This is a genomic window from Arthrobacter sp. MP_M4, from assembly GCF_035984855.1.
Lineage (GTDB): Bacteria > Actinomycetota > Actinomycetes > Actinomycetales > Micrococcaceae > Arthrobacter.
Window position 1 is genome coordinate 1 of the sequence record NZ_JAXCHX010000017.1, and the last position, 57,215, is coordinate 57,215.

A 57,215-nucleotide genomic window follows, 5' to 3' on the forward strand; every position below is an offset into this window, starting at 1 on the left:
ACGTCGCAGCTTCGGTGCCGGCGGTGCCGGCGGGGACCGGAAGCCGCCTTACAGCGGCGGTGGCGACCGTGACCGGAAGCCTTATGGTGACCGTGACAATCGCAGGCCGTTTGGCAGCCGTGAGGACCGTCCCGCACGCGGCTTTGACCGTGGCGAGTCCGGCCCGCGGCAGTTCGGTCGCGACAGCCCTGAGGACCGGCCAGTACGAGTGCCTAACGCCAGGGATCTGCGCAGTGCCAACCGTCCCGATCGCGAGCGGTCCCCGCAGATCGATGACGACGTCACGGGCAAGGAACTGGATCGCGCCACCCAGCACCAGATCAGGACCCTTGAGGACAACAGTGCCGAGTGGGTGGCCCGCCACCTGGTGATGGCCGGCCGTCTGATTGATGACGAGCCTGAGCTGGCGTTCCAGCACGCCCTCGCGGCCAGCCGCCGCGGCGGCCGCCTCGCCGCCGTCCGCGAAGCCGTGGGCCTCACCGCTTACGCCGCCGGGCACTACGGCGAAGCCCTGCGCGAGTTCCGCACGTACCGGCGCATCAGCGGGTCCAACATGCACCTGCCGGTCATGGCTGACTGCGAACGTGGACTCGGCCGGGCGGACCGCGCCCTGGAGATGGCGCGCTCTGAAGAAGCCAAGGACCTCGACGCCCCCGGCAAGGCGGAGCTTGCCATCGTAGCCGCCGGCGCCCGGACAGATCTCGGCCAGCTCGACGCTGCCGTGTCGGAACTGGAAATCGTCCAGCTCGACATCAACCGCGCTTTCTCCTACAGCCCGCGCCTCTTCCGGGCCTACGCTGAGGCTCTGGCCGCCGTGGGCCGCACGGCCGAATCGGAGAAGTGGCAACGCCAGGCTGCCGTCGCCGAGAACGCCCTCGGCCTCGATGTGGCCGAGGACCCGGACATCATCGACCTCGGCTGGGATGAGGAAGAGGAAGCCCGTGAGGAAGCGCAGGAGCGCCGGCAACTCGCCGACCAGGCAGCGCAGCGTTCTGCCACATCCGCCCAGGTCCCTGAGCAAGGGGAAGCGCCCCGAGCTGCCAGCGCCGAAGCGGTTGCCGGACTGCCGGAAACAGCTGCAGCAGCCAGCGCCGTGGACGACGAATCAGACGACGGCGAATCAGATTTTTGGGAGTCCGACGACACGGAATCCGATGAGGACTCCGTCGAAAGGGACACCCTGGACCGCTCCGAGGTGCTCAGCGACCCTGATTCCGGCGATGACTCCGGCGCGACTGACTCCGGCGCGACTGACTCCGGCGACGCTGACAGCAGCGATTCGCACGAAGACCGTTCGCACGAAGATATCGACGGCGACGGCGACTCCCGCGTGCCGGACCGCTCCGAAGGCTGAGCGGGAATGGCAGACGCGGAGCTGATCGCGGCCTTCGATGCAGTCCTCTCCGACCTTGACGGCGTCGTGTACGCGGGCCCGCACGCCATCCCGGGCGCCGTGGAATCGCTGCGCCGGCTCGCCGGGATCGGCGTCGGCCTGGGCTACGTTACGAACAATGCCTCCCGCACGCCCGCCCAGGTCGCGCAGCACCTGCGTGACCTCGGCGCGCCGGCGGAGGACCACCAGGTGGTCAGCTCCTCGCAGGCCGCCGCCGAATTGCTGGCGTCCCGGCTGCCGGCGGGTTCCCGCGTCCTGATCACCGGCGGTGACTCCCTCGCGCAGGAGATTGAAACGGCGGGGATGGTGCCGGTCCGCAATGAGTCGGAGCGGCCCGTCGCCGTCGTCCAGGGCTTTCACCCGGACCTCGGGTGGAAGGACCTCGCGGAAGCCGCCTACGTCGTCGCCGGCGGAGCGCTGTGGGTGGCCACGAACACGGACATGTCCATTCCCCAGACCCGGGGCATGGCCCCGGGCAACGGCACCCTGGTCGCGGCGGTATCCGCAGCCACCGGGAAACGTCCCCTGGTCGCTGGCAAACCGGAAGCGCCGCTGTTCCATGCTGCCGCCAAACGCCTGGCAGCGGACCGGCCGCTGGTGGTCGGCGACCGGCTGGACACGGACATCCTTGGCGGCAACAACGCCGGCTTCGCCACGGCGGCAGTTCTAACCGGCGTCGACACACGGGAGACGATCCTGGCCGCCCGCACCCTGGAACGGCCCACCTACCTCATCAACGACCTCACGGACCTCTACCGTCCCTACCCTGCCATTGAGCACGACGGCGACCGGCACCGCTGCGGCGCGGCCTCCGCAGTCGTTCACGGGCGAAGCGTCCGCGTCAGCGGCGATCCCGGGGACCTCAACGCGTGGCGGGCGGCGTGCTCGGCCTGGTGGACGGCCAACCCGGAAACCTCCGCCGCCCTGGCCCCCGTCCTCGAATGGCCGGATGCCTAGACTGGAGACCATGACGGAGCCGAACCACATCCCCGAGACCGGCGCCAACGGGGACGAGCCCCGGGTCACGTGGCCCGCAACGCCGGGGGAGCAGGCCGATGCCTCCGGGCAGGCCACCTCCACGGACGCCGGCGTGGCCGCCGTGCTGGAGCGCCTCGGTACCCTGCCGGACCTGCCCGTGGCCCGGCACGGCGAAATCTACGCCGGCCTGCACGACGACCTGCTGGCTGCCCTCAACGAGCCCATCACCACCACTGCCCGACGGGAATCCACGCATGAGCAGGCTTGACCAGGCCCTCGTTGGCCGTGGGCTGGCGCGGTCCCGCACCCATGCCGCCCGCCTGATCGCCGAAGGCAAGGTCAGCTCAGCCGGTGAGGTGCTGGCCAAAGCCTCCCTGCAGGTCCACGACCATACGGTCCTCGACGTAGCCGCCGCGGATGAGGACAACTACGTCAGCCGCGCCGGGCACAAGCTGGCTGGCGCGCTGGACGCGTTTCCCGCCGTTTCGGCGGCAGGCAAGCGGTGCCTGGACGCCGGCGCCTCCACCGGAGGGTTCACTGAAGTTCTGTTGCGCCGCGGTGCGGCCCACGTTGTGGCCGTCGACGTCGGCCATGACCAGCTGGTCCCCGTGATCCGCAATGACTCCCGCGTCTCCGTCCACGAAGGACTCAACGTCCGCTACATGACGTCCGCGGAGATCGGGGGACCGGCGGCCCTGACGGTGGCAGATCTTTCCTTCATCTCACTCACCCTCGTGCTGGCACCTCTCGCGGCATGCACCCTGCCCGGCGGGGATCTGGTGCTCATGGTCAAACCACAGTTCGAGATCGGCAAGGACCGGCTGGGCCGCACCGGCGTCGTGACCTCGGAGCGGGAGCGCCGCCTCGCGGTCGGCAAAGTCGCCGCCGAAGCGATGGACACGGGCCTGGAACTGAAGGGCCTCGCCAGCAGCCCGCTGCCGGGCCAGGATGGAAACGTCGAGTACTTCCTGTGGATAAAGCGCGGTATTCGAACAGACCTGCCTAAGATCGAAGAGCGGGACGCAGCCGTTGCTGGGTTACTGCGAACGATCTGGCCCACCACACTCTGGCCCAACGACTAGAAGCACTAGAAGGCGGAACCCGATGAGCAGGCGTGTCCTCATCCTTGCCCACACAGGCCGTGAGGAGTCCCTCAAGGCTGCCTGGGAAGCGTGCGCCCGGCTCCACGGCTCCGGCATCGTTCCGGTGATGCTGAAGTCCGAACTCGGCGACATGGTCCGCTTCTTCGGACGCCTCGACCAGCCGGTCGAGGTCCTCCACGACCACGTGATGCTGCCCGACGTCGAACTTGTGATGGTCCTTGGCGGTGACGGCACGATCCTCCGCGCCGCAGAACTGGTGCGGGAGGTCGATGTGCCGCTGCTGGGCGTCAACCTCGGACACGTGGGATTCCTCGCCGAAAGCGAAAGGGCGGACCTCGCCCAGACCGTCGAGTGGATCGCGAGCCGCGACTACACGGTGGAAGAGCGGATGACCATTGATGTCCAGGTCTGGGTCCGCGGCCAGAAAATCTGGCACACCTGGGCGCTGAACGAGGCAGCGATCGAGAAGGGCAACCGGGAGCGAATGCTCGAAGTGGTCACCGAGGTCGACGAGCGGCCGCTGACGTCCTTTGGCTGCGACGGCGTCGTCCTGGCCACTCCCACCGGCTCCACAGCGTATGCTTTCTCCGCCGGCGGCCCCGTGGTCTGGCCCGAAGTTGAGGCGCTCCTGATCGTGCCGATCAGCGCCCACGCGCTCTTCGCCAAGCCGCTGGTGGTTTCGCCCAGATCCCGGCTCGCTGTGGAAATCCTCAACCGCACTGACGCGCAGGGCGTGCTGTGGTGCGACGGCCGGCGGTCTGTGGACCTGCCGCCGGGAGCGCGGGTGGAAGTCACCCGTTCGGCGACGCCGGTCCGGCTGGCGCGCACGCACCAGACGCCGTTCTCCGGACGCCTCGTCAGCAAATTTGAACTGCCCATCCAGGGCTGGCGCGGCCCCATGCCGCAGGCCGCAGCGATCCACACCGGGCCGGTACCCGTGATCCGCACGCCCCGGCCGATGCCGCCGCTTTCGACGCCGCCGCCTGCCGGTCCGGGCGAGGCTTCCGATCCATCAACTGCGAAGTGAACCATGCTTGAAGAACTGAGAATCCGCGACCTCGGCGTCATCACCGACGCCACGCTGCCCCTCGGCCCCGGCCTGAGCGTTGTGACAGGTGAAACCGGCGCCGGCAAGACCATGGTGGTGACCGCCGTCGGGCTCCTGCTCGGCGCCCGATCCGACGCCGGCGCCGTGCGCAGCGGCGCGAAGAGCGCCTCGGCCGAGGCAACGGTGAAGCTCGATGCGGGGCACCCGGCTGTGGCCCGCGCCCGAGAGGCCGGCGCTGACGTCGAGGAGTTCGACGGCGGAGCGGAGCTGCTGCTCGCCCGCAGCGTGGGCGCGGACGGCCGCAGCCGCGCGTACCTGGGCGGACGCGCCGCGCCCGTGGGTGTCCTCGGCGAGATCGGCGAAACCCTCGTGGTGGTCCATGGCCAGTCCGGGCAGATCCGGCTCAAAAGCCCGGTGGCCCAGCGCGAGGCACTGGACAAGTTTGCGGGGCAGAACCTCGCGGTGGAGCTCGGCTCCTACCAGGAACTCCATGCCCGGTGGAAGTCCAGCCAGGCCGAGCTCGACGAGCTGCGCAGCGCTGCCAGGGAACGCCTCCGCGAGGCCGAGTCCCTCGAGGCTGCCCTGGCCGAGATCGACGGCGTGGATCCGCAGCCAGGGGAGGATGAATCCCTCAAAGCGGAGGCCGTCAAACTCGCCAATGTCGAGGAACTTCGGATCGCTGCTACGACCGCGCACCAGGCACTCATCGCCGAGGACTTCGGTGACGGCAATGACGCCACGGCGCTGGTCGATGCCGCCAAGCGCACCCTCGAACACGTCGCGGAACACGACGAGGAACTCGGGTCCGCGGCCGGACGGCTGGCAGAGGTGGGGTTCCTGCTCAACGATATCGCCACCGAACTCGCAAGCTACCAGACGTCCCTTGATACCGAGGGCCCGGAACGGCTCGCGGAGATAGAAGACCGCCGGGCGGCCCTCGCGAAGCTGGTGCGGAAATACGCCCCCAGCATCGACGAAGTGCTGGTGTGGGCCGAACAGTCCCGGGAGCGGTTCCTGGAACTCCAGGACGACTCCAGCCGGATCGAGGCGCTGGACGCCGCCGTGGCGAGTGCCGGGACGGAGCTGGTCAAGCGGGCCGCGGGAATCAGCAAGCTGCGGAAAAAGGCCGCCAAGGACCTCTCCGCCCGCGTCAGCGCCGAACTCAAGGCCCTGGCGATGGCTGACGCCACGCTCGTGATCACCATCGAATCCGGCGGGCAGCCGGGGCCGTATGGTGCGGACGAGATTTCGTTCCTGCTGCAGCCGCATTCAGGCGCTCCCGCCCGTCCGCTCGGCAAGGGTGCCTCCGGCGGTGAACTGTCGCGCGTCATGCTCGCCATCGAGGTGGTGCTGGCCGCCGTCGATCCTGTTCCCACGTTCGTCTTCGACGAGGTGGACGCCGGCGTGGGCGGGCGTGCCGCCGTCGAGATCGGCCGACGCCTGGCGATGCTGGCCCGGCATGTCCAGGTTCTCGTGGTCACCCACCTGCCGCAGGTGGCGGCCTTCGCCGACCATCACATCCGGGTCACCAAAACCTCGGTGCGGGGAGCTGACGGAGCGACGGCGACCGGCTTCACCTCCAGTGACGTCAAACTCCTCGACGCCGGGGAGCGTGTCCGGGAGCTGGCCCGGATGCTCGCCGGCCAGGAGGATTCCGAATCCGCGCAGGCCCACGCCCGGGAGCTGCTGGACGACGCCAGGCTCCTGCCGCAGCAGGCCTGAATACCGGAAACGGCGGACCCACAGGGCAACCACAATTCCAGCGGGATGCCGCCAACCGACTCTTGAAAGGCCGAATCGATGATAGGCTCGAACTCCGTGGTGCAGCGATCAAATTCCCGTGTAAATTCCCGGTTTCCGGGCTCGTCCAAGACGACCAAACACATCTTCGTAACCGGTGGTGTGGCGTCCTCGCTCGGTAAGGGACTGACGGCTTCGAGCCTCGGTCACCTCCTGCGGGCACGCGGCTTGTCTGTAACTATGCAAAAGCTCGATCCCTACCTGAACGTGGATCCGGGCACGATGAACCCTTTCCAGCATGGCGAAGTTTTCGTCACCGACGACGGCGCCGAGACGGACCTCGACATCGGCCACTACGAACGCTTCCTGGACGAGAACCTCGAGGGTTCGGCCAACGTCACGACCGGCCAGGTCTACTCAACCGTCATCGCCAAGGAACGCCGCGGCGAGTACCTTGGCGACACCGTCCAGGTCATCCCGCACATCACCGATGAAATCAAGCGCCGTATGCGGCTTCCCGCCGAGGGCAAGCACGCCCCCGACGTCATCATCACCGAAATCGGCGGCACCGTGGGCGACATCGAGTCGCAGCCGTTCCTCGAATCCGCCCGCCAGGTCCGCCAGGACATCGGCCGCGGAAATGTCTTCTTCCTGCATGTCTCCCTCGTGCCCTACATTGGCCCGTCCCAGGAACTGAAGACCAAGCCAACCCAGCACTCCGTTGCCGCGCTTCGCTCCATCGGCATCCAGCCCGAGGCGATCGTGATCCGGTCGGACCGCGACGTCCCGCAGCCGATGCGCGACAAGATCGGCCGCATGTGCGACGTCGACATCGACGCCGTCATCGGCTGCCCCGACGCCCCCAGCATCTACGACATCCCCAAGACGCTGCACTCCCAGGGCCTGGACTCCTACATCGTCCGCGCCCTGGACCTGCCGTTCAAGGACGTCGACTGGACCAGCTGGGACAAGCTCCTCGACGCGGTCCACAACCCCAAGCACGAGGTGGAGATTGCCCTGGTGGGCAAGTACATCGACCTGCCGGATGCCTACCTCTCCGTGACCGAGGCGTTGCGGGCCGGCGGCTTCGCCAACGACACCAAGGTCAAGATCCGCTGGGTGCCCTCGGACGAATGCGACACCCACGACGGTGCGCTTAAGACCCTGGCGGGAGTGGACGCCATCTGTGTCCCCGGCGGCTTCGGCATCCGCGGACTGGAAGGCAAACTCGGTGCGCTCAAGTACGCCCGGGAATCCAAGCTCCCGGTCCTGGGTCTCTGCCTGGGCCTGCAGTGCATGGTGATCGAATACGCCCGCAACGTCGTCGGCCTGGAGGGTGCTTCCTCCTCCGAGTTCGAGCCGGCTTCTAAATACCCCGTGATCGCCACGATGGAAGAGCAGCTGGACATCGTCGACGGCAAGGGTGACCTCGGCGGCACCATGCGTCTGGGCCTGTACGAAGCCAAGCTGGACGAAGGGTCTGTCGTTGCCGAGACCTACGGCACCACCAAGGTCAGCGAACGTCACCGCCACCGCTATGAGGTCAACAACAAGTACCGCGAGCAGATCGCAGCCAAGGGCCTGGTGTTCTCCGGAACCTCGCCCGATGGCAAACTGGTGGAGTATGTGGAACTTCCCCGCGAAGTCCACCCGTACTACGTAGCCACCCAGGCGCACCCGGAACTCAGCTCACGCCCCACCCGGCCGCACGCGCTGTTCTCCGGGCTGGTCAAGGCAGCACTGCAGCACCAGAAGGGCGGCGGCCAGCCGTCTTCTACCGCCAAGGCTGCTGCCAAGGCGACTCCGGCAGAGTTAAAGTAACCTCCCCAGAATCGAAGGACGGCGCGATGCCCGGTATGTCTGAGACCCCCAATGCTGCACGGCTGGTTTCGGATGAACCGAGCCCGCGCCGTCTTTTGTCGTCCGAAACGGTCTATAAGGGCCGGATCTGGGACGTCGTCAGCGACACGTTCCAGCTCAACGACGACGGCGGTCCGCTCGTCCGCGACTACATCGAACACCCCGGTGCCGTCGCCATACTGCCGATGAATGAGGACGGGCACGTGTTGCTGATCAAGCAGTACCGGCACCCCGTCGGCATGGACCTCTGGGAGATCCCGGCCGGGCTCCTCGACGTCGAAGGCGAGGACTTCGTGGCCGGTGCGGCGAGGGAACTCGCCGAGGAAGCGGACCTTGTTGCCGGCCGGTGGAACGTGCTGGCCGACTTTTTCAATTCCCCCGGTTCCTCCAGTGAGGCCATCCGCATCTACCTCGCCCGGGACCTCAGCGGTGTGCCCGGCCACGAACTCCATGTCCGCACCGACGAGGAAGCCGAAATCGAGCTCCACTGGATCCCCCTCGACGCAGCTGTTTTGGCGGTGCTGGAGGGTCGCCTCCACAACCCGTCCGCCGTCGTCGGGGTCCTGGCCGCCGCAGCCGCCCGTGCCGGGGACTTCAAGAGCCTCCGCCCCGGCGACGCGCCGTGGACTGCTCATCCCAGCCAGCGCTGATGACAGAACCGCTGATCACCGCACCGGAAGCCCCGGTCAGGACCCCCACGGCGATCGACCGCGCCATGACGGACTACCTCCAGCACATGGGGGTGGAGCGAGGATTGGCGGCGAACACACTTTCCGCATACCGGCGGGACCTGGCACGCTACGCCCGGCATCTCGCCCACACCGGCCGGCAGCGCCCTGGTGAGATCACCCGGCACGATGTCACCGGTTTCGTCCGCGCCCTTTCCGACGGGTCCGACGGCGGCTCTGCCCTGGGTATCCGCTCGGCGGCCCGGACAGTGGTGGCCGTGCGCGGACTCCACAAATTCTGGGCACTCGAAGGTGTCACGCCTACCGACCCGGCGAGTGACGTCCACCCGCCCATGCCCGGAAAGCGACTGCCCAAAGCCATCAGCGTCGACGAGGTCACCAGAATCCTGGAGGCGGTGGGCACCGATACGGCCACCGGCCTCCGGGACCGGGCCCTGCTGGAGTTCCTCTATTCCACCGGCGCCCGTATCAGCGAAGCCGTCGGGCTCGACGTCGACGACATCTCCCTCGACGCCGCCGGGGACGAAGGGCCCCCGATCGTCAGGCTGTTCGGCAAAGGTTCCAAGGAGCGGCTGGTCCCGCTGGGCTCCTTCGGTGCCCGCGCGCTTGACGCCTACCTCGTCCGCGGCCGCCCCCTGCTGTCCGCCAAGGGAAAGGGGACCCCGGCGCTGTTCCTGAACGCCCGCGGCGGACGGATCAGCCGGCAAAGCGCCTGGACCATTCTCAAGACAGCTGCAGAGAAGGCAAACATCACCAAGGACGTCTCGCCGCACACCCTGCGGCACTCCTTCGCCACGCATTTGCTTGAGGGCGGAGCCGACGTCCGGGTGGTCCAGGAACTGCTCGGCCATGCCTCGGTCACCACCACGCAGGTCTACACCCTGGTCACAGCCGACACACTGCGGGAAATCTACGCTGCCGCCCATCCGAGGGCGCTGGGGTAGGGCCTCGGCACTCCTGCTTCGCCGGGCCCGCTATAGGCTGGATTCATGGCGTCCACTCCGGTCACACTCTGTTTCCTCCTCCGCGACGCCGGCTCCGGCACCGAGGTCCTCTTGGGCCTGAAACGGACCGGGTTCGGCACCGGCAAGATTGTGGGGGTCGGCGGCCACGTCGAAGCAGGCGAGACTGATGCCGAAGCCGTGGTCCGGGAAGTCCGGGAGGAAGCAGGCGTCGTCGTCCGGCAGGAAGATCTGGCGCACGCGGGACTGGTGGAGTTCATCTTCCCGGCACGGTCGGAGTGGAACATGTCGTGCCGGCTGTTCACCACCCGGCGCTGGGAGGGCGAGCCCGCAGAAAGTCCGGAAATCACACCCGAGTGGTTCGATGTCGCAGCCCTTCCGCTGCATCTGATGTGGCAGGATGCAGAGCACTGGTTGCCGCCGGCGCTGGCCGGCGGCAGGATCGACGTCGTGGTGGTCCTCAACGAGGACAACGAGAGCGTTGCGTCGGTCCGGAATTCTTCGACCCCGGGCTGAGCCCGGTATCCACTCAGACGCTTTCGGCGAGCCGTGAACCTCAGCGCTTCGCAGTGCCGATAGCCTGCAATCCGGACAATCAAGGCTACCGGGGGACTGACATGGACTCGACCAACACCCAGACCAGCAAAAGCAGCACAGGAACAGCCGCTTTCAGCGAGGACACACTGCCGCCTGGTTCCGCCGCCCCCGCAGCCGCCCGACGCCGGCGGCCCTGGATTGCGGCGTTCGTGGGCGGCGCTGTCGCAACGGTTGCGGCCGGTGCCCTGGTGGCCTGCGGCCCGGGCCCGGGCCCGGGCCAGGGCCCGGCGCCGGCCGTGACCGCCGGGAGTGAGGCGGTTCCTTCCGCCTCGGCGCCGCGCGCGGCGGCAGCGAGCAGTGCTGCCCCGGTGAGCCCCAGCGTCCGGCCAACGGCCAGCCTGAGTGTTCCGACTGTCCAGCCCAGTGCCAGCCCGGGCGTCCAGCCTCCGGCGGGTGCAGTTTCCGGAACCACCAACGGGCGCTACGTCAGTGCCTCAGCCGGGGCCTCCTTCGCTCTGCCCGACGGCTGGACGGTGGAAGAGTCCGCAGCCCGGACCGCCGGTTCTCCGGGAACCTCCATTGTTGTGTTCAACGAAGCCAGGATGCAGGTTGCCGAGCTCAACCACGGCCGAGCCGGCGGGGCCGGCGGCGCCTGCGGCCCGGGCCCGTACCCGATGACCGAGTTGGACACCGCCCCTGTCCTGGACAACCCGTGGGCAACCGCGGCCGGTGTGCGGTTTTCCTACCGGGTGCTCGATATGCAGGCCGACGGCGGCGCTTTCGACTACCAGATTGGGCTGGTCGACAACGTCAGCGGCCAGCTGCAGGACAGCTGCCTGATGTCCTCCTTCGTCGCCGGCGCACCCCGGGGCCCACTATCCTTCGCGGACAGGGCATCCCAGAGCCCCCGGCACGATGATCCCATCTTCAACTCGATGGCCGAGGCAAAGGCCTACCTGCTGACACCCGAGTATCGGAAGCTCAAGGCCATGATCCTCAGCCTGGAGATGCAGAACTAGGAGCCAACGATGAACGGCCGGTCACCCGAAGGTGACCGGCCGTTCATCGTTGGCGCGCCGCTGTATGGCTGGCCGGCGCTCACCAGATGTTCGCGCCCTAGTGCAGGTGCCGTTCCTCGACGCCGTTGTACTCGCTCAAGGGGCGGATGAGTGAGTTCGAGTCCAGCTGCTCCATGATGTGCGCGGTCCAGCCGGTGATGCGGCTGGCGACGAACAGGGGAGTGAAGGTGGGGGTATCGAAGCCCATGAGGTGGTACGTGGGACCGGCGGGGTAATCCAGGTTCGGCTTGATCGACTTGGCCTCGTCCATCGCCGACTCCAGACCGTTGTACAGCCCCAGCAGTTCCGGACGGCCGTAGTGCGCAATCATCTTGTCCAGGGCGGCCTTCATGGTGGGTACCCGGGAGTCGCCGTGCTTGTAGACCCGGTGGCCGAAGCCCATGACCTTTTTCTTCTTGGCCAGGGCGTCTTCCATCCAGGCTTTCGCGCGGGTGGCGGCCTCGTCCAGGGACTCCTCAGGGCGGATGCCGATCTCGTCGAACGTGTGCATGACTGCCTCATTCGCGCCGCCGTGCAGTGGGCCCTTCAGCGCGCCGATCGCCCCGGTCACGGCCGAATGCAGGTCCGACAGCGTCGAGGTGATCACCCGGGCCGTGAACGTCGAGGCGTTGAAGGAGTGCTCGGCGTAAAGGATCATCGAGACGTTGAAAGCCTCCACGACCTCCTGTACAGGCTCTTCACCGAAAGCCATCCATAGGAAGTTCGCGGAGTAATCCAGGTCCTCCCGGGGAGCCACGACCTCCTCACCGTGACGGCGCCGCTGGTCATAGGAGACCACCGCCGGCATCGCGGCAAACAGATCCACGGCCTTTGCCATGTTGGCCTCACGCGAGGAGTCCTCGGCCAGCGGGTGCCGGGCGCCCATCACGGAGGCCGCAGTCCGGCAGACGTCCATCGGGTGCGCGGTGGTGGGCAGCGCATCGATGACCTGCTTGATGACAGGGTCCAAAGCCCGCCCGGCGCGTTCCCGGGCCGTAAACTCCGCCAGCTGCTCGGGAGTCGGCAGCTCACCGTTCCAGAGCAGATAGGCGACTTCCTCGAAACTGCACTTGGCGGCCAGCTCCTGCACAGGGTAGCCGCGGTAGAGCAGTGAGTTGGTGTCGGGGTTCACCTTGGAGACCGCGGTGTAGTCCACCACGACGCCGGCGAGGCCCTTTTTGATGTCTTGTTCAGCCATTGCTGAAACTCCTTTGTTCCTGTCGCCTGTCGAACCGGCCGGAGCCGGAAGTCCGATGCGGGGCTTATTGGCCGGGGATCTGGAAATTGAAGACCCCGGTGTCGAAGCTGTTGTAAGACTCATAGTCGACGAGGTCATACAAACGCGCCCGGGTCAGCATGTTCCCGACCTGGGCTTCCTGGGTACCGTCAGCCTTAATCGTCTCCAGCGTACGCTCCGCAGCGCCCATGGCACTACGGAGCAGGGTCACCGGATAGATGACCATGTTGACGCCGACGCCGGCGAGTTGCTCCACCGTGAACAAGGCACTCTGGCCAAACTCGGTCATATTGGCCAGGATCGGCACGTCGACGGCGTCCCGGATGGCCTGGAACTCGTTAAGATCCTTCATGGCTTCAGGGAAGATGGCGTCAGCCCCCGCCTCAACGAGAGCCACTGCGCGGTCCTGCGCGGCTTTGAGCCCGTCGGTGGCACGGATATCGGTCCGGGCCATGATCAGGAAGTTCGGGTCCCGCCGGGCGTCGGCCGCGGCCCGGATCCGCTTGGTGGCGGTGTCCAGGTCCACGACGTTCTTCCCGTCGAGGTGACCGCAGCGCTTGGGATTGAACTGGTCTTCGATGTGGCAGCCGGCGAGGCCTGCGTTCTCGAGTTCCTGCACAGAACGGGCCACATTCATCGGCTCACCAAAGCCGGTGTCGGCGTCAACGATGCTCGGCAGATCGGTCATGCGGGCAATCTGCCCGGCACGGGTGGCCACCTCGGTGAGCGTGGTCAGCCCGATGTCCGGCAGGCCCAGATCGTTGGCCAGCACGGCACCGGAGATGTAGACCCCGGCGAAGCCCTTTTCCTCGATCAGCCGGGCCGAGAGCGGGTTGAATGCGCCCGGGAACTGCTGGATCGTCCCGGACGCCAGAAGCTCGCGGAACGTGATCCGCTTCTGCTCGGCGGTGACTTTCGAATACAGCATTAGAAGAGTCCCTTCGGTGCTGCTGCCAGGTCGATCACGCCGTCGGCAGCCCGGATGTTGAGCTGGTCCAACTCACCGGCGGCCAGCTCGGGCAGGCGTGCGGCGGCGGCCAGGAAGCGTTCAATTTCCGCTTCGTCGACGACGCCGGCGGCGAGGGTGCGGAACTTGTGCACGTACTGTTCCCGTGCGAACGGCCGGGCGCCCAGCGGGTGCGCGTCGGCGACGGCGATCTCATCGGTGATGACCGTGCCGTCCTTGAGGGTGATCACCACGGTGCCGCCAAAGGCCTTCTCGGCGATGTCCAGGGAGTGGTAACGGCGGGTCCATTCCGGATCCTCGACGGTGGTGACCTTGTGCCAGAGTTCCACGGTGTCCGGGCGGGCCGCGCGCTCCGGGGCGTAGGAATCCACGTGGTGCCAGGCGCCGTCCTGCAAGGCCACGGTGAAAATGTACGGGATGGAGTGGTCAAGCGTTTCGCGGCTCGCAGTGGGGCTGTACTTCTGCGGGTCATTGGCGCCGGAACCAATCACATAGTGCGTGTGGTGGCTGGTCTTGATGAGCACGGAGTCCACGTTGGCCGGGTCGGTAACCTCCGGATGCTCGCCGTGGAGCTTGCGGGCCAGATCGATCCACGCCTGGGCCTGGTATTCGGCGGAGTGTTCCTTGGTGTAGGTGTCCAGGATGGCCCGCTTGGCCTCGCCAGGCGTCGGCAGCGGCACGGTGTAAGAGGCATCCGGGCCGTCAAGCATCCACGCGATGACGCCGTCTTCGCCCTCATAGATCGGTACAGGGGAGGTCTGGCCGCGCATGGCACGATCCGCGGCCTCGACGGCCATCTTGCCGGCGAACGCGGGCGCGTGTGCCTTCCAGGTGGAGATCTCACCCTTGCGGGACTGCCGGGTGGCGGTGGTGGTGTGCAACCCCTGGCCGACGGACTGGAAGATCGTCTCGACGTCGAGTCCCAGCAGGGTGCCGATGCCGGCGGCGGCGGAGGGGCCCAGGTGCGCCACATGGTCGATCTTGTGCTTGTGCAGGCAGATGGCCTTGACCAGGTTGACCTGGATCTCATAGCCGGTGGCGATCCCGCGGATCAGGTCCCGGCCGGTGGAGCCGACGTGCTGGGCCACGGCGAGGATCGGCGGGATGTTGTCGCCGGGGTGGGAGTATTCCGCGGCGAGGAACGTGTCATGGTAGTCGAGTTCGCGGACGGCGACGCCGTTGGCCCAGGCTGCCCATTCGGGCGCGACGCGCTCTTCGATGCCGAAAACTTTCGAGCCCTTGCCGCCGGTGGTGGGGCCGTGGGTCAGGGCCTGGGCGCGGGCGGCGATGATCGGTGCCCGGTTCAGGGAGGCGATGGCGACGGAGGCGTTGTCGATCACCCGGTTGATCACCATGTCGGTGACCTCGTCGGAGACGGCGACGGGATCCGCGGCCACCGTGGCGATCTTGAACGCGAGCTGGTCCTCGCGGGGCAGGTTTTCCTCGCTCTTGTAAACGCGGACGTGGTGTTCCTTGACCATGATGCTCCTTAGTTAGTGGGGTTCGTGGGTGGCTTTGACATGGGACAGACTGCGGTGCAGATGAAGGGTGGTGGCGGCCTCGGCGAGGCGCGGGTTTCCGGCGGCGATCGCCTCGGCAATGGCGGCGTGCTCGGCGGCGGCGGCCGTGAGCCGTTCGGCGTCGTCCGCCGCCAACCGCCGGACCCGGACCAGGTGGACACGCAGGCCGCGCATCGCCTGGGCGAGGTAGGAGTTCTTGATGGCGACGTCAATGGCGGCGTCCAGTCGACCCACCAGAGAGTAGTAGTCATGCCGGGCGGGGTCATCGCCGCTGATCAGCGCGGGGGCCCGGCGCAGCTCGTCGCGGAGCTGTTCGAACGTGACGGCGTCGCCGCGTTCGGCCGCCAGCGCCGCGGCTTTGCCCTCGAGCGTTTCCCGCAGTTCGAACAGTTCGTCGATGTCGTCCAGGGAGATATCGGTGACGACGACGCCGCGGCCGCCCGCCGTCGTCGTCAGGCCCTCCGCGGTTAGCCGGCTCAGGGCCTCCCGCAGCGGGGTGCGGGAGATGCCCAGCCGTTCGGATTGCTCTACTTCCGCGAGGACAGTCCCGGGCAGGAGGCGCCACTCGATGATGTCCTCGCGCAGGGCCGCGTAGGCCTTGTCGCTGGCGCGCATCCGAGCTCCTTTGGTGGGTAACGATGTCCAGTGTATACACGGGGGCAGCATTTGCCCAGTGTATCCCCGCTCAACGCGGAATTACCGGATGTCATGTATACACACGTCTTGTATTGAACGCGCCGCCGGGACTACCATGAGCTCCATCACATCGTCGTGGACGGGACTCATCTTCATGGTTACCAAGAACTACCAGGACAGCTACGCACGTAGCCTGGATACGCCCGAAGCATTCTGGCTGGAAGCCGCGGACAAGGTCTCCTGGACTACTCCGCCGCAGCAAGCGCTCGATTCCGGCAGGGCGCCGCTGTACAACTGGTTTCCCGACGGCGTACTCAACACCTCCTACAACGCGCTGGACCGGCACGTCGAGGAGGGGCGGGGCGGGCAGGACGCCCTTATCTACGACTCCGCCATGCTGGGCACGCAGCAACGATTCAGCTACGCCGAGCTGACGGATCTCGTGGCGCGGTTCGCCGGGGTCCTGCGCAGCCAGGGGGTGGGCAAGGGCGACCGCGTCGTCATCTACATGCCGATGATCCCCGAGGCGGCCATCGCCATGCTCGCCACGGCCCGGCTCGGGGCTGTCCACTCCGTCGTTTTCGGCGGATTCGCCCCCAAGGAACTCGCCGCACGGATCCGTGACGCGGCGCCCGCAGCGGTGGTCACGGCCTCCGGGGGAATCGAGCCCTCGCGCCGGATCGAGTACCTTCCCGCCGTCGCGGAAGCCCTGGGCCTGGCCGGGGTGCCGGAAACCCCGGTCCTGGTCAAGGGCCGGGAGGGTTTCCTCTCCGCAGCGGCCGACCACGCCGGCTGGCTCGACTGGGACTCCGCAATGGCCACCGCCGCTCCGGCAGCCCCGGTGGATGTTCAGGCCACCGACCCGCTGTACATTCTCTACACCTCCGGAACCACCGGTACGCCCAAGGGCGTGGTCCGGGACAACGGCGGCCACGCAGTGGCGCTCAGCTGGACCCTCGAAAACATCTATGACATCGGCCCCGGCGACGTGATGTGGACTGCCTCCGACGTCGGCTGGGTGGTGGGGCACTCCTACATCGTGTACGGCCCGCTGCTCGCCGGCGCCACCACCGTTCTCTACGAGGGCAAGCCGGTGGGCACCCCGGACGCCGGCGCCTTCTGGCGCGTCATCCAGGACCACAAGGTCAACGTGCTGTTCACCGCCCCCACTGCCCTGCGGGCCATCCGGAAGGCCGACCCGGAGGCCGAGCTGCTGGGGAACTACGACATATCCAGTCTGCGGACCCTGTTTGCGGCCGGCGAACGGCTGGACACCGACACCTTCCACTGGGCCTCCCGGATCCTTGACGTCCCGGTGGTGGACCACTGGTGGCAGACCGAGACCGGCTGGGCCATCTGCGCCAACCCGCGCGGTTTGGACGGGCTGCCGATCAAAGCGGGTTCGCCCAGTGTCCCGATGCCCGGCTTCAAGCTCAATATTGTCGACGGATCGGGGGAAGACGTTGAGGCCGGGACGGAGGGCAACATTGTCCTGGCGCTCCCGCTGCCCCCCGGCACGCTGACCACCTTGTGGGGCAACGACGAGCGCTACATTTCCTCGTACCTGCAGGCGTTTGAGGGTTATTACGCCACGGGAGACTCCGGCTACCGGGATGCGGACGGGTACCTCTTCGTCATGGGCCGCACGGATGACATCATCAACGTGGCCGGGCACCGTCTCTCCACCGGAGCCATGGAACAGGTGATTGGCCAGCACCCTGCTGTGGCCGAGTGCGCGGTGATCGGGCTCGCGGACCCCCTCAAGGGCCAGCGTCCCAGCGGCTACGTGGTCCTGAAGTCCGGTGTGGATGTGCCCGAAGAGATCCTCGTCAAGGATCTGATTGCCCTGGTCCGGCGCGACATTGGCGCCGTCGCGGACTTCAAGCACGTCACCGTGGTGGAGGCGCTGCCGAAGACCCGCTCGGGCAAAATCCTGCGCAAGACCATGCGCCAGATCGCCGACGGCGACGACTACGTGGTGCCCTCAACCATTGAGGATGCCGGCGTCATAGACCAGCTCCTCGGGGCCCTGCGGCCGTCAAAGCCGATGATGCCCTAGCACAGGGCGCTGAGTTGGCATCCCGACGGCGGGGGAGTCGGCGGCAGGGTCCCTATGCCCCCGGCCGGGTCCAGCGGTATTCGTTTTCCGGCCGCCCGGGCGCGCCGTAGCGTGCCATCCGGGAGACGCTGCCGGCGTCGGCGAGGTATTCGAGGTAGCGCCGGGCGGTCACCCGGGACATGCCCAGTACCTCCATTACCTCGCTGGCGGACACCGCACCGGACTGGCGCTTCAAAAAGTCCTGCACGGAGTCCAGCGTGGACGCGGAGAGCCCCTTGGGCAGCGGCAGCTCAGACGGAGCCCGCAGGCTGGCAAATGCCTGGTCCACATCGCTCTGCGAGGCGCCGGGACCTGCCTGTCCTGCGGCGGGGGAGGCCAGTTGCTGCCGGAAGAGCCGGTAGCTGGTGAGCTTGTCCGCGAAAGTTGCAAACGTAAACGGCTTGATCAGGTACTGGACGACGCCGGTGGCCACGGCGCTGCGGACAATTGTCAGTTCCCGGACGGCGGTGATGGCGATGATGTCCGCGAACAGCCCGGCAGCACGCATGCGCCGCGCAATGTCGAGCCCGTGCAGGTCCGGCAGATTCATATCCAGCAGCACCAGCTCCACCGGAGTGCCAGCGGCCGCGAAGTCCGTCATGAGGCGGAGAGCGGACTGGCCGTCCGGAGCCGAGCCGGCCAGGACAAACCCCTCCAGCCGGCCGATGTAGGCGGCGTGGGCCGCCGCCGCGATGGGCTCGTCTTCGACGACGAGTACACGGATCTCGCTCATTGCTGTCCCTCTGTGGTCACTGTCGCCGGCGATGCAGCCGGCGACACTGCCGGCGGCGCCGGCAGTGTGACGCGGAACAGGGCCCCGGCCGGGCTCGTGATTGTCATGGTACCGCCCAGCCGCTGAACCGCCTGCCGGACCAGGGCAAGGCCGAGCCCACGCCCGAATGGCCCCGGTGTCTTGGTGCTGAAACCGTGCCGGAAAATGGCCTCCACGGCCTGCGGATCAATGCCCGGCCCGCTGTCCTCCACCGTGATGTCGAGGGACTCCGCGCCCGCTTCCACGGTGAGTTCCACGAGTTTCGGAGCCGGCGACTCGGCAGCGGCGTCAATCGCGTTGTCCAGCAGGTTGCCCAGGATCGCCACGAGGTCCTGCACGGCCAGACCGGTTCCAGCCGGTTCCCCGGAGCCGTTCCCCACGGCGTTGAGCGTCAGTTCGACGCCCCGCTCATGCGCCTCGGCGGCTTTGCCCATGATGAGGGCTCCCAGCACGGGTTCGTCCAGGGAACTCACCAGGTCATCGGTCAGCCGCTGGCTCAGCTCCAGGTCCTGGGTGGCGAACGCCAGTGCTTCCGTGCCGCGTCCGAGCTCCATCAGCGACACGATCGTGTGGAGCCGGTTGGCGTGCTCATGGGTCTGGGCGCGCAGGGCATCGGAGAGGGTGCGCATGGTCTCCAGCTCGCTGCCCAGGGATTCGATTTCCGTGCGGTCTCGGATCGTGGCTACAGTCCCGTAAACGGCCGGGCTGGTCCGTCCGCCGGCGGAGCGGGGTCCGATGGCGGGACCCTGGTTCACCACAAGGATCCGCGGGCCGGTCAGGTGGATCTCGTCCAGCGTTGTCCGGCCGGACTCGAAAAGCTCCCTCAGGCTGGGGGCCAGGGGGAGCTCAGCGAGCGACGGCGCGGTCCGCCCGCCGCCTCCGGACGCGCCGCCGGCGTCGGACGCGCCCGGCGGAAGTTCCAACAACTCCGCGGCCTGGTCGTTGTACATGACGACCTTGCCCTTGGGATCAATGAGAATGACGCCCTCCCGCACGGAGTGGAGAACCGATTCGTAGTACGCGAAGAGCTGGGCGAGCTGCTCGGGGCCCCAGCCGCGGGTGACCCGGCGCAAATACCGCCCCAACAGCCAGGACGCCACCGATCCGCCGACCAGCAGGGCCAGCGCAATCGCGATGAGAGCCGGCAGCCGGCCGGAGACGGCAACGTCCACGGTGCGGACGGTCACGCCCGCCGCCACCAGTGCCCGCACCGTGCCTTCTGCGTCCTTGACCGGAGCGATGGTCCGCACCGAGGGGCCCAGGGTGCCGGCCATGATCTCGGTAAACACCTGGCCCTGCAGGGCGGCGTCGATCGAACCAATGTACGGCCGGCCCAGTTCCTCTTCACGGGGATGCGTCCACCGGGTGCGGTCCGGTGCCATGATCGTGATGAAATCAGCGTCGGCGTCCGCCATTACCTTCAAGGCATACGGCTGCAGCAAGGCAGCAGGATCTGCAGCGCTCGCCGCGTCCAGCACCAGCGGGTTGTCCGCCACCGCCGTTGCGACGGCGGCCATCCTGCGGCCGGCCTCGTCGTAGGCATGGTCGCGTGCATCGACAAAAGTGGCCGTGCCGACGACGGCCGTCAAGCTGAGGATAAAGAGCAGGTGCGCCACGAAGAGCCGCCTGGCGATGCTCCAGCGGTGGATCATCAACACCCTCCATGACCAATATGAACGCAACGGTGATGCGCGTCACTGAATCCCCAATGATGGTGGAACACGCAGAACGGACGCGATGGGCCCACAGCCGGTGCCGCACCAACGTCCAGCCTATCCAAGGAGAACACCATGACCTCTCAACGAGGAGAGTCAGCGGCAACGGTCGCGACGCCGGTCAAGAAGCGCAAGAGGCTCGACAAGTCCCATTATCTCTACATCGCGGTCATCGTGGCCGTCGTCCTGGGCGCCCTCGTCGGGCTGATGTTCCCCGAGGTCGGCAAGTCCCTGAAGCCGCTGGGTGACGGATTCATCAAACTCATCAAAATGATGATCGGCCCGGTCATTTTCTGCACCATCGTCCTGGGCATCGGTTCTATCGCCAAGGCGGCCACAGTGGGCAAGGTCGGCGGCCTGGCCCTCGGGTACTTCATGGTGATGTCCACCTTCGCGCTGGCCATCGGCCTAGTCGTTGGCAACCTGATCCATCCGGGCGAGGGCCTCAAGCTCGCACCCTATGACCCGAACAAGAAGGCTGCCACCGACAGCACGGTCGACTTCCTGCTGGGCATCATCCCGGGCGACATCCCGGTCCTGCCGACGCTGCTCGCCGCTCTGCTGGTGGGCTTCGCCCTCCAGCAGATGGGCAAGCAGGGCGCTCCCATCCTCAAAACCATCGGGTACGCCCAGGCCCTCGTGTTCCGCATCCTGGTCATGATCATGTGGCTGGCCCCGGTCGGCGCCTTCGGTGCGATCGCCGCCGTCGTCGGCGCCACCGGCGTGCAGGCCATCTTCAGCATGGCCACATTGATGATTGCTTTCTACATCACCTGCGCCCTCTTCATTGTCGTGATCCTCGGCGGCCTGCTCAAGATTGTCGCCGGCGTCAACATCTTCCGGCTGATGAAGTACCTGGGCCGCGAATACCTGCTGATCTTCTCCACCTCTTCCTCCGAAGCTGCGCTGCCCCGCCTGATCGCGAAAATGGAACATCTCGGTGTGTCCAAGCCCGTTGTCGGTGTCACGGTTCCCACCGGCTACTCCTTCAACCTGGACGGCACCGCGATCTACCTGACAATGGCTTCACTGTTTGTCGCCAACGCCATGGGCACCCCGCTGGACCTCGGTGCGCAGGTGTCGCTGCTGATCTTCATGATCATCGCTTCCAAGGGTGCCGCCGGCGTCACCGGCGCCGGCCTGGCCACGCTGGCCGCCGGACTCCAGGCGCATGCGCCCCAGCTCCTGGGCGGCGTGGGCATGATCGTGGGCATCGACCGCTTCATGTCCGAAGCCCGGGCCTTGACGAACTTCACCGGCAACGCCGTGGCCACCGTGCTGATCGGCACGTGGGTCAAGGAGATCGACGGCGGACAGGTCGAGCGCGTCCTCTCCGGCAACGAGCCCTTCAACGAGCAGACCATGATCGCCGGCCACGGTGAGATTGGCGCGGAAGCAGCACCCAAGCAGCCGGTTCTGGCCAACGCCTGAGCTGCACCGGACCGCACCGGACCGCCCGGACGCCGCAAGGCCTCCGGGCGGTTTTCCGTGCCGCGGTCGGAACGTTAGACTTCTACCAGAGGGTTGAGGCTCAGGCAAGAGACGCTGTCAAGGTTCGTGGATTACCGTGTCGGGCGCTGTAACCTTGGGAGGAATAAGCTCCATGCTGGATCTTCAGCGGAGCGCTACAAGCACCACCATCACCGTCATCGAAAGTGTGGATAGATACGTGAGCAGCGAACAGGGTTCAGCAACTCTGGAAGGCACCGGACTCGATCTGGAAGACGCCGTCATGGGCCCCACGGGGCGCCCTCACCGCGAGTTTCCGGAGCCTACGCCACTGTCGTCCCACGGCCCGGCGCGGGTTATCGCCATGGTGAACCAGAAGGGCGGAGTGGGGAAAACCACCTCCACCATCAACCTGGCCGCCGCGCTGGCGGAATTCGGCCGCCGTGTGCTGGTAGTGGACTTCGACCCGCAGGGCGCCTTGTCGGCCGGGCTCGGCATCAACCCGCACGAACTGGACCTCACGGTCTACAACGTGTTGATGGACCGCAAGGTGGACATCCGTGACGCCATCCACAAGACCGGCGTCGAGAACCTGGACCTGCTTCCGGCCAATATCGACCTCTCCGCCGCGGAAGTCCAGCTTGTCAACGAAGTCGCACGCGAACAGGTGCTGGACCGGGCGCTGAAGAAAGTCGAGGATGACTACGACGTCGTCCTGATCGACTGCCAGCCCTCGCTGGGGTTGTTGACCGTCAACGCACTGACGGCCTCCCATGGCGTCATCATCCCGCTGATCTGCGAATTCTTTGCCTTGCGCGCGGTCGCCCTGCTGGTGGAGACCATCGATAAGGTCCAGGACCGGCTCAACCCGCGGCTCCAGGTCGATGGCGTCCTTGCCACCATGTACGACGCCCGCACCCTGCACAGCCGCGAGGTCATCTCCCGGCTCGTGGAGGCCTTCGGCGACAAGGTCTTTGAAACCGTCATCAAACGGTCCATCAAGTTCGCGGATGCCACCGTCGCCGCAGAGCCCATCACCAGCTACGCCGGCAACCACATCGGCGCCGACGCGTACCGGAACCTGGCCAAAGAGCTCATTTCGCGCGGCGGCGCACCCTAGTCAGGACCGTGGCAGAAACAGGGACTCCGACGGCGGAGCACAGTCCGGCCGGCAGGAAACCGGGTTTCGAGGTCCGGCTGGCCAACTTCACCGGCCCGTTCGACCTTCTGCTGGGCTTGATTTCCAAACACCAGCTGGACATCACGGAAGTGGCGCTGTCCACCGTCACCGACGAGTTCATCAAATACACCAAGGGCCTGCAGGACCTTGGTGAGGAATGGGCCCTCGATGAAGCCAGCGAGTTCCTCGTCATCGCGGCCACCCTGCTCGACCTCAAAGCAGCCCGGCTGCTGCCGGCCGGTGACGTGGAGGACGAGGACGACATCGCGTTGCTGGAGGCCCGGGACCTGCTTTTCGCCCGGCTCCTGCAGTACAAGGCGTTCAAGCAGGTGGCCGGCATGCTCGGCTCCACCCTCGAACGTGAGGCCGGTCGATATCCGCGCCAGGTGGCCCTGGAGGGACATTTTGCAGCGCTGCTGCCGGAACTGCTCTGGCGGCACACCCCCCAGCAGTTTGCGGCCCTGGCCGAGGCTGCGCTCCGGCCGAAAGAGGCGGCGCCCACCGAGGTGGGCCTGGCCCACCTGCACGGCAGCCCCGTCAGCGTTAAGGAACAGGCCGAACTGCTGGGCCGCCGGCTGCAGCGCGGCTCCCCGCTGACTTTCCGGGTCCTGGTCGCCGACGCCGAATCCACGCTCGTCGTGGTGGCACGCTTCCTGGCGTTGCTGGAGCTGTTCCGGGACCACACGGTTTCGTTCGAGCAACTGCTCCCCCTGGGGGACCTGACAGTGCGGTGGACCGCCACTGCCGGGCCCTGGAGCAGCGAACACCTGAGCGAAGAATACGAGGAACAGCCATGACCGATGCCCCCGCCCGCACCGGATCCGATCCGGCAGCGTCCAGGGGTCCCGGTGTCGAGAGCCTCCCGGGCGGCGCCCGCGCGGCCCTTGAGGCTGTCCTGATGGTCATCGATCAGCCGGCAACCGCGACCGAGCTCGCCGCAGGACTGGACGTGACCGTCGACGCCGTCGAGGCCCTGCTGGCGGACCTGCAACGGGAGTATAACGGCTATACTGTTAATGCCCCGGCTGTGGACGACGCCAGTTCCATCGGTTTCACCTCCACCCCCCGGGGTTTTGAATTGCGGCATATCGCCGGAGGCTGGCGGATCTACTCGCGCGCTGAGTTTGCCGACGTCGTCGGCGGGTTCGTGCTGGAGGGACAGAGCGCCAGGCTGACGCAGGCGGCGCTTGAGACGCTCGCCGTCATCGCTTACCGCCAGCCCGTTTCACGGGCGCGGGTGTCGGCAATTCGAGGAGTCAACGTTGACTCTGTCGTGCGGACGCTGACACAGCGGGGGTTGATCGAGGACTCGGGAACGGATCCCGAATCCGGGGCCCTCCTGTACCGGACGACGCCGCATTTCCTGGAGCGGATGGGAATCGGCTCGGTAGCGGAGTTGCCGCAACTTTCACCCCATCTTCCGGGGCTTGAGGGCATCGAAGAGTTTTATGACGCAGCAAGAATGTAGGCGGGAACCACTGCCTGCGCACGGAATCCACCGGGGCAGAAGCTTTTTGCCCCAGCCGGCGGGTGTTGTCGGGAGACAGCGGCCGCAGGCCAATAACGAAGGACGGGTCATGACACAGGCGGGACGCCAGGGTTCACCACGTAACGGTTCGGGACGCAACAGTGCCGGACAAAACTCAGCGCAGGGCGCAGGCCGCAGCGGGCAGGGCGGCGGATACCGCAGCGGCGGAGCCGGCTTCAAGGGCGGCAGCGACCGCCCCTTCAAGCGGCCCAAACCGCGCGAAGAAGCCTTCATCGACCCTGACCTGCAGGGCCCCGACGGCGCCCCGGCCGCCGGCCGTCCGGCCTCCGGGGACTGGAAGTCCAAGGCCCCTTCCGGCAAGGAAGCGGCCCGCAAGGCCGCCGCCCGCAAGCCCGGTTCCGGCAGGGCCCCCGGTACCCCCGGCGCCCTCAAACCCAAGCCGCGCACGGGCGCCGCTAAGTCCGCTGGGCCCCGCGCCTTCGGCAGCGAACGCTTCGGCCAGAACCTCGGACCAGTGCGCAAGCCGGCCCGCAAGCGCGGACCCCGTGCCGACGTGCCCCAGTCAGAGCTTCACGACCAGGACGGCACCCGCCTGCAAAAAGTCATGGCCTCGGCCGGCGTCGCGTCACGGCGCGTCTGTGAGGAGATGATCGCCGAAGGCCGTGTGGAGGTCGACGGCCAGGTGGTCACCGAACTCGGCGTCCGCGTCGACCCGAAGACCGCCGTGATCCACGTGGATGGCCTGCGCATCCAGCTCGACGAAAACATGGTCTACATGGTGTTCAACAAGCCCAAGGGCGTCGTTTCCACCATGGAGGACCCGGACGGACGTCCCTGCGTCAGTGACTTCGTCCGCAACCACCACGGCGAACGCCTCTTCCACGTCGGCCGTCTCGACGTCGCCACCGAGGGCCTGCTGCTCCTGACGAACGACGGCGAGCTCGCCAACCGCCTGACCCATCCCTCCTACGAAGTCCCCAAGACCTACCTCGTGCAGGTCCGCGGGCCCTTCCCGCAGGGCATCGGTGCCGAGCTCAAGGCCGGCGTCGAACTCGAAGACGGCATCGCCTCGGTGGACTCCTTCAAACTCGTCGACTCCACCCCGGGACATGTGCTGATCGAGGTAGTGCTGCACTCCGGGAAAAACCGGATCGTACGGCGTCTTTTTGATGCCGTCGGTTTCCCCGTGCTCCGCCTGGTCCGCGTCAAGGTTGGTCCCATCGGCCTGGGCGACCAGCGCCAAGGCAGCATCCGCAACCTCGGCAAGCAGGAAGTCGGCCACCTGCTGGCATCCGTAGGGCTGTAGGCGTGTCCGCCTTTCGCACCCACGGCCGCGGCCACCTCAGCGGTCCGGTGGTGGTCGTGGGGACCGGGCTCCTCGGCACCAGCATCGGGCTGGGGCTGCGGGGCCGCGGAGTAGCAGTGTTCCTCTCCGACCCCTCGCCCACCAACCAGGCTGTGGCCGTTGACATCGGCGCCGGCCTGCCTTTGGCGCGCCTTGACGGCGAACGGCCCGAACTTGTGGTCGTCGCTGCGCCGCCGGACGTCACGGCTGCCGTGGTGCAGCGCGCCCTGGCGGACTATCCCGAAGCAACGGTCGTGGACATCGCCAGCGTGAAAGCCGGCATCCTGGCCGAGCTCCGTGCCAGCGGTGCCGACCTCAGCCGCTACGTCGGCACCCACCCGATGGCCGGCCGGGAGAAGTCCGGCCCCGTGGCTGCCCGCGGTGAACTGTTCACCTCCATGCCGTGGGTCCTTTGCCCCGCGGAGGAGACGCTGCCCCAGGCCGTGCAGGCAGCACGTGCGCTGGCCGGAGACCTCGGCGCCGTCGTCTCCGACTTCGGGGCCGACGAGCACGACGAGGCGGTGGCGCTGGTCTCGCATGTGCCGCAGGTGGTGTCCTCGCTTGTGGCCAGCAGGCTGCAGGCCACGCCCCTGCATGCGCTGTCCCTCGCCGGCAACGGGCTGCGTGACGTCACCCGGATCGCGGCAAGTGATCCCACCCTATGGGTGCAGATTCTCGGCGCAAATGCGGACAAGGTGGTGGAGATCCTGCACGGTGTGCGCGAGGACCTCAACCGGGTCATCGGCACCCTGGAACACCCGACAGCCCCCGGCGCCCGGTTGGATCTCGCCCAGCTGATCAGCGAAGGCAATGCCGGCCAGTCCCGCATCCCGGGCAAGCACGGCGGACCCCCGCAGGCCTACTCCTGGCTGACCGTCCTGGTGGATGACACGCCTGGACAAATCGCCAGGCTCCTGACCGAGATCGGCGAGATCGGTGTCAACCTCGAGGACCTCCGTCTGGACCACTCTTCAGGACAGAATGTGGGCATGGTGGAAATCTCTGTCCTGCCCAGCAAGCACGAACTCCTTATCGAAGCTCTCAACGACCGCGGATGGCGGGTACTCCAGTAATGACCCAGGAACTTATCTCTTCCGTGGACGTCCTCCGCCCCGGAAAGAGCCTTGTCGTGGCCATCGACGGGCCGTCCGGTTCGGGCAAGTCCAGCGTCAGCAAAGAGGTGGCACGCCGGCTCAAACTGGCCTACCTCGACACCGGCGCCATGTACCGGGCCCTGACCTGGTTTTGCCTGGACACCGGCACGGACCTGGACGACGGTGCCGCTGTTGAGGCAGCCTCCAGGACCTTCCCGCTGGAGATCAGCACGAGCCCGCAGGAAGAATACGTCCGGGTCGGCGGCACCGATATCACCGAGACCATCCGGGAGCCATCGATCTCAGCCGCCGTCAGCGCTGTCGCCACCACCCTCGGCGCCCGCACCGAACTGATCCGCCGGCAGCGTGAGCTGATCGAGAAGCATCACCACCGCATGGTGGTCGAAGGGCGGGACATCACCACCGTCGTCGCACCCTCCGCCGAAGTGCGGATGCTGCTGACAGCCAGTGAGGAGGCGCGCCTGCGCCGGCGGGGCATTCAGCTGGGGGGCAGCCAGAACGCCGAACAGCTCGCGGCCCAGGTCACGGCGCGGGACGCCAAGGATTCCACTGTGGTGAACTTCACCCGGGCCGCCGACGGCGTGGTGACGCTGGACTCCTCGGACCTCGATTTTGCCGGAACCGTCGACGCCGCCCTCAGCATTGTTTCCCGCATCGTCAACCACGAAGCGCTCCACCGTGACTAAGGCCCGGCAGCGCCAACCGCTCCAGGCTCCCTCGCCGGCACCGGCCCGGGTGCCGGCCCGCTGGACCGTGGCCTGGAGCCGGCCCGTCGGCTGGCTCCTGGACCATGTCCTCTACCGGACCTCGGTCACCGGGCGGTCCAATGTGCCGGCGACGGGTCCGGTGATCTTCGCCGGCAACCACATCAGCTTCCTGGACGGACCGGTGATGTTCGGGGCGTCCCCGCGAGCCATGCACATCCTGGTCAAGAAGGAAATGTTCGCTGGTTTCCTCGGCCGGGTTCTGCAGGCCTCCGGCCAGCTGGCCGTGGACCGTGCCGGCGGCCGGGCTGCCCTGCTCACGGCCAAGAGCGTGCTCGACGCCGGACGGTGCGTTGGCATCCTCCCCGAAGGCACCCGGGGGAGCGGAGAAGCTACCGCCATCAACAACGGCGTCGCCTGGCTCGCCCTGAACTCCGGGGCGACTGTGGTCCCCGTGGCCATTCTCGGTACCCGAACCGGCGGCGAACACCTCGACGCCGTGCCGCGGTTCCGCCGCCGGCTGCATGTCAGCTTCGGCGGAGCCCTCAATGTCAGCCGCAGGCCCGGCGAGACGGGCCGTGTTTCAATGGACAGGGCCGGAACTGAGATCCGGGCCGCGCTGGCACGCCACGTCCAGGACTCGATCCACAAATCCGGGCAGCCTTTGCCCGACGCGGATTCCCCGCAAGAACGTCATGAAGCAGAAGCCGGGACGCCGGCAGATCACCCCATAAGGAAAGTGCAATGAGCGATACGACTCAAACCTCCGGCCCGTCTGGCGCCGGCGAAGACGAATACACGCCCACCGGCACGGACCAGGTGGCCGAGAACCTCGCCGCCCTGGACGACGAGGAAGCTGAGCTCCGCGCGGCCTCCCTTCGGGCCGGCCTGGACGACTACGAACTCGATGATGAGGACGCCGCCCTCCTGAGCGGCGAGTACGACGACGAGGACTTCGACGGCCCGGTGAAACTGGACCCGGTCCTGGCCATCATTGGCCGCCCCAACGTGGGCAAGTCCACCCTGGTGAACCGTATCCTCGGCCGCCGCGAAGCCGTGGTCGAAGACACCCCCGGCGTCACACGCGACCGGGTCATGTACTCGGCCACCTGGAACGGGCGGAACTTCACGGTCGTCGACACCGGCGGCTGGGAGCACGACGCCCGCGGGATCCACGCCCGTGTCGCCGAACAGGCCGAGATGGCCGTCGAACTTGCGGACGCCGTGCTGTTCGTCGTCGACTCCGCCGTTGGCGCCACCGCCACTGACGAAGCCGTCGTGAAGATGCTCCGCAAATCCAAGAAACCGGTCATCATGGTGGCCAACAAGGTCGATGACTTCGCGCAGGAGGCCGACTCGGCGCGGCTCTGGGGCCTCGGCTTCGGCGAACCGTACCCGGTCTCCGCACTGCACGGCCGGGGCGTTGCCGACCTCCTGGACCACGTCATGGACACTCTGCCCGAGTACTCCACCATCGAAGGCCTGGAGCGCTCCGGCGGTCCGCGCCGCATCGCCCTGATTGGGCGTCCGAACGTGGGTAAGTCCTCGCTGCTGAACAAGCTGGCCGGTTCCGAGCGGGTTGTCGTGGACAACACTGCAGGCACCACACGCGACCCGGTCGATGAATTCATCGAACTCGGCGAACGCACCTGGCGTTTCGTGGATACCGCCGGCATCCGCCGCCGCCAGCACATGGCACAGGGCGCGGATTTCTACGCCTCGCTGCGGACGCAGAGCGCCCTCGAAAAGGCTGAGGTCGCCGTCGTGCTTCTCGCGGTGGATGAGGTGCTCAGCGAGCAGGACGTCCGGATCCTGCAGCTGGCCATCGAATCCGGCCGTGCCCTGGTCCTGGCGTTCAACAAGTGGGACCTGCTCGACGACGAACGGCGCAGCTACCTTGAGCGTGAAATCGAACAGGACCTCGCCCACGTGGCATGGGCTCCGAGGGTGAACATCTCGGCGAAAACCGGCTGGCACAAGGACCGGCTCGTTCCCGCCCTGGACACCGCGCTGGAAAGCTGGGACAAGCGCATTGCCACCGGCCGGCTCAACGCCTTCCTCGGCGAACTGGTGGCCGCGCACCCCCACCCGGTCCGTGGCGGAAAGCAGCCCCGCATCCTCTTCGGGACGCAGGCATCGAGCCGTCCGCCGAAGTTCGTACTCTTCACCACCGGGTTCCTGGACCCGGGCTACCGCCGCTTCATCACCCGACGGCTTCGCGAAACCTTCGGGTTCGAGGGCACCCCGATCGAGGTCAACATGCGCGTGCGTGAAAAGCGCGGCAAGAAGCGCTGATTCCGGCACGCCTTGCCCGTGAGACGGTGAGTGTTCCGGGCAGCCTCCGGAATCGTGTAAGCTTTTGGAGGTGGTTCGGCCGGACTGCTCAGATGACATTACTTGACACACTCAAGGACATGGCATTGCGAGCGGAGAACGGCGGAACCAGCGGGCTGTAGCGCAGCTTGGTAGCGCACTTGACTGGGGGTCAAGGGGTCGCAGGTTCAAATCCTGTCAGCCCGACCAACAGAAAGTACCCCGCCATTCCTGATCAGGGAATGGCGGGGTTTTCTGCTTTCAGGAGCGGCCGGGACGGTGCGCCCACGTCCAACGGACGCTTACTTCAAAAAGCGGGACGTCCGCCGGTCGGCCAGTATCTTCCCGTGCGTCTGGCAGTGCGGGCAGTATTGCAGGGCCGTGTCCGCGAAGGAAACCTCGCGGACGGTGTCCCCGCAGACAGGGCAAGCCTCGCCCGTCCTGCCATGGACCCGCATGTGGCTTCGCTTCGTGTCCTTGAGTTCCGTGGGTGGTTTGCCGCCCGCTTCCTGCAGAGCCGTTCCAAGAATGCCGTGGATGGCGTCATACAGCCGTTGCACAGCCTCCCCGTCGAGTGACTTGGCGAGGGCGAACGGAGATATGCGCGCAGCGTGCAGGATTTCGTCGCTGTAGGCATTACCGATGCCGGCAATCACGCTCTGGCTGCGCAGGACGCCCTTGATTTGCTGTGAACTGGCCGCCAGGATCCCCGCCAGGGCACCGACGTCGAACCCGGGACTGAACGGATCCGGCCCCAACGCTGCAATTCCGGGGACCTCGCCCGGGTCCCGGACCACGTAGATTGCCAGGCCCTTCTTTGTGCCGGCCTCGGTCAGGTCCAGGCCCAGCGGACCGGAACCGCCGGAGAACAGCAGCCGCGCAGCAATGTGCCCTTTGCCCATTTTCAATGGCGTGTCGTTGGGTGTGCTGGTGAAGCGGACCCAGCCCGCCCTCGCTAAATGGAAGACGAAATGCAGCCCTTCCGTGTCGAGGCTGACAAACTTGCCGAACCGCCGTACCCCTGTCACGGTCCGGCCCGCAAGCTGGGTGAAGGGGGGATCCGCCGTCTTGAGCACCGCGAAGGAGGCGATCTGGACGTTCGTAACCGCCGTGCCGAGCAGCTGGCCGGCTAAAAAATCCGTCAGGGCTGCGACTTCGGGAAGCTCAGGCATGGCTAGCCGGTACCGGCTTGTTCCGTCATGGCCCCATCATGTCAGAGTCCTGACCGGGCCGGACGGATATGCCTATACTTTCAGCGGCGGAGAGTTCACGTGACCGCCGTCGCAATTGGTGATTGACCCGATGAAAGGCCCATCATGAGCATCATTCCCGAAGAGCTGTCCTACACCGCGGAGCACGAGTGGGTGTCCTCCCCGAACGCCGACGGCGTGGTGCGCGTGGGCATCACCGACTTTGCCCAGGATGCCCTGGGGGACGTCGTCTATGCCCAGATGCCCGAGCCCGGCACGACGGTCAAGGCAAATGACGTCATCGGTGAGGTTGAATCCACCAAGAGTGTCAGTGACATCTACGCGCCCGTGTCCGGTGAAGTCGTGACCCGCAACGAATCCCTGGACACCGACTCGGCCTTGATCAATTCCGATCCCTACGGCGAAGGCTGGCTCATGGAAATCAAGCTGGCGGAAGCCGACGCGATCGAGTCGCTCCTCAGTGCATCGGAGTACGAACAACAGGTAGGCTAAAGCAAAGCCTTTTTAGGCCGGGGTCGTCGGGACCGGTGCTGGGAAACCAGCCCCGCGACGCCCCGCCGAGGGGTTGATTCCGGATTGGCACGGCTTTTCCGGACGGCATGCGTTGTTTGCAGGCGGGACACCTGCAGCGAATGGAGGAATCAATGTTTGGGCACGAACGGGACAACACCGGTGACGGCTATGGCACGGGTGGAGTGAAGGCTTCGGAGACCACATCGATCAACCTCACCCCGATCCGCGAGGAACCCAGCATCGCCCCGAAGCTGGCCGCGGAAGAGCGGGCCGCTGTTGAGGCGTTGCCGTTCGGCTCGGCCCTGCTGGTGGCGCACAGTGGCCCCAACGCGGGGGCGCGTTTCCTGCTTGATACGGACGTTACGACGGCGGGCCGGCACCCGGACGCCGATATCTTCCTCGATGACGTTACGGTGTCACGCCGGCACGTGGAATTCCGTCGCACAGCGCGCAGCTTCGAGGTGGTGGACACCGGAAGCCTGAACGGTACCTACGTCAACAATGACCGCGTCGACAGCGTTGAACTGAGGTCCGGTAACGAGGTCCAGATCGGTAAGTTCCGCCTCACCTTCTACCTGAGCCCTGCCCGCGCAGCAGGCAACGTCTGATTCCGGGGTAGCTGCCTGTGGGCATGGCACAAGCGGAACGGCGCGGACCCCAGATTCTGAACATCGGGGAAGTCCTGGCTCAACTGAGCGACGACTTCCCCACCATGACGGCGTCCAAAATCCGGTTTCTGGAAGAAAAAGGACTCATCAACCCGCAGCGGACCCCCGCGGGGTACCGGCAGTACGCCGAAAGCGACGTCGAACGGCTGCGTTTCGTCCTGGCGCTGCAGCGGGATCAGTACCTGCCGCTGAAGGTCATCAAGGACTACCTTGACGCGATCGATCGCGGGGAACGCCCCGACAACCTGCCGCCGGGCGTCACGGTGTCGCCTCGGATAGTCTCGGCGGAGCTGGCCTCTGAACTGCAGAACCGGGTCCGCCGGCTCAGCGAGGAGCAACTGCGGGCCGAGTCGGGCGCCAGCGTCCCCCTGCTGGAATCCCTCCTGAGCTATGGCCTGATCGGGCACGTCAACGGAAAATTCGATGAACACGCCCTTCAGGTGGCGCGTGCCTGCGTCCAGTTGGAGAGCCACGGCCTGGAACCGAGGCACCTGCGGCCGTTCCAGGCTGCCGCCGAACGCGAGTTCGGCCTCGTGGAGCGGGCCGTGTCCACCCTGAGCTCCCGGAAGGATGCCGCCTCCCACGCCCGGGCCGCGGAGGCCGCCCGGGAGATCAGTGAGCTGTGCCTGACGCTGCACCGGGCGCTGGTCCAGGACCGCATCTCAAGAATGGACATCTGATGATTGAGGTGGAGATTGTCGGGGTGCGGATTGAGCTTCCCTCCAACCAGCCACTGGTTCTGCTCAAGGAGATCCGCGGGGAACGGCACGTGCCGATCTGGATCGGCACGCCCGAAGCCAGTGCCATCGCCCTGGCCCAGCAGGGCGTGGTGCCGCCGCGTCCCATGACGCACGACCTCCTGGTGGATGTCGTCGAAACACTTGGCCACACCATCGTCAGCGTCAACATTGTGGCGGTGGAAGACAACATCTTCTACGGGCAGCTCCAGTTCGAGAACGGGACCACCGTCAGCTCCCGCGCATCCGACGCCCTGGCCCTGGCCCTGCGCGCCAAGTGCCGGATCTGGTGCGCTGACGCAGTGATGGAAGAAGCCGGTGTCCGGATCACCGAGCATGACGAGGGCGAAGACGCCCAGCAGGGTCCCGCCGTCGACGAAGAGGGCGAGTTGCGCCGCTTCCGGGAGTTCCTCGACGACGTTGAACCCGAAGATTTCGCGGGCTGAGATTCCGCAAAGGTTAAAGTCGAGAATGAAAGTTTCGACACGCCCCGGCAATACCCCCAACGTCTTTGACCTTGGGCCCGCGCAGGCCTAACGTCGGGAGTACAAGTTCCCATTGCACGTAACGCACCGCTGAGGTCACACTGGAAAGTGCAGCCCGCACGGGATTACACGGATGAATCTTCTCGGACCGTGTGCTGTACAGGCCAGATGAAACCGGTTGCTGCATTTTCTGCAGGGAGCCACGACAAGGAGGATCCACGTGAGTCCTAAAGGCGAAGCGGGCGAGCTCACACAGCCCCCGGCAGCCGGTGTGGCTGTGCCTGCCAGCGGGGCCCAGGGCCTGCTGTTCACCGAGGACCTCCCTGTTCTGGACGAAGACGCCGGCTACCGCGGCCCTACCGCCTGCAAAGCCGCCGGAATTACCTACCGTCAACTGGACTACTGGGCACGCACCGGACTCGTGGAACCCGCTGTCCGTGGTGCCGCCGGTTCAGGCTCCCAACGGCTGTACGGCTTCCGGGACATTCTGGTGCTCAAAGTCGTCAAGCGCCTGCTCGACACCGGCGTATCACTTCAACAGATCCGCACTGCCGTGGAACATCTCCGGGAGCGCGGCGTCGAGGATCTCGCCCAAATCACCCTGATGAGCGACGGCGCGAGTGTCTATGAATGCACCTCCGCTGACGAAGTCATCGACCTCGTCCAGGGCGGACAGGGAGTATTCGGCATCGCTGTCGGCCGCGTGTGGCGCGAGGTCGAAGGCAGCCTTGCTGCCCTTCCCAGCGAACACGCCAGCGATCAGTCCTTCCCCGACGATGAACTCAGCAAGCGCAGGGTCACCCGCAAAATCGGTTAAGCTCCCGCTGGCAAGATAAGGCCGGCCTCCCCGGGCATCGGTAACAACCAGGGAAAGCCGGCCTTTGCCGTGTGGCCGCGGATCTGCTAACGGTTGACGCGGTCCCGGACCGGCGCCGCAGGCACGCGCCCGTTCGCACCGAGCAGGCTGGCCAACAACGACCCGAACAGCACAGCGGCCTTCCTGGCGGACTCCCCGGGCCAGTGGTGGATGGCGTGCGCAGCGCCTTGGATCTGCTGCCAGTTGGCCTGCTCCGGAATGTGCGGGGTCAGCAGCAGCGGGCCGAACATTGACTCCATCTCGGCGAGCCGGAAGGTGTGCTCCGCGGAGCTGGTCCGGACCCGGTTGGCGACGATGCCGGCGGAGGAGAGCCTGGGAGCGAACTCCTGTTTGAACAGCTGAATAGCCCGCATGGTGCGTTCCGTGCCCGCGACCGAGAAGAGCGCCGGTTCAGCGACGAGGGCCACCTTGTCGCTGGCGGACCAAGCCATTCTGGTGAGCCCGTTCAGAGACGGCGGGCAGTCCACGAGGACCAGATCATATGTGCCCGCGCCGGCCAGTACTGACGAGAGCCGGCGGAGGTCGCGGCGGCCGAGGTCGGGCCGGTCGTAGATGCCGGTATAGGCCGAACCGACGGCAACATCCAGGACAGGTGCCGGGCTGCCGGCGGGCGTGCCGCCAATGGCGGCCTCGCGTTCCACCCAGCCACTGGCTACGACGTTCTCGGCCAGGCGGGCCCGCCGCGGAGACTTGAGCATCCGGCCAATGTCCAGCTGGGCTCCCGGCCGGACGCCGAGGGCCGTACTCGCATCGGCGTGGGGGTCAAGGTCGACGACGAGGGTGCGGATACCGGCGGACAGGGCCGCGGATGCCAGTCCAGTGGTCACGGAGGTCTTGCCGACGCCGCCTTTGAGGCTGCTGATGCTGACTACTTGCACTTGAGAAACCAATACCTAACGCCGGTTACCGGGACGGGTCTTGCCTGCTCCGGCAATCTTTCGGAGCCCGTGCGCGCATGCGCCACCCACCTGCTCATCATAGGGTGCGGGCCGCCTAAAACTGGCTCATCGGGTGCCCGGGGCGGCAGATCGCGGATATGCTGCACTCGGGGCCGGAATCCACTCCAGGTTGCTGCAGGTGCCGGCAGCACCTGCCTAATCCGGCGAACGTGACGCGCGTCGCTGTGACAGTCGCCACAATAATTTGTGTTTCCCAGTACCGTTCTTAGACACTGTGACCAATTACCGATACACCCGCGATGATGCAGGAGAAGCATGTTTTCGAAGATTCTGGTGGCAAATCGCGGCGAAATCGCGATCCGTGCCTTCCGCGCAAGCTACGAGCTGGGCGCCAAGACCGTTGCCGTTTTTCCGAACGAGGACCGCAACTCTATCCACCGCCAAAAGGCCGACGAGGCGTACCTGATTGGGAACGAGGGCCACCCCGTCCGGGCTTACCTCGACGTCGATGAGGTGGTGCGTGTCGCCAAGGAAGCCGGAGCCGACGCCATCTACCCCGGCTACGGCTTCCTCTCGGAGAACCCCAACCTGGCCCGGGCCGCCGCGAAGGCAGGCATCACGTTCGTGGGCCCGCCGGCCGAAGTCCTGGAACTGGCCGGCAACAAGGTCGCCGCCCTCGAAGCGGCCCGCAAGGCCGGCGTGCCGGTACTCAAATCCAGCCAGCCCTCCAAAGACCTCGACGAGCTCATCGCAGCTGCCGACGTCATCGGGTTCCCCATCTTCGCCAAGGCCGTCGCCGGTGGCGGCGGGCGCGGGATGCGACGCGTCGATACCCGCGAGGCGCTCCCGGAAGCGCTGCAGGCCGCCATGCGCGAGGCCGACGCAGCCTTCGGCGACCCCACCATGTTCCTGGAGCAGGCCGTCCTGCGTCCGCGCCACATCGAGGTCCAGATCCTGGCCGACGCTGAGGGCAACGTCATGCACCTCTTCGAGCGTGACTGCTCCATCCAGCGCCGCCACCAGAAGGTCATCGAAATCGCGCCGGCACCGAACCTGGACGAAGGCATCCGCCAGGCGCTTTACCGCGACGCCGTGAAATTTGCCAAGGCGCTGAACTACGTCAACGCCGGCACCGTGGAATTCCTTATCGACACTGTGGGGGAGCGCGCAGGCCAGCACGTCTTCATCGAAATGAACCCGCGCATCCAGGTTGAGCACACGGTCACCGAGGAAGTCACCGACGTTGACCTCGTCCAGGCGCAGCTGCGCATCGCTGCCGGTGAGACCCTGGCGGACCTGGGCCTGTCGCAGGAGACGGTCCAGCTCAAGGGCGCTGCCCTGCAGTGCCGCATCACTACGGAGGATCCGGCCAACGGCTTCCGGCCCGACGTCGGCAAGATCACCGGCTACCGTTCGGCCGGTGGCGCCGGTGTCCGGCTCGACGGCGGCACCGTCTACTCGGGAGCCGAGATCAGCCCGCACTTCGACTCGATGCTGGTCAAGCTGACCTGCCGCGGCCGCGACTACCCGGCCGCAGTAGCGCGGGCCCGCCGTGCCCTCGCCGAGTTCCGCATCCGCGGGGTCTCCACCAACATTTCCTTCCTGCAAGCCGTCCTCGACGACGCCGACTTCATCGCAGGCAACGTCGCCACCTCCTTCATTGACGAACGTCCCGAGTTGCTGAAGGCCCGCGTCTCCGCGGACCGAGGCACGAAATTGCTGACCTGGCTCGCCGAAGTCACCGTCAACAAACCCAACGGCGAACTTACGGTCCACAGCGATCCGGCGGCCAAGCTCCCCGCCCTCGGCGAGGACGCTGCCGCGCCGGGTTCCCGGCAGCGGTTGCTGGAACTGGGGCCGGAGGGCTTCGCGAAAGCCCTGCGGGGCCAGGATGCCGTCGCCGTCACGGACACCACCTTCCGCGACGCCCACCAGTCGCTGCTGGCTACCCGGGTCCGTACCCGCGACCTCGTGGCGGCCGGACCGGCAGTGTCCAAGCTGCTGCCGGAGCTGCTGTCCGTCGAGGCCTGGGGCGGTGCCACATACGACGTCGCCCTGCGTTTCCTGGGCGAGGACCCCTGGGACCGGCTCGCGGCGCTGCGCAAGGCGCTGCCGAATGTCTGCCTGCAGATGCTGCTCCGCGGCCGCAACACCGTTGGCTACACGCCGTACCCGGAAGAGGTCACGGTGGCTTTCGTCAATGAAGCCGCCGCCACCGGCATCGACATCTTCCGCATCTTCGACGCCCTCAATGACGTCAACCAGATGGCCCCCGCCATCCGCGCCGTCCGCGAGACCGGCACCGCCGTCGCCGAGGTGGCCCTGTGCTACACCGCCGACATGCTGGACCCCCACGAGACGCTTTACACCTTGGACTACTACCTGGAGCTGGCGCAGAAAATCGTCGACGCCGGCGCGCACATCCTGGCGATTAAGGACATGGCGGGACTGCTGCGTCCCGCCGCCGCCGCCCGTCTCGTGGCAGCCCTCCGCGAACGGTTCGACCTGCCGGTCCACCTGCACACCCACGACACCGCCGGCGGGCAGCTGGCAACACTGCTGGCCGCCGTCGACGCCGGGGTGGACGCTGTGGACGTCGCCTCCGCATCCTTGGCCGGCACCACCAGCCAGCCCTCCGCCTCGGCGCTGGTGGCAGCCCTGGCCCACACGCCCCGCGACACCGGCCTGAGCCTGGCCAACGTGTGCGCCCTGGAACCGTACTGGGAAGCTGTCCGCCGCGTCTACGCCCCGTTCGAGTCCGGACTGCCGGGCCCCACCGGGCGGGTCTACCAGCACGAAATCCCCGGCGGCCAGCTTTCCAACCTGCGCCAGCAGGCGATTGCCCTGGGCCTCGGGGAAAGGTTCGAAGCCATTGAGGATATGTACACCGCAGCGGACCGGATCCTGGGCCGGCTGGTGAAGGTCACGCCCTCTTCGAAGGTGGTGGGTGACCTCGCCCTGCATCTGGTGGGCCTCAACGCTGATCCGGCGGACTTCAACGAGAATCCGCAGAAATACGACATTCCCGACTCGGTGATCGGATTCCTGTCCGGTGAACTGGGCGATCCTCCCGGAGGCTGGCCGGAACCCTTCCGCTCCAAAGCGTTGCAGGGCCGCACGGTGAAGGTCCGCGACGTCGAGCTCAGCGGCGAGGACAGCGCAGCGCTCAAGGGTGATTCCAGGACCGTGCAGCAGACGCTCAACCGGTTGCTCTTCGCCGGGCCCACCAAGGATTACCAGAAGAGTGTCGAGTCCTACGGCAATCTGTCAGTCCTTGACACCCGCGATTACCTGTTCGGGCTGCAGCGCGGCGCCGAGCACGAGATCGAACTCGAGAAGGGTGTCCGCCTGATCGCCTCACTCGAAGCGGTCTCCGAACCGGACGAGAAAGGCATGCGCACCGTGATGTGCACGCTCAACGGCCAGTCCCGGCCCGTCGTCGTCCGGGACCGTTCCGTGGTCAGCAACGTCAAAGCCGCCGAACGCGCCGACACCTCCCAGCCGGGGCAGGTGGCAGCACCGTTCGCCGGCGCCGTCACCCTGACGGTCAAGGCCGGCGACGCCGTCAAGGCCGGCGACACGGTCGCGACGATCGAGGCCATGAAGATGGAAGCATCCATCACGACGCCGGCAGCCGGCACCGTATCACGGCTCGCCGTAGGCGCGATCGAACAAGTCCAGGGCGGAGACCTTCTGCTCGTCGTCGAGTAGCTCAGCGGTACGCAGCAGAAAAGGCTCCTCCGGCGTCGGCCGGAGGAGCCTTTTTCGTGGGGTGCGCCGCGCTGTGCGCCCCATGGGACGGATCAGCCCTGGGAGGGTCGCGGGGCCCCGTACATCTCCTCGATGACGTTCTCGAAGTCCTTCATTACCTGGGCGCGCTTGACCTTCATCGACGGCGTCAGGTGACCGGAGGCCTCCGTGAAGTCGGCGGGGACGATCCGGAACGACTTGATGGCCTCGGCCTTTGAGACGGACTGGTTGGCGCCGTTAATGAGTTCCTGCACTGCGGCCTTGACCGCTGCGTTGTCGGTGGCCTCGGCGAGGGTGGTGGAGGCGGGCAGCCCGTGGCGGTGCAGCCAGCCAGGCAGTGCCTCCTCGTCCAGGGTCACCAGTGCGCCGATGAAGGGGCGGTTGTCGCCGACCACCAGCACCTGTGAGACCAGTGCATCGGCCCGGATCTGATCCTCCAGGAGGGCCGGTACGACGTTCTTGCCGCTGGCGGTGACGATGATTTCCTTCTTGCGCCCCGTGATGGTCAGGAATCCCCGGTCATCCAACTGCCCGATGTCGCCGGTCCGGAACCAGCCGTCCTCAAAGGATTCGGCCGAGAGGTCCTCGCGTTTGTAGTAGCCGCGCATAACGCACACGCCCTTGGCCAGGATCTCGCCGTCCTCAGCGATTTTTACCGCGTTTCCGGGAATCGGGGCGCCGACGGTGCCGATCCTGATCAGGTCCGGGGTGTTGACGGTTACCGGGGCCGTGGTCTCGGTCAGGCCGTAGCCCTCCAGGATCTGCATGCCGATGCCCTGGAAGAAGTGCCCCAGGCGTTCTCCCAGCGGACCGCCGCCCGAGACGGCGTGGGCAACTTCGCCGCCCATCGCCGCGCGCAACTTGCCGTAAACGAGCTTGTCAAAGAGGGCGTGCTTCAGCTTCAGGCCTACACCGATTTTTCCGGCCTGGCGGGCACGGGAGAATGCGATGGCGGTGTCCGCGGCGCGGTGGAAGATCGCGCCTTTGCCGCCGTCCTCCGCCTTGGTCAGGGCCGAGTTGTAGACCTTCTCAAACACCCGCGGCACGGCAAGGATAAAGGTCGGCTTGTAGCTTTGGAGATCCGGCAGCAGGTTCTTGATATCGGGGGTGTGCGCCACCGTGACACCGGCCGCAACCGCCAGCACCGAGATGAAGCGCGCAAAGACGTGCGCCAGCGGCAGGAACATGATGGTCCGCGCCTGCTCATGGACGATGGTGTTCAGCGACGTGGCCAATGCGTTTTCGGAGAGTTCCACGAAGTTGCCGTGGGTGAGCTCGCATCCCTTGGGGCGTCCGGTGGTGCCTGAGGTGTAGATGATGGTGGCGAGGTCGGCAAGGCCTGCGAGGCTGCGCCGCGCTTCCAGGTCCTGGTCACTGACGGCTGCGCCGGCGGCACGGACTTCGTCGAGGCCGGACCCTTCGAGCTGCCAGACGTGGGCCAGGTCCGTGAGGCCCTCGGAGGCGGCCGCCTGCCGGATGGTGTCCTCGTGATGGGCGGACTCGCCGAAGGCGGCGACGGCGCCGGAATCGCCTAGGTTCCAGGCCACCTGCGAGGGCGAGGACGTCTCATAGATCGGCACGGAGACGGCACCGGCGAACCAGATGGCGAAATCCACGAGCACCCATTCGTAGCGCGTGCGGGACATGATGCCCACCCTGTCACCGGCGGAGACGCCGCTGGCCATCAAGCCCTTGGCGAGCAGGGAAACATCGGCCAGGAAATCGGTGGCCCGGACGTCCTTCCACTGCCCGGCCGCGTCGAGGCGGGAGAACAGGGCCGGATTGGAAGCCTTGGCGGCCTGCCGGAGGACCAGGTCGGTGACGTTCGTTTCCGGGGGGACGATGACTAGGGGCGGGACACTGATTTCTCGCACGGTAGCTCCTTTGATATCCATGAACCCGCGAAGGGTACGACTAAGACTAGTATGCGGTCCGGGGTATGTGTGTTGCACCACACCTACTCGCCAGTAACTTTACGATTCGGGGCCGCGGACGCCAAACCGGACGCGTGCGGCTCCCGGAGCGCGCGGGCTGGGAATAGGAGCGGAATAGGATAGGGAATCATGCACACACCAACACCCGGGCAGCAGCCCGCCCCGTACCGCCGAACGGGCGCCTGGCGGCGGCGGACCACGGCCGGCGTGGCGGCCGCGCCCCCCGGACAGGGATTTCGCGAGCACCTGCGGCTTGGCCGCAAGGGCCTGGCCATCGGAGTGGATATCGGCGGCACCAAGGTGGCCGCCGGAGTGGTCGATGCGGACGGCAGGATCCTCGCCCAGGCGAGGCGCTCCACTCCCGGCAACGACCCCCGTGCAGTCGAACAGGTGATAGTCGAACTGGTCGAGGAGCTGGGCGAAGGCCATCGGATCTGGTCCGTGGGGATCGGCGCGGCCGGCTGGATGGACCTTGACGGCGGCACCGTACTGTTCAGCCCCCACCTCGCATGGCGCAATGAACCCCTTCGGGACAACCTGCAGCGGCTGCTCCGCCGGCCCGTGTTGCTGACCAACGACGCAGATGCCGCCGGCTGGGCGGAATGGCGGTTCGGAGCCGGCCAGGGGCAGAACCGGCTGGTGTGCATCACGCTCGGAACCGGGATCGGCGGTGCCATGGTGATGGACGGCCGGCTGGAACGCGGACGGTTCGGCGTGGCCGGGGAATTCGGCCATCAAATCATCTTCCCCGGCGGCCACCGCTGCGAGTGTGGTAACCGGGGCTGCTGGGAACAGTACGCCTCCGGCAACGCCCTCGGCCGGGAAGCCCGGGAACTGGCCGCCGCTAATTCCCCGGTGGCCCAGGAGCTGTTGAAAGCGGTGGACGGGCACGCGGAGCGCATCACCGGAGTGATTGTCACTGAATTGGCAAAAGCCGGGGACGCGACCTCCCGGGAGCTGCTCGAGGACGTCGGCGAATGGCTTGGACTGGGCCTCGCCAACCTGGCGGCAGCCCTGGACCCGGGAAAATTCGTCATAGGCGGCGGTCTCTGCGACGCCGGTGAGCTGCTGGTCGGGCCTGCCCGGAAGGCGTTCGCCCGGAACCTGACGGGCCGCGGCTTCCGGCCTGCGGCCGGGATCGAGCTGGCCGCCCTGGGCCCGAACGCCGGCCTGATTGGTGCCGCAGACCTGTCCCGGGTCAGCAGCCGCATGCACAGCTAGCTGCGTGCACGGCTGGCTGCGTGCAGGGCTGGATGCGTGCATGGCCGGATTCAGGCAGTGCTAGATGCGGGCACCGTCGTCGTGTTCGTCTTTCTCGCCGGGCAGCTGCATTATCAAGAACACCACCGACGCCGCGAAAGCAGCCACCATGGCGAGGATGGCCACCAGCGGGGCCGAACGCCAAAACATTGCGCACATCACGAGCGCCACGGGAGCACCCACAGCACCCAGCCACGCCAGGACCGTCAGCGGGTCCGCGCCGGCGAGGCTTGGCGGTTCTTCCGGCACGAACTCGTCCGGGGCGAAGGGGTCATCCTCTGCGCCCTCATAGTCCCGTGGGCCACGCGGTGCCTCCGGTGGTGCGGCAGCTGCAGCGCCGGCACCCTCCGGCCGGCGTCGGGCGAGCCGTTCCTCGGCGGAGAGTTCAATCGGAACTCCGACGGACAGCCCCAGCGGATCGAAATCGCTGAAGGGCCGGGCGGGGGCGCCGCCGGTTCCCGCAGTGTCCGTGGCCGGCGCCTGTGCACTCTCCCGGTCCTCCCCGGCCCCGGGGGCGGGGGTGGCGGGGCCCGCCGGCCCGCTGTTTTCCAGCCTGGCCACCAGGTCGAGCCAGACCGCGTCGTCCTGGTTGGCGCTTGAATCCGGAGAATGGGGGTCCGGTCTAGTCATCTGCCGTGTCCTTCTGGCTAGAGTGCGCGGCGTCCTGGACGCCCTCCGCAACCAGCGACCGGATGAACTCGGCCGAGCCGTGGAAGATCTCCGGCGCGTCATTGTCCATCGTAGCCACGTGATAGCTGTTTTCGAGCCGGATGACCTCCAGCGGGGCGTGGGTCAGGCCGCGGCGCAGGGCCACCATGCTTGAGTCCGAGACCACGTGGTCCACCGCCGAGCGGTATACGCGGACGGGAGCCGTAATCCGGGGGAGGAGCCGGACGGTGTCCTTGAACATCCGGTTCAGCTCGTGCGCGGCCGCGACCGGTGTCCGAGGGTAGGCGCCCTCATCGATGCCCGCTTTGAGGATGTCATTGGCGATGGCGGGGGTGCTCTTCAGCACAAATTTCAGGATGCCGGCGAGCGGAGCCCGGGGGTCGTCGATCACGAGGCCCGGGTTGACCAGCACGGCACCGGCGACGGGACGCGTGGCGGCGATGCGCAGGGCCAGCGCCCCACCCATGGACAACCCGGCAACCACCACCTGGTCACACTCGCCGGCGAGCTCAAGGTAGGCGGCGTCAAGGGCTGCATGCCAGTCCTGCCAGCGTGTCCGGGCTAATTCCTGCCAGCTGGTGCCATGCCCCGGCAGCAGAGGCATCCGCACGGCGTAGCCGGCATCGGCCAGGAATGTGGCCCAGTCCCTAACGCCGTGCGGGCTGCCGGTGAATCCGTGCGACACCACGACGCCGGTGCGGGTGCCGGTGCCGGTGAAGGGGCTGCTGAACGGCGAGTGGTCCAGGGGGATCGTCATCGGGACTCCGGGATCGTGGGGGTGGGCTCGGTGGGGCCGGTTCCCGTCCGGGGGACGGCCCCTGCGTGGCGCAGGAAGAACTGCATGGATTGGTCAAAAATCAGGGGAGCATCGACGTCGAGCGTGGCCACGTGGCCGCTGCCCGGCAGGCTGACCACAGCCAGCTCCGCCGACCCCAGCTTTCGCCGGATCAACTCGACCGACGTGGGCGGAACCACGCTGTCGGTTTCGGACTTGAAGACCAGCACCGGCGCGGCGACGGCCGGCAGTTCCCGCAGTGTTTCCTTGAAGAGCCTGCTCAGCTGGTGGACCGCCGCCAGCGGGGTGAGCGAATAATCGCCGTCCGCGGTGGTCGCCGCCGTCGGATTCGCTTCCTGGGCAGGAACTGTGGTGCGTTGGAAGTGTTTTAACACACTGATGTAGCGCATCCGGCGGTCGTAGAAGCTCAGCCCCGGGTTGACGACGGCGACGCCGGCGACGCGGTGGCGGGCCGCGGCACGCAAGGCGATGGTCCCGCCCATGGAAAGTCCGGCCACGTAGCAGTGGCGGGTTTCGGCGGCGAGGTCCAGGTACGCGGACTCAAAGGCCCCGTACCATTCCTGCCAGCTGCTGCGGGCAAGGTCGCGCCAGTGCGTGCCATGCCCGGGCAACAGCGGAACGGACACCGCGAAGCCCTGCCCGGCCAAGTGCTCTGCCCAGGGAAGGACGCTCAAGGGACTGCCGGTGAAGCCATGGCAGATGGCCACGCCGATGCCCGCATTCGCGCCATGGCCGGGATAACTGAACGCTGCGGGCGCCAGGGGAGTGCTTGCGGTCATGCGCCCATCGTGTCACTGTTCCGGACAAAACTCACTAGAGTAGGGTGTCATTGAAGTTCTGGCCGGGTCCGATGCAGGGCCGGCCAGACGCCTTCCGGAGAGGTACGCCACGTGTTTTATTGGTTCATGAAGACGTTTGTCCTGGGGCCGGTCCTGAAAACACTTTTCAGGCCCTGGGTTAAGGGCCTGGACAACGTCCCCGCCGAAGGTGCCGCCATTCTGGCGTCCAACCACCTGTCTTTCTCCGACTCCATCTTCATGCCGCTGATGGTGCCCCGTCCGGTCGTGTTCCTGGCAAAATCGGAGTATTTCACCGGCAAAGGCGTCAAGGGCCGGCTGACGGCGACATTCTTCCGGCTCACCAACCAGCTTCCGATGGACCGCTCCGGTGGCGCGGCGTCCCTTCAGTCGCTCAATGCGGGCATGGACGTGTTAAAAAACGGCTCCCTCCTGGGCATCTATCCCGAAGGCACCCGCAGCCCGGATTCCCGGTTGTACCGCGGCAAGGTGGGGGTGGCGCGGCTGGTCCTGCAGGCGCGGGTTCCGGTCATCCCGGTCGCCATGATCGGCACGGACAAAGTCCAGCCCATCGGCAAGCGGATGCCCAACATCCGGCGCATCGGGATGATCTTCGGCGAACCTCTGGACTTCAGCCGGTACTACGGCATGGAGGACGACCGGCTGATCCAGCGCTCCGTCACGGACGAGATCATGTACGAACTCATGCGCCTCTCGGGCCAGGAATACGTCGACGAGTATGCCGCCGTCGTGAAACTCCGGCTCGCCGGAAAGGCCGCGGACGTGGCGAAGGACGGCCGCGCAGGCTCAGGTCCCGCCGGCGCCGGGCCGGAGTGAGAGGACCGTGTGACGGCGTCGGCGCTGTCAATGACGGTCAGGAACCGACGATCGCCGGAGAGCCAACTACCCTTAGAGGGTGACTGAGCTATCTGCGCCTACGGCCTTCCCCCTGAACAGTTCCCTGAACGGCTCACCCCTGGCGGGTTCGGCCCTGACCAGCACCGCCCAGAGCGGTGCCGCCAACTATCCCGGCCTGGACCGCTGGCGGGAGCTGCCAGCCTCGCAGCAGCCGACCTGGTCGGATAAGGCTGTCTTTGACGCCTCCGTTAAGGAACTCTCCGTCCTTCCGCCGCTTGTTTTCGCCGGCGAAGTGGACATCCTGCGCGAACGCCTTGCGGCGGCGGCGCAGGGCAAGGCATTCCTGCTCCAGGGCGGTGACTGCGCGGAAACGTTTGAGGCCGCCACGGCGGACAAGATCAGCGCGCGGGTCCGCACCATCCTTCAGATGGCGGTTGTCCTGACGTACGGCGCCGCCATGCCCGTCATCAAGATGGGCCGGATGGCCGGGCAATTCGCCAAGCCCCGTTCCTCCAACGATGAGACCCGCGAGGGCGTCACGCTGCCGGCCTACCGCGGCGACATCGTCAACGGCTATGACTTCACGCCGGAATCCCGGGCGCACGACGCCGGTCGGATGCTCAAGGCCTACCACACCTCGGCCTCCACCCTGAACCTGATCCGCGCATTCACCCAGGGCGGCTTCGCTGACCTGCGGCTTGTGCACCAGTGGAACAAGGGCTTCACGGAGAATCCCGCCCACGCCCGCTACGAGTCGTTGGCCCGTGATATTGACCGGGCCATCAAGTTCATGGCCTCCTGTGGCGCGGACTTTGAGGCCCTCAAACGAGTGGAGTTCTACGCCAGCCACGAAGCGCTGCTGCTGGACTACGAGCGCGCCCTGACCCGCATCGATTCCCGCACCGGTTTCCCGTACGATACGTCCGCGCATTTCCTGTGGATCGGAGAGCGGACCCGCGAGCTGGACCACGCCCACGTCGACTTCCTCTCCCGGGTGCGGAACCCCATTGGTGTGAAGCTTGGGCCGGGCACCTCCGGCGACGACGCACTGCGCCTGATCGACAAGCTGGATCCGGACCGCGAACCGGGCCGCCTGACCTTCATCACCCGGATGGGTGCCAGGAACATCCGTGAGAAGCTGCCTCCGATCGTGGAACGCGTCACCGCCTCCGGTGCCCAGGTCCTCTGGGTCACCGATCCCATGCACGGCAACACTGTAACCTCACCCAACGGCTACAAGACCCGTAACTTCGACGACGTCATCGACGAGGTGCGCGGGTTCTTCGAGGTCCATCACACACTTGGCACCGTCCCCGGCGGCCTACACGTTGAAATGACCGGCGATGACGTCGCGGAGTGCCTTGGCGGTGCCGACCCGGTGGACCAGGAAGCTTTCCTGGACCGGTACGAATCGGTCTGCGATCCCCGCCTGAACCACATGCAGTCCCTCGAGATGGCGTTCCTGGTATCCGGGGCCCTGTCCAAGCGCTGAGCAGGGCAGTCTGACACCAATAGAAGCTCCGCCCGGCTGGTCTGGCCGGGCGGAGCTTCTATAGTGGCGGCGCTTCCGGGTGTGGCGGAGCCACGTCAGAACTAAGCCGGATCCCTCACACCACGGTCAGGGTAACCACGGATCCCTCCGGGGCTTTGGTGTTCTTTGGATCCTGGTCCCGAACGGTGCCGAAGAAACCGCCCAGGAAATTCTCGACGCGGACCTCAAACCCCAAGTCCTCAAGTGCCTTGCGGGCCTCACCGACCTGCTTGCCAATGAAGCTCGGAACGTCAATCAGCTTCGGTCCCTTGGAAACGGTCAGGGTGACGGTGCCGCCCTTGGTCAGGTTCCCGGAGGCCGGATCCTGCGCCACTACGGCGCCCTTGGGCACGTTCCGGTCAAAGACCGTGTCCGGTGCCACGACCGCCTTCAGGCCGGCAGCTTCGATGGCCTTGACCGCGGCGGCCTGCTCCTGCCCGCGCACATTTGGCACCGGAAGGGGTTGCGGTCCTTTGGACACGGTGAGGCTCACCGGAGTGCCGTGCCGGACGGGGTTGCCGCTGCGGGGAGCCTGTCCCAGAACCGTGCCGGCGGGCGCGGATTCGTCGTATGTTTCAGATATCTGCCCCAGCGCCATTCCTGCGCCATTGAGAATGGTCTTGGCATCCTCCAAGGACTTACCGGACAGCTCGGGGAGCGCAAACAGTTCAGGACCCTTGGAAACAGCCAGCGACACCGGCTGGAACTTCCGGATGACTTCCCCGGCTCCGGGCTCCGATCCCACCACCAGCCCGGGGGCAACGTCGTCGTCGAAGACGTCCCGGATGCTGGACTGGAATCCGGCCGTGCGCAACAGCTGCTGGGCCTCGGCCACCGTCTTGTTCGCGAGCTGCGGGATCGTTCCGGGGGAGCCCGGCCCCATGCCGAAGAACCAGCCGGCACCGCCTGCCAGGAGCGCTGCAATCACCAGCAGGAGAATCCAGAGCAAGCCGCGCCGGCGCGGATCTCCGTCATGCAGGCTCCGGACCGGCGTGGACGCCGCCCGCAGCCGGGCTTTCTCCGCATCGCGGTCCTGCCTGCGCTGGATCCGCTTGCTGGCAGGAATCGCGCCGCCCTGCCCGGAGCCGGTGTGCGGGGCGTAACTGCCGGGGTAGGGCTGCTCGGCGGGGGCGGACAGCGGGCCGTAGCCGGGGCGGCGCGGGGCGGCCGACATCACGGTGGTCGGGTTGCTGCCGCGGAGGAGAAATTCCGTGGGCTGGGCTGGGCCGCCGATGACCTCGGTGGCACCGCTGCCGACGGCCGTGCCGGCCCGGGGAGCCGGCGTCACGCCGGAATCGGGGGTGCCGCCGGGCCGCAGGACTGGCAGCCCGGGCGTGGGCGGCAAACCCGGGTGGGCGGCGGGGGGGTGCAGGTCGAGCTCGGCATCGCTGAGGTTCCGCCGGATGTGGCGCAACTCGGAGAGTAATGAGTTTCCATCGACCGGGCGGTTTTCCGGGTCGTTGGCGGTGCACCACTGCACGAGTTCGTCGATTTCGGCAGCGAGCCCCGGCACGTGCTCGGAGGGGGCGCCGACAGCGGAGTTGACGTGCTGGTAGGCGACCTGGATGGGAACTTCGCCCTCGAACGGCTGCCTGCCGGTGATCATTTCGTAGAGCATGATGCCGACCGAGTAGATGTCGCTGCGCGCGTCGGCCTGCCGGCCGAGCACAAGCTCGGGGGAGAGATACGCCACTGTGCCGATCAGGGCACCGGTGCTGGTCGACGTCGAAACGGCACGGGCCAACCCGAAATCTCCGAGTTTGATCCGGCCATCGTCCGCGATCAGCACATTCTCCGGTTTGATGTCGCGGTGGATGAGGCCCGCTTCGTGCGCGGTACCCAGGCCTTCAACGACCGGGTCGATCAGTGCCAGGGCCAGCCTCGGCGGGAGCGCGCCTTTGTCCTTGAGGACGTCGCGGAGGGTGTGGCCCTTGATGTATTCCATCACCAGGTAGGCCACGCGGCCATCTTCGCCCTGGTCCAACACCCCCACGACGTGCGGGTGCGACAGGCGGGCGGCGGCTTTGGCCTCGCGGCCCAGCCGGTCGAGGAATTGCGGGTCACCGGCCATGTGCGGGTGCAACACCTTGAGCGCCACATCCCGTTCAAGCCGTTGGTCCGTAGCGACGTAGACAGTGGACATGCCGCCGCTGGCGAGCCTGGACTGAATCAGGTACCGGCCATCCACCAGGGTGCCAACAAGAGGGTCCGACGAATAATCCTGCACTCTACGATCCTAATCGCTGCACGGAAACGGGCCCGAATCAACATGCGATCCGGACCCGTATCGTTATCCGCCGGCCTTCCCGCGGGGGTGAATTCCCGCGGCGCGCCCCTTCCGGCTTCTAGCCGAAGGTGTTCCGGTGCGCCTTAATCGACTGAACGTAGCGCTTGGTGTCGTCGTACATGCCGTACTTACTGACGGAGTACTGACCCTGGTAGTAGCCTGCGATGGCCGAGTCCAGGTTCGGGCTGGAACGGACCAGTTGGCGGATGATGGCGACGCCAGCGGTGGCGTTGTCATAAGGGTCCAGCAAGTTCAGCTTGCGCCCCACGAGGTCCGAGGCCCACTGGCCGGAGGACGGAATGACCTGCATCGTGCCGATCGCGTTGGCCGGGGACACCGAGCGGTGGTCGAAGCTGGATTCCTGGAAGGCAAAGGCCAGGGCAAGCGCCGGGTCCACTCCCATGCGGCGTGCGGAGTCCGTCACGATGGTCTTCATCTGCGCTCGGCTGGGGACCGGCGAAGCATTGAGCAGGGCCTTGTTCTGGTTGGCGGAATTGACCACGGCGGCCGGGTAGCTGTAGCCAAGGAAGGTGCTCGGAACGAGGGGAGTCACTGTGGCTCCGGGCTTCGTGGCGGCCGGTGCAAGGGACCCGCCCCGAAGCGCGAGCTTCTGGCCGGGGTAGATGATGCTGCTCATGCTCAGCCGGTTGGCGGAGAGGAGGTCAGCAAGCTTGACGCCGTTCCTGGCCGCGATGCCGGAGAGGGTATCGCCGGATTTAATGGTGTAGGAAGCCGGTGCCGGAGTGGCGGCGGGTGCCACCGGAGCTGGAGCCGAAGGTGTGGCCGGAGCAGAGGGAGCGGGGGCCGCGCTGCCGCCGCCAATCCTGATTTTCTGGCCGGGGTAGATGATGGAGCCCATGTTGAGCCCGTTCCAGCTGAGAATTTCCGAGAGCTTGACGCCGTGGCGGCCCGAGATGGCGCTGAGGGTGTCGCCTGATTTAACAGTGTAGGAGCTGCTGGGCGCCGCAGGAGTGGCCGGAGCCGCGGGAACGGCCGGGGCCGTCGCCTGGCCGCCGAGCTTGATCTTCTGGCCGGGGTAGATGATGGTGTTGGCCTGCAGTTGGTTCAGCTTCAGGATGGCGTGCGTGTCCAGGCCGAACTTGCCGGCGATCCCGCTGATCGTGTCACCGCGGGCAATCGTGTACTGGGCCGGAGCCGGGACCTGGGTGGGGCGGAATGCGGACGGCACGGCGGCCGGAAGGAAGCCCGCAGGGATCACCGCCGGAGCCAGCGACCGGACAGTGTGACCGTGGGCCTGCGCCTGCATCGCTGCAGCAAGGGTGGCCGGGATGGCGCGGGGACGCGACTCCGCCGCGGCCGGCTGGGCGATGGCCAGGGAAGACAGAATGACGGCGGGAAGAGCCGCCGTCGTGGCCGCGATCATGGGCAGGCTGGGTCTAGGCGAACGAAACGTCGTCATGGGAAAGGTCCTCTTCTCAGCGGCGAACGCTGCGGGTATGGCCGGCATTACTGGTGATACCAGTGTGACCAAAGTTATTGCTGTGGCGAATGTGATCTAGGTGAATCTCTCATGAATTGGGAATTAGCACAAGAACTGTTTGACAAAATGCAAAGAGTTGTTTGGGGAGGTTCGCCGGGGCGGCCCGGGGCCCGGCCCGGAGCGGTGCGGGAGCAGCGGCTTCCGGCGGCGACGCCGACTAGGCGCAGGGGTACCCGGCATGGCAATCTTGATCCGTGAGTAATGTAGAAAGCCTTGTGGGCGAATGGCTGCCCCTGCCCGATGTCGCACAGCTGTTGAACGTTTCGATTACCAAGGTCCACGCCCTCCTGGACGAACGGGCGGTGGCCGCGCTGCGGGTCGGTGAGCGCCGGATCCGTTGCGTCCCCGCGGAGTTCATCCAGGACGGTCACGCCGTCGAAAGTCTCAAGGGCACCATTGTGGTCCTGGCCGATGCGGGCTATTCCGATGAGGAACTTATTACCTGGCTGTTCACCCCTGATGAATCATTGCGGGGCCGTCCGATCGACGCCCTGCGTGAAGGCCGCAAAACCGAAATTCGTCGCCGGGCGCAGTCCCTGGCCTGGTAGCAGCGCCGCCGGGACGATCACCGCACACGTATTATGCGACGCAGGCCCTGCACCTATAAGAGGTGCAGGGCCTGCGCTGTCACCGGACCTGGGCCGTTGGACAGGTCGAGGCGCCGGGGCTCTGGACTTGCAGCAAACGCCTCGACAGCTTAGGCGGCGCGGCTGACGGTGGCTTCCGCCAGCTTGCGGAGCGCCGTTTTCGGCAGCTCCTCCAGCGGCAGAAGATCCAAGGCGGAATACGCGGCGCGCCCAAATTCGTCAATGAGCGCCTCTGTGGCCTGGAGCGCCCCGCAGTCCGCGATTATCCGGCGGATTTCGTCCACGTCGGCGTCGTCCAGGCCGGGGCTGCCCAGCTTTGCGTCAATGAACTCCGACTCGGCCGGGCTGGCCATGTCCAGGGCGAAAGCGATCAATACTGTCCGCTTTCCCTCGCGGAGATCATCTCCGGCTGGTTTACCGGTAGTGACCGGGTCGCCGAAGACTCCCAAAACGTCATCACGGAGCTGGAAGGCCTCGCCGAGGGGGAGGGCGAACGCCGAGTAGCCGCGCAGCAGCTCGTCGTGGGCGCCGGCAAGGGCGCCACCGAGCGCCAGCGGGTGTTCAGTGGAGTATTTGGCCGACTTGAAGCGGATGATCGACTGGGCCCGGCTGACGGCACCGGCCCGGTCACGCCTCGGTCCGGCGACTTCCTCAAGGATGTCAAGATACTGCCCTGCCATGACCTCGGCGCGCATCAGGTTGAAGATCAGCCGGGCGCGGGTTCCGGAAGCAGCGCTTCGGCCAATCTCGGTAAACGACTCCTCGCTGAAGGACAGACACAAATCCCCGGTCAGAATGGCTGCCGCGTGCCCGAATCGTTCGCTGTCCAGCGCCCAATCCCGCGCCGCGTGCAGTTCGCTGAACCGCCGGTGCACGCTGGGTCCGCCCCGGCGGGTGTCCGAGCGGTCGATGATGTCATCATGAATCAGCGCCGCGGCCTGGAAAAGCTCCAACGCCGACCCTGCGGTCACCACCTCGTCGGCTCCGGCCGTCCCGCCGGCGCCGCGCCAACCCCAGTAGCACATGAGGGCACGCAGGCGTTTCCCGCCCGTAACAAGGTTGGAGATTGATCCCATCAAGGGATCGATGTCCGGGGAGATCGAGGACATCACCGATTGGCGGGCGGTGAGGAACTCGGTGAGCTTTCCGGCGACGGCGGCTACGTAGGCTGCCTGTTCCAGGCGCAACTGCTCCGCGAGGGTCACTTGACGGACTCAGCGGCGACGTTCGCGCCGATGGTGAAGGTGGAAACGCCGGCGGCTTCGATCACGGAAAGGTTGACCGTTTCGTTGTCGCCGCGGAGGAAGTCCTTGGAGGGGACGGCACCGACGGCTTCCCCCGGGACGGCCTGGAAGCCCTGGGCAAGAAGTTCCTTTGTATAGAACGCCAGCACGTCGGCGGACGGTGCGGTGATGCTGCCCACGAGTGCAACGGTGGCCGGCGTAGTGGTCTTATCGAAACTGCTCGAGACAACTTTGGCGCCGGGCATCACCGGCAGGAGCGTCGCCGGAAATCCCGGTACCAGGGCGCCGACAGTGGCCGATGTGCCTGGTTCTGCGGAGGCGCTGGCGGATACCGTCGTGGCGGGCTGGGCCGAGGATGGTGCAGCCGAAACCGAGGGGGAGTCCGAGGAAACAGCTCCGGGGCCGGCGGGCGTGCATGCGGCCAGGGCCGCCATCGCGGCCGCCGCCACAAGGGCTCCCGCGGCACGGTTGCGCTGTCCAAATACCTTCACAGAGACTGTCCTCCTGGTGTTGACGCCGGATGCAGCCTCCAGTTTAGTCAGTCCCCGGGCATAGGATTGAAGTCGTGCGGCCGGACCAGGATAAACAGCAGCGGGAGCAGTCTCCCCAAGGCGCAGCCAGACGGTTCAGCGAAGAGCAATTGCGCGAGCTTCGGCGGAGCAGCATCATGCACGTGGACATGGACGCGTTCTACGTTTCCGTGGAGCTGCGCAGCCGCCCGGGGCTCGTTGGCAGGCCTGTCATTGTCGGCTACCCCGCCGACCGATCCGTCGTACTGTCCGCCTCGTACGAAGCCCGCAGGTTTGGCGTGAAATCGGCCATGCCCATGGCGGTTGCCATGCGCATGTGTCCTGCCGCGACCGTGATCGAGCCCCGGCACAGGGTGTATCAGGAGGTATCGGGCCAGATCATGGCGATCTTCGGTTCGATCACCGAACTTGTGGAGCCACTCAGTGTGGACGAGGCCTTCCTCGACGTCGGAGGCGCCATCCGGCGGCTCGGCCCGCCCCGCCAGATTGGCGAACTCATCCGGACCCGCGTCCGCAGCGAACTGGGCATCACCGCATCCGTGGGAATAGCCGCCAGCAAGTTCGTGGCGAAGATCGCGTCCACCCGCTGCAAGCCGGACGGGTTGTTGCTCATCGGTCCGGAGGAAACAGTCGCGTACCTGCACAGCCTTCCGGTGAGCGCCCTCTGGGGCGTCGGGGCCAAAACAGTGGAGGTGTTGTCCCGGATGGGCATCCGGACCGTCGCTGACGTCGCGGCGTCTCCGCTGCCATCGCTGCGGAAAGTGCTCGGCGCTTCGGGAGAGCACGTGTACCGGCTGTCGTGGGGGATTGACCCCCGCCCGGTGACACCTGTCCGGCTTGAAAAGAGCATAGGTGCGGAAGAGACGTTTGCCGTGGACACGGCGGACGAGGCGCTGCTGCACCGGGAACTGCTGCGCCTTTCGCACCGCACCGCGGAACGGCTCCGCAGCGCCGGCATGCATGCACGCACCGTGGCCCTGAAACTGCGCTACGCCGACTTCTCCACTATCACCCGCAGCCGGACGGTGAGCACCCCGATCGACAGCGCACAGCTGCTGTACGCCGTCGCCGTCCAACTGCTCGAATCCCTCGGCGACCGTCCCATGACCGTCCGGCTCGTAGGCATCCGGGCCGAACAGCTCGAGGAGGCAGCGCAGGCACCGCTGCAGTTGAGCCTTGACCGCCGGGACGACAACTGGCGCGCTGCAGAGCAAGTCCTGGACCAAGTGACCCGGAAGTTCGGGACAAAGTCGGTGCTTCCAGCCCGGCTCCTGGACCCCGGAAACACGCCGGGCTGAGACCGGCAACCTGAGGTACCGGCGCGGCGGGCGAAGGGGACCTCCGGCACCTTTCAGAACAGCGCGCAACAATCTATTCTTAGTTATACGTAAGTGTGACAATGACTGGATCGAGCGTTCGCCACCGATGCATGACCTGCTGAACACCCCGGAAGCGGCCGTGAAAATCCCCATTCGACCAGCGACGGAGAATGGGAACCACACGGTATTCCCGCACGTTGTGGGGTTAAAGACACTGGCCACGTCAGTTGGACGCTGGTCGACTCAAGGAGGTCGTGATGCCGCTCTCGGAGCATGAACAGAAGTTGCTGGAGCAACTTGAGAAGCAGCTGCATGAGGACGATCCCAAATTCGCCAGTTCCATGGGCTCGGACGCCGGGCGGTCGTGGTCAACGCGCCATCTGGTGATCGGCGTTTTGGCCACGTTGGCCGGTGTGGTCCTGTTACTCCTGGGCGTGACGATCCAGAACATCCTGGTCGGAGTCCTGGGATTTGTTGTCATGGGCGCCGGCGTTTATTACGCGACCATGCGTGGTGCCGGGGCCGGCAAGGCGAAGGCTCCGGGACCGGCCGGGAAATCCGGCAAGCCCAGGAGTTCCTTCATGAGCAATCTTGAGGAACGCTGGGACGAGCGGCACCGCGGCGAGCCCTGATCCGCCGGCCAGCGGCCACCCACTCCACTTCCCGCCACCGGCCGCACCCGGTGGCGTAAAAGACCCGCTTCGGCGGGCCTTTTTTGGTTAATGCCGGCTCCGGCCAGTCTATCCAGCCGGAAATTCCGCCAGCACAGCCTGCAGTCGACCGGCCAACCCCGGCTGCCGGCAGCTGGCTGGCAAAATTTCCTCCACTTCGGCCCACCAGGCTGCCCCGGGGATCGTGCCGGCAGCTGCCCCATAAATAGGGGCGGCAACCTGCGGCGTGTCGTTGACTGTGGAGGGAAGTGGAGTACTGTGGAGGACGTAAGAGGGTAGTGGCAACACGGGGGACGTTGGGCTTCCTACGATCAGACAGGCGGTGGGCCGTGTTTCTCGGCACACATTCGCCGCGCCTGGACGAAAAGGGCCGGATTATTCTCCCCGCCAAGTTCCGCGAGGAGCTCGCCGGCGGACTGGTTCTCACAAGGGGCCAGGAACGCTGCATCTACGTCTTCAGTGAGGCGGAATTCGGCCGGGTTCACGAGCAGATGCGGGAGGCTCCTATCTCCAGCAAGCAGGCCCGGGACTACATCCGTGTGTTCCTGTCGGGAGCCTCCGATGAGGTACCTGACAAGCAGGGGCGCGTGACCATTCCCGCAGCGCTCCGGGAGTATGCCGGGCTCGGCCGGGAACTTGCCGTCATCGGCGCAGGAACCCGCGCAGAGATCTGGGACGCCGAGGCTTGGACCGAGTACCTCGCTGAGAAGGAAACGGCCTTCTCGGAGACCGACGACGCAATACCGGGGATTCTCTAGAACCCCACATGCAACAACCAGCAGTGCACCGTTCTTGATTGAGATCTCCAGCCGCCCACCCGGTTGTTCTCCTGGCTCACTTCCCCGGAGCCAGGCGAACGCGGGTAGGCGCGGATGGGGATCTGAATCAAGAAGCGGCACTGGCAGTCAGCCGCCCACCAAACATCAGCCGGACAACGAAAGGACGCAGGTATGACGGACGCCAACCAGTCGAAGCCCACGTCCGAACGGCATGTGCCGGTCCTGAAGGACCGGTGCATCAGTTTGTTGGCCCCGGGATTCGAGGCGGCGCGCGGCCGTGGCGAAACCCCCGTGGTCATCGACGCCACCCTTGGCATGGGCGGCCATGCTGAGGCCCTGCTGCAGCGGTTCCCGGACCTGCACCTGATCGGGATCGACCGTGATGAGGAAGCCCTGGCCCTCGCGGGGGAGCGCCTTCGGCCTTTCGCCGACCGGATTGACTTGGTGCACGCCGTGTATGACGAAATTCCTGACATTTTGGAGGACCTCGGCTTTGAAGAGGTCCATGGCATCCTTTTGGACCTCGGCGTCTCCTCGCTCCAGCTCGACGAACGCCAACGCGGGTTCGCTTACTCGTTCGACGCCCCGCTGGACATGCGCATGGACATGAGCCGCGGCCAGACTGCCGCGGACGTCGTCAACAATTACAGCGAAGAGGACCTCGTCCGGATCATTCGGAAATGGGGCGAGGAGAAGTTCGCCGGCCGCATCGCCAACCGCATCGTCACCACGCGTTCCGAGAAACCGTTCACCACGACGGGAGAGCTCGTCGAACAAATCCGGGATGTCGTCCCGTCCGGCGCGGCCAAGTCGGGAGGGCACCCCGCGAAGCGCACCTTCCAGGCGCTCCGGATTGAGGTCAATGAAGAGCTCGACGTCCTGGAACGCGCCATTCCGGCCGCCATCGCAGCGACCGCCGTTGGCGGCCGCGTGGTGGCCATGTCCTACCACTCACTCGAAGACAAGATTGTCAAGACGTTCTTTCAGGCAGGATCCAAGTCCTCCGCGCCCCTCGGCTTCCCCGTGGAGCTCGAAGAGCACAAAGCAGAACTGAAAACTTTGACGAAGGGTACTGAGGTACCCACCGCCGACGAAATCGCAGAAAATCCACGTGCCGCTTCCGCCAGGCTCCGCGCCGTGGAACGCATCAAAGCCAGGAGGGCCGCATGAGCACCGCCGCTGTCAGCAGATACCCCGTTGCCTCAGGTGCGACGGCCCGAGCCCTGCCCGGGATTACTCCCGATACCGGCCCGTCCCGGAAAGCGCGCACCCCGCTCTCGCTGGTGCGGTCGGCGCCGCGGAAACGCCGGGCGCCGTTCGTGGTGCTTTGCTTCGGTCTTCTGGCCGTGGCCCTGATGGCCGTGCTGGTCCTCAACATCTCTGTTTCCACCGCCCAGTACCAGC

General features: G+C 66.5%; 53 protein-coding genes and 1 tRNA gene (1 of these 54 running past the window's edge). 37 read left to right on the forward strand and 17 right to left on the reverse strand.

Going from position 1 to position 57,215, the window contains the following annotated elements; all coding sequences use genetic code 11:
- The coding region (locus RCH15_RS12720) for a hypothetical protein (RefSeq protein WP_326961034.1) at positions 1-364 on the reverse strand (364 nt) is incomplete at its 3' end.
- Here RCH15_RS12720 and RCH15_RS12725 point away from each other — a divergent pair.
- The 11 genes from RCH15_RS12725 (at position 353) to RCH15_RS12775 (ending at position 11,329) form a co-directional block, all read left to right on the forward strand.
- Positions 353-1,354, forward strand: coding sequence for a hypothetical protein (locus RCH15_RS12725; protein WP_326961035.1), 1,002 nt, complete (start codon positions 353-355; stop codon positions 1,352-1,354). The genes RCH15_RS12720 and RCH15_RS12725 overlap by 12 nt on opposite strands.
- 6 nt (positions 1,355-1,360) lie before the next feature.
- Positions 1,361-2,350, forward strand: coding sequence for an HAD-IIA family hydrolase (locus tag RCH15_RS12730; protein ID WP_326961036.1), 990 nt, complete (start codon positions 1,361-1,363; stop codon positions 2,348-2,350).
- Between the two features lie 10 nt (positions 2,351-2,360).
- Positions 2,361-2,639, forward strand: coding sequence for a hypothetical protein (locus RCH15_RS12735; RefSeq protein WP_326961037.1), 279 nt, complete (start codon positions 2,361-2,363; stop codon positions 2,637-2,639).
- Entirely contained in the window at positions 2,626-3,453 is an 828-nt protein-coding gene (locus RCH15_RS12740) for a TlyA family RNA methyltransferase (RefSeq protein WP_326961038.1), read from the forward strand. Before RCH15_RS12735 ends, RCH15_RS12740 begins: the two co-directional genes overlap by 14 nt.
- Before the next feature lie 22 nt (positions 3,454-3,475).
- On the forward strand, positions 3,476-4,501 hold the full coding sequence (locus RCH15_RS12745) for an NAD kinase (RefSeq protein WP_326961039.1): 1,026 nt from the start codon (positions 3,476-3,478) through the stop codon (positions 4,499-4,501).
- Positions 4,502-4,504: 3 nt separating this feature from the next.
- Positions 4,505-6,244, forward strand: a complete 1,740-nt coding sequence (gene recN / locus RCH15_RS12750; RefSeq protein ID WP_326961040.1) for a DNA repair protein RecN — start codon at positions 4,505-4,507, stop codon at positions 6,242-6,244.
- 78 nt (positions 6,245-6,322) lie between these two features.
- Positions 6,323-8,083: a CTP synthase gene (locus tag RCH15_RS12755; protein ID WP_326961041.1), complete on the forward strand. Its 1,761-nt coding sequence runs from the start codon at positions 6,323-6,325 to the stop codon at positions 8,081-8,083.
- Positions 8,084-8,109: 26 nt separating this feature from the next.
- The gene (locus RCH15_RS12760; protein ID WP_326961042.1) at positions 8,110-8,772 is read left to right on the forward strand and encodes an NUDIX hydrolase; all 663 of its coding nucleotides are present in this window, start codon (positions 8,110-8,112) and stop codon (positions 8,770-8,772) included.
- Positions 8,772-9,755: a site-specific tyrosine recombinase XerD gene (xerD, locus tag RCH15_RS12765; protein ID WP_326961043.1), complete on the forward strand. Its 984-nt coding sequence runs from the start codon at positions 8,772-8,774 to the stop codon at positions 9,753-9,755. Before RCH15_RS12760 ends, xerD begins: the two co-directional genes overlap by 1 nt.
- A 45-nt stretch (positions 9,756-9,800) precedes the next feature.
- Positions 9,801-10,289: an 8-oxo-dGTP diphosphatase gene (locus RCH15_RS12770; RefSeq protein WP_326961044.1), complete on the forward strand. Its 489-nt coding sequence runs from the start codon at positions 9,801-9,803 to the stop codon at positions 10,287-10,289.
- Positions 10,290-10,390: 101 nt separating this feature from the next.
- Positions 10,391-11,329, forward strand: coding sequence for a hypothetical protein (locus RCH15_RS12775; protein ID WP_326961045.1), 939 nt, complete (start codon positions 10,391-10,393; stop codon positions 11,327-11,329).
- 97 nt (positions 11,330-11,426) lie between these two features.
- Here RCH15_RS12775 and RCH15_RS12780 read toward each other — a convergent pair whose 3' ends face one another.
- From RCH15_RS12780 to RCH15_RS12795, 4 genes are all read right to left on the reverse strand, one after another.
- Positions 11,427-12,566: a bifunctional 2-methylcitrate synthase/citrate synthase gene (locus RCH15_RS12780; protein WP_326961046.1), complete on the reverse strand. Its 1,140-nt coding sequence runs from the start codon at positions 12,564-12,566 to the stop codon at positions 11,427-11,429.
- A gap of 64 nt (positions 12,567-12,630) precedes the next feature.
- A complete protein-coding gene (gene prpB, locus RCH15_RS12785; RefSeq protein WP_326961047.1) occupies positions 12,631-13,533 on the reverse strand; it encodes a methylisocitrate lyase in 903 nt (300 codons plus the stop codon).
- Positions 13,533-15,053 carry an MmgE/PrpD family protein gene (locus RCH15_RS12790; protein WP_326961048.1) on the reverse strand — a complete coding sequence of 507 codons (1,521 nt, stop codon included), beginning with the start codon at positions 15,051-15,053 and terminating at the stop codon, positions 13,533-13,535. Before RCH15_RS12790 ends, prpB begins: the two co-directional genes overlap by 1 nt.
- 12 nt (positions 15,054-15,065) lie before the next feature.
- Entirely contained in the window at positions 15,066-15,707 is a 642-nt protein-coding gene (locus RCH15_RS12795) for a GntR family transcriptional regulator (RefSeq protein ID WP_326961049.1), read from the reverse strand.
- A gap of 175 nt (positions 15,708-15,882) precedes the next feature.
- On the opposite strand from RCH15_RS12795, the gene RCH15_RS12800 reads away from it, so the two are divergent.
- Entirely contained in the window at positions 15,883-17,787 is a 1,905-nt protein-coding gene (locus RCH15_RS12800) for an AMP-binding protein (RefSeq protein WP_326961100.1), read from the forward strand.
- Positions 17,788-17,839: 52 nt separating this feature from the next.
- On the opposite strand, the gene RCH15_RS12805 is transcribed toward RCH15_RS12800, so the two are convergent.
- A complete protein-coding gene (locus tag RCH15_RS12805; RefSeq protein WP_326961050.1) occupies positions 17,840-18,559 on the reverse strand; it encodes a response regulator in 720 nt (239 codons plus the stop codon).
- On the reverse strand, positions 18,556-20,250 hold the full coding sequence (locus RCH15_RS12810; protein ID WP_326961051.1) for a sensor histidine kinase: 1,695 nt from the start codon (positions 20,248-20,250) through the stop codon (positions 18,556-18,558). The genes RCH15_RS12805 and RCH15_RS12810 overlap by 4 nt, the downstream gene beginning before the upstream one ends.
- A gap of 138 nt (positions 20,251-20,388) precedes the next feature.
- Between RCH15_RS12810 and RCH15_RS12815 the strand changes: the two genes are divergently transcribed.
- The 10 genes from RCH15_RS12815 to RCH15_RS12860 all read left to right on the forward strand — a co-directional run bounded on the left by RCH15_RS12815 (position 20,389) and on the right by RCH15_RS12860 (position 30,118).
- Positions 20,389-21,744: a cation:dicarboxylate symporter family transporter gene (locus tag RCH15_RS12815; protein WP_326961052.1), complete on the forward strand. Its 1,356-nt coding sequence runs from the start codon at positions 20,389-20,391 to the stop codon at positions 21,742-21,744.
- Positions 21,745-21,982: 238 nt separating this feature from the next.
- Positions 21,983-22,882, forward strand: a complete 900-nt coding sequence (locus tag RCH15_RS12820; RefSeq protein WP_326961101.1) for a ParA family protein — start codon at positions 21,983-21,985, stop codon at positions 22,880-22,882.
- An 8-nt stretch (positions 22,883-22,890) separates the two neighbouring features.
- Entirely contained in the window at positions 22,891-23,739 is an 849-nt protein-coding gene (locus RCH15_RS12825; protein WP_326961053.1) for a segregation and condensation protein A, read from the forward strand.
- The gene (scpB, locus tag RCH15_RS12830; protein WP_326961054.1) at positions 23,736-24,410 is read left to right on the forward strand and encodes an SMC-Scp complex subunit ScpB; all 675 of its coding nucleotides are present in this window, start codon (positions 23,736-23,738) and stop codon (positions 24,408-24,410) included. Before RCH15_RS12825 ends, scpB begins: the two co-directional genes overlap by 4 nt.
- A 109-nt stretch (positions 24,411-24,519) precedes the next feature.
- Positions 24,520-25,737 (forward strand): pseudouridine synthase, encoded by a 1,218-nt coding sequence (locus tag RCH15_RS12835; RefSeq protein WP_326961055.1) that lies wholly within the window; start codon positions 24,520-24,522, stop codon positions 25,735-25,737.
- A 2-nt stretch (positions 25,738-25,739) separates the two neighbouring features.
- Positions 25,740-26,849, forward strand: a complete 1,110-nt coding sequence (locus RCH15_RS12840; protein WP_326961056.1) for a prephenate dehydrogenase — start codon at positions 25,740-25,742, stop codon at positions 26,847-26,849.
- On the forward strand, positions 26,849-27,577 hold the full coding sequence (cmk, locus tag RCH15_RS12845) for a (d)CMP kinase (protein WP_326961057.1): 729 nt from the start codon (positions 26,849-26,851) through the stop codon (positions 27,575-27,577). Before RCH15_RS12840 ends, cmk begins: the two co-directional genes overlap by 1 nt.
- Positions 27,578-27,644: 67 nt before the next feature.
- Positions 27,645-28,343 (forward strand): lysophospholipid acyltransferase family protein, encoded by a 699-nt coding sequence (locus RCH15_RS12850; protein ID WP_326961102.1) that lies wholly within the window; start codon positions 27,645-27,647, stop codon positions 28,341-28,343.
- Positions 28,340-29,890: a ribosome biogenesis GTPase Der gene (gene der, locus RCH15_RS12855; protein ID WP_326961058.1), complete on the forward strand. Its 1,551-nt coding sequence runs from the start codon at positions 28,340-28,342 to the stop codon at positions 29,888-29,890. The genes RCH15_RS12850 and der overlap by 4 nt, the downstream gene beginning before the upstream one ends.
- Before the next feature lie 151 nt (positions 29,891-30,041).
- Positions 30,042-30,118: transfer RNA gene (locus RCH15_RS12860), tRNA-Pro, on the forward strand.
- 92 nt (positions 30,119-30,210) lie between these two features.
- Here the strand turns inward: RCH15_RS12860 and RCH15_RS12865 are convergent.
- Positions 30,211-31,080, reverse strand: coding sequence for an Fpg/Nei family DNA glycosylase (locus RCH15_RS12865; protein WP_326961059.1), 870 nt, complete (start codon positions 31,078-31,080; stop codon positions 30,211-30,213).
- A 144-nt stretch (positions 31,081-31,224) separates the two neighbouring features.
- On the opposite strand from RCH15_RS12865, the gene gcvH reads away from it, so the two are divergent.
- From gcvH to RCH15_RS12890, 5 genes are all read left to right on the forward strand, one after another.
- On the forward strand, positions 31,225-31,611 hold the full coding sequence (gcvH, locus tag RCH15_RS12870; RefSeq protein WP_326961060.1) for a glycine cleavage system protein GcvH: 387 nt from the start codon (positions 31,225-31,227) through the stop codon (positions 31,609-31,611).
- A 152-nt stretch (positions 31,612-31,763) separates the two neighbouring features.
- Complete coding sequence (locus RCH15_RS12875; protein WP_326961061.1) at positions 31,764-32,240, forward strand: FHA domain-containing protein; 477 nt, start codon at positions 31,764-31,766, stop codon at positions 32,238-32,240.
- A 23-nt stretch (positions 32,241-32,263) separates the two neighbouring features.
- The gene (gene ftsR / locus RCH15_RS12880) at positions 32,264-32,980 is read left to right on the forward strand and encodes a transcriptional regulator FtsR (protein WP_326961062.1); all 717 of its coding nucleotides are present in this window, start codon (positions 32,264-32,266) and stop codon (positions 32,978-32,980) included.
- Positions 32,980-33,483: a bifunctional nuclease family protein gene (locus RCH15_RS12885; protein WP_326961063.1), complete on the forward strand. Its 504-nt coding sequence runs from the start codon at positions 32,980-32,982 to the stop codon at positions 33,481-33,483. Before ftsR ends, RCH15_RS12885 begins: the two co-directional genes overlap by 1 nt.
- Before the next feature lie 259 nt (positions 33,484-33,742).
- Positions 33,743-34,339, forward strand: a complete 597-nt coding sequence (locus RCH15_RS12890; protein WP_326961064.1) for a MerR family transcriptional regulator — start codon at positions 33,743-33,745, stop codon at positions 34,337-34,339.
- Positions 34,340-34,425: 86 nt separating this feature from the next.
- On the opposite strand, the gene RCH15_RS12895 is transcribed toward RCH15_RS12890, so the two are convergent.
- Positions 34,426-35,277, reverse strand: coding sequence for a ParA family protein (locus RCH15_RS12895; RefSeq protein WP_326961065.1), 852 nt, complete (start codon positions 35,275-35,277; stop codon positions 34,426-34,428).
- Between the two features lie 336 nt (positions 35,278-35,613).
- Between RCH15_RS12895 and RCH15_RS12900 the strand changes: the two genes are divergently transcribed.
- A complete protein-coding gene (locus RCH15_RS12900) occupies positions 35,614-39,009 on the forward strand; it encodes a pyruvate carboxylase (protein ID WP_326961066.1) in 3,396 nt (1,131 codons plus the stop codon).
- A 92-nt stretch (positions 39,010-39,101) separates the two neighbouring features.
- Here the strand turns inward: RCH15_RS12900 and RCH15_RS12905 are convergent, their stop codons facing one another.
- Complete coding sequence (locus tag RCH15_RS12905) at positions 39,102-40,922, reverse strand: AMP-dependent synthetase/ligase (RefSeq protein WP_326961067.1); 1,821 nt, start codon at positions 40,920-40,922, stop codon at positions 39,102-39,104.
- A 189-nt stretch (positions 40,923-41,111) separates the two neighbouring features.
- Between RCH15_RS12905 and RCH15_RS12910 the strand changes: the two genes are divergently transcribed.
- Positions 41,112-42,203, forward strand: coding sequence for an ROK family glucokinase (locus RCH15_RS12910; RefSeq protein ID WP_326961068.1), 1,092 nt, complete (start codon positions 41,112-41,114; stop codon positions 42,201-42,203).
- 60 nt (positions 42,204-42,263) lie between these two features.
- Here the strand turns inward: RCH15_RS12910 and RCH15_RS12915 are convergent, their stop codons facing one another.
- The 3 genes from RCH15_RS12915 to RCH15_RS12925 are packed head-to-tail and all read right to left on the reverse strand — an operon-like array spanning position 42,264 to position 44,486.
- Complete coding sequence (locus RCH15_RS12915; RefSeq protein WP_326961069.1) at positions 42,264-42,872, reverse strand: hypothetical protein; 609 nt, start codon at positions 42,870-42,872, stop codon at positions 42,264-42,266.
- A complete protein-coding gene (locus RCH15_RS12920; protein WP_326961070.1) occupies positions 42,865-43,668 on the reverse strand; it encodes an alpha/beta hydrolase in 804 nt (267 codons plus the stop codon). The genes RCH15_RS12915 and RCH15_RS12920 overlap by 8 nt, the downstream gene beginning before the upstream one ends.
- Entirely contained in the window at positions 43,665-44,486 is an 822-nt protein-coding gene (locus RCH15_RS12925) for an alpha/beta hydrolase (RefSeq protein WP_326961071.1), read from the reverse strand. The genes RCH15_RS12920 and RCH15_RS12925 overlap by 4 nt, the downstream gene beginning before the upstream one ends.
- 111 nt (positions 44,487-44,597) lie before the next feature.
- On the opposite strand from RCH15_RS12925, the gene RCH15_RS12930 reads away from it, so the two are divergent.
- Both RCH15_RS12930 and RCH15_RS12935 read left to right on the forward strand, forming a co-directional pair.
- Entirely contained in the window at positions 44,598-45,341 is a 744-nt protein-coding gene (locus tag RCH15_RS12930; RefSeq protein ID WP_326961072.1) for a lysophospholipid acyltransferase family protein, read from the forward strand.
- Positions 45,342-45,420: 79 nt separating this feature from the next.
- Positions 45,421-46,854, forward strand: coding sequence for a class II 3-deoxy-7-phosphoheptulonate synthase (locus RCH15_RS12935; protein ID WP_409017134.1), 1,434 nt, complete (start codon positions 45,421-45,423; stop codon positions 46,852-46,854).
- A 115-nt stretch (positions 46,855-46,969) separates the two neighbouring features.
- Here RCH15_RS12935 and RCH15_RS12940 read toward each other — a convergent pair whose 3' ends face one another.
- Both RCH15_RS12940 and RCH15_RS12945 read right to left on the reverse strand, forming a co-directional pair.
- Positions 46,970-49,120, reverse strand: coding sequence for a Stk1 family PASTA domain-containing Ser/Thr kinase (locus tag RCH15_RS12940; protein WP_326961073.1), 2,151 nt, complete (start codon positions 49,118-49,120; stop codon positions 46,970-46,972).
- Between the two features lie 118 nt (positions 49,121-49,238).
- A complete protein-coding gene (locus RCH15_RS12945; protein ID WP_326961074.1) occupies positions 49,239-50,600 on the reverse strand; it encodes a LysM peptidoglycan-binding domain-containing protein in 1,362 nt (453 codons plus the stop codon).
- A gap of 275 nt (positions 50,601-50,875) precedes the next feature.
- On the opposite strand from RCH15_RS12945, the gene RCH15_RS12950 reads away from it, so the two are divergent.
- A complete protein-coding gene (locus RCH15_RS12950) occupies positions 50,876-51,229 on the forward strand; it encodes an Rv2175c family DNA-binding protein (protein WP_326961075.1) in 354 nt (117 codons plus the stop codon).
- Positions 51,230-51,378: 149 nt separating this feature from the next.
- Here the strand turns inward: RCH15_RS12950 and RCH15_RS12955 are convergent, their stop codons facing one another.
- Entirely contained in the window at positions 51,379-52,473 is a 1,095-nt protein-coding gene (locus RCH15_RS12955) for a polyprenyl synthetase family protein (protein ID WP_326961076.1), read from the reverse strand.
- Complete coding sequence (locus tag RCH15_RS12960; protein ID WP_326961077.1) at positions 52,470-53,003, reverse strand: hypothetical protein; 534 nt, start codon at positions 53,001-53,003, stop codon at positions 52,470-52,472. The genes RCH15_RS12955 and RCH15_RS12960 overlap by 4 nt, the downstream gene beginning before the upstream one ends.
- Before the next feature lie 176 nt (positions 53,004-53,179).
- Between RCH15_RS12960 and dinB the strand changes: the two genes are divergently transcribed.
- The 5 genes from dinB to RCH15_RS12985 all read left to right on the forward strand — a co-directional run.
- Entirely contained in the window at positions 53,180-54,340 is a 1,161-nt protein-coding gene (dinB, locus tag RCH15_RS12965) for a DNA polymerase IV (RefSeq protein ID WP_326961104.1), read from the forward strand.
- Between the two features lie 278 nt (positions 54,341-54,618).
- Positions 54,619-54,993 (forward strand): DUF3040 domain-containing protein, encoded by a 375-nt coding sequence (locus tag RCH15_RS12970; RefSeq protein WP_326961078.1) that lies wholly within the window; start codon positions 54,619-54,621, stop codon positions 54,991-54,993.
- 368 nt (positions 54,994-55,361) lie between these two features.
- Positions 55,362-55,790, forward strand: a complete 429-nt coding sequence (gene mraZ / locus RCH15_RS12975) for a division/cell wall cluster transcriptional repressor MraZ (protein WP_326961079.1) — start codon at positions 55,362-55,364, stop codon at positions 55,788-55,790.
- A gap of 192 nt (positions 55,791-55,982) precedes the next feature.
- A complete protein-coding gene (gene rsmH / locus RCH15_RS12980; protein WP_326961080.1) occupies positions 55,983-56,981 on the forward strand; it encodes a 16S rRNA (cytosine(1402)-N(4))-methyltransferase RsmH in 999 nt (332 codons plus the stop codon).
- Positions 56,978-57,215 carry the beginning of a hypothetical protein gene (locus RCH15_RS12985; RefSeq protein WP_326961081.1) on the forward strand. Its footprint extends 437 nt past the window's final position, so only the first 238 of its 675 coding nucleotides appear in the window; the start codon lies at positions 56,978-56,980; the stop codon falls past the right edge of the window. Before rsmH ends, RCH15_RS12985 begins: the two co-directional genes overlap by 4 nt.

What these genes read in the sequence shown, in the direction of transcription:
- RCH15_RS12730 (WP_326961036.1), top strand. Translation starts at nt 1,361, where the DNA reads ATGGCAGACGCGGAGCTGATCGCGGCCTTCGATGCAGTCCTCTCCGAC.
- RCH15_RS12885 (WP_326961063.1), top strand. Translation starts at nt 32,980, where the DNA reads ATGATTGAGGTGGAGATTGTCGGGGTGCGGATTGAGCTTCCCTCCAAC.
- RCH15_RS12835 (WP_326961055.1), top strand. Translation starts at nt 24,520, where the DNA reads ATGACACAGGCGGGACGCCAGGGTTCACCACGTAACGGTTCGGGACGC.
- RCH15_RS12900 (WP_326961066.1), top strand. Translation starts at nt 35,614, where the DNA reads ATGTTTTCGAAGATTCTGGTGGCAAATCGCGGCGAAATCGCGATCCGT.
- RCH15_RS12745 (WP_326961039.1), top strand. Translation starts at nt 3,476, where the DNA reads ATGAGCAGGCGTGTCCTCATCCTTGCCCACACAGGCCGTGAGGAGTCC.
- RCH15_RS12865 (WP_326961059.1), bottom strand. Translation starts at nt 31,080, where the DNA reads ATGCCTGAGCTTCCCGAAGTCGCAGCCCTGACGGATTTTTTAGCCGGC.
- RCH15_RS12915 (WP_326961069.1), bottom strand. Translation starts at nt 42,872, where the DNA reads ATGACTAGACCGGACCCCCATTCTCCGGATTCAAGCGCCAACCAGGAC.
- RCH15_RS12780 (WP_326961046.1), bottom strand. Translation starts at nt 12,566, where the DNA reads ATGGCTGAACAAGACATCAAAAAGGGCCTCGCCGGCGTCGTGGTGGAC.
- RCH15_RS12970 (WP_326961078.1), top strand. Translation starts at nt 54,619, where the DNA reads ATGCCGCTCTCGGAGCATGAACAGAAGTTGCTGGAGCAACTTGAGAAG.
- RCH15_RS12810 (WP_326961051.1), bottom strand. Translation starts at nt 20,250, where the DNA reads ATGATCCACCGCTGGAGCATCGCCAGGCGGCTCTTCGTGGCGCACCTG.
- recN (WP_326961040.1), top strand. Translation starts at nt 4,505, where the DNA reads ATGCTTGAAGAACTGAGAATCCGCGACCTCGGCGTCATCACCGACGCC.
- RCH15_RS12770 (WP_326961044.1), top strand. Translation starts at nt 9,801, where the DNA reads ATGGCGTCCACTCCGGTCACACTCTGTTTCCTCCTCCGCGACGCCGGC.
- cmk (WP_326961057.1), top strand. Translation starts at nt 26,849, where the DNA reads ATGACCCAGGAACTTATCTCTTCCGTGGACGTCCTCCGCCCCGGAAAG.
- RCH15_RS12740 (WP_326961038.1), top strand. Translation starts at nt 2,626, where the DNA reads ATGAGCAGGCTTGACCAGGCCCTCGTTGGCCGTGGGCTGGCGCGGTCC.
- RCH15_RS12945 (WP_326961074.1), bottom strand. Translation starts at nt 50,600, where the DNA reads ATGACGACGTTTCGTTCGCCTAGACCCAGCCTGCCCATGATCGCGGCC.
- RCH15_RS12910 (WP_326961068.1), top strand. Translation starts at nt 41,112, where the DNA reads ATGCACACACCAACACCCGGGCAGCAGCCCGCCCCGTACCGCCGAACG.
- RCH15_RS12795 (WP_326961049.1), bottom strand. Translation starts at nt 15,707, where the DNA reads ATGCGCGCCAGCGACAAGGCCTACGCGGCCCTGCGCGAGGACATCATC.
- dinB (WP_326961104.1), top strand. Translation starts at nt 53,180, where the DNA reads ATGCACGTGGACATGGACGCGTTCTACGTTTCCGTGGAGCTGCGCAGC.
- RCH15_RS12735 (WP_326961037.1), top strand. Translation starts at nt 2,361, where the DNA reads ATGACGGAGCCGAACCACATCCCCGAGACCGGCGCCAACGGGGACGAG.
- RCH15_RS12790 (WP_326961048.1), bottom strand. Translation starts at nt 15,053, where the DNA reads ATGGTCAAGGAACACCACGTCCGCGTTTACAAGAGCGAGGAAAACCTG.
- RCH15_RS12875 (WP_326961061.1), top strand. Translation starts at nt 31,764, where the DNA reads ATGTTTGGGCACGAACGGGACAACACCGGTGACGGCTATGGCACGGGT.
- scpB (WP_326961054.1), top strand. Translation starts at nt 23,736, where the DNA reads ATGACCGATGCCCCCGCCCGCACCGGATCCGATCCGGCAGCGTCCAGG.
- RCH15_RS12815 (WP_326961052.1), top strand. Translation starts at nt 20,389, where the DNA reads ATGACCTCTCAACGAGGAGAGTCAGCGGCAACGGTCGCGACGCCGGTC.
- xerD (WP_326961043.1), top strand. Translation starts at nt 8,772, where the DNA reads ATGACAGAACCGCTGATCACCGCACCGGAAGCCCCGGTCAGGACCCCC.
- RCH15_RS12800 (WP_326961100.1), top strand. Translation starts at nt 15,883, where the DNA reads ATGGTTACCAAGAACTACCAGGACAGCTACGCACGTAGCCTGGATACG.
- RCH15_RS12925 (WP_326961071.1), bottom strand. Translation starts at nt 44,486, where the DNA reads ATGACCGCAAGCACTCCCCTGGCGCCCGCAGCGTTCAGTTATCCCGGC.
- gcvH (WP_326961060.1), top strand. Translation starts at nt 31,225, where the DNA reads ATGAGCATCATTCCCGAAGAGCTGTCCTACACCGCGGAGCACGAGTGG.
- RCH15_RS12775 (WP_326961045.1), top strand. Translation starts at nt 10,391, where the DNA reads ATGGACTCGACCAACACCCAGACCAGCAAAAGCAGCACAGGAACAGCC.
- der (WP_326961058.1), top strand. Translation starts at nt 28,340, where the DNA reads ATGAGCGATACGACTCAAACCTCCGGCCCGTCTGGCGCCGGCGAAGAC.
- RCH15_RS12805 (WP_326961050.1), bottom strand. Translation starts at nt 18,559, where the DNA reads ATGAGCGAGATCCGTGTACTCGTCGTCGAAGACGAGCCCATCGCGGCG.
- prpB (WP_326961047.1), bottom strand. Translation starts at nt 13,533, where the DNA reads ATGCTGTATTCGAAAGTCACCGCCGAGCAGAAGCGGATCACGTTCCGC.
- RCH15_RS12920 (WP_326961070.1), bottom strand. Translation starts at nt 43,668, where the DNA reads ATGACGATCCCCCTGGACCACTCGCCGTTCAGCAGCCCCTTCACCGGC.
- rsmH (WP_326961080.1), top strand. Translation starts at nt 55,983, where the DNA reads ATGACGGACGCCAACCAGTCGAAGCCCACGTCCGAACGGCATGTGCCG.
- RCH15_RS12760 (WP_326961042.1), top strand. Translation starts at nt 8,110, where the DNA reads ATGCCCGGTATGTCTGAGACCCCCAATGCTGCACGGCTGGTTTCGGAT.
- ftsR (WP_326961062.1), top strand. Translation starts at nt 32,264, where the DNA reads ATGGCACAAGCGGAACGGCGCGGACCCCAGATTCTGAACATCGGGGAA.
- RCH15_RS12755 (WP_326961041.1), top strand. Translation starts at nt 6,323, where the DNA reads ATGATAGGCTCGAACTCCGTGGTGCAGCGATCAAATTCCCGTGTAAAT.